Raw genomic sequence first — 41,599 nt, 5'->3', positions numbered from 1 at the left:
CGAGCTCGTCTGGCGCACACGCTTCCAGACCAGACACGATGCCGAACAGGCCATTGCCCGCTACATCGACGGCTTCTACAATCCTGTGAGGCGACACTCCGCCCTCGACTACCAAAGTCCTGTGCAGTTCGAAAACCGGGCACTTAAATGAGCTAATGCCTCTCCATTAAAGCGGGGCAAGTCCACGTAAGAAACGCTCATGCCAGGCTGCATGGCGTCTTCAACCAGCCGCATCTTCTCGGCGACGGACCCGCGCCGGCCGCGCTGCACGGAGGTGATGACTTCGACCCGCCGAAGCGGCTCATCGGGGTTCTTGGACATAGTCGTACTCATAGGCGCATGCCTATGCCTTATCGGCTATGCCGACTGTCCGGTCAAAATGGGGTGCGCTCTAGTTTCTGCCATTTGGTATCGAAACGCGAGATCCTGAAAGCTGCCATTGGTCAGCCACCGCAGGTGTTGTCGTGTTGTCTGTCATCACTTCTTTCCTACTGAGGTTCGAGTGTCAGCGCGACTTCGGGGTGCGATCCCAGCAGACGAGGTGCGTATTCAGCCGGGCGCTGAGAGACGAAGTCGATGAAGAGTCGCACCCGTTCGGTTCGCCGGATTTCGTCTTGCGAAAGAATCGACAATGCGCCGGGAGATCCGTTGAGCGTTCCGGGCGCACGCGCAGACCCGGCTCTGCGTTCCACGAAGCGGGACAGTGAAACCCACCCCCAGTCCCTGGCGAAGGGCAGCAAGGGACTTCGCCGCAGCGCCCATTCAGAAACAGGTCCAGTGCTTTGCTCACCCATCGCGCGTGAAACAAACGTTTCGTTGTGTTTGAGAAAAGATGAAAGTGGGTTTTCTTCGGTTCGCCCAGGCCTAAGCTGATGGAGATTGCAGCTTAAGGAAAAAATGTCATGAGCTTGGAACTCGCGCCGTCCTTCAAAGAATATGAGGCGGAAAGAGTTAGTGCTCTGAAATTGCCGGAACGGGCGGCGATTGCCTCTCCAAACGTCCGGCAGGCCGACATCGACCTGCTGAGCAAGGCGCCCCTGGACTTCATCGACACCACCCATTTCGATACCGTGCGGTTTCCACCGCCAGATTGGGCCGTAGAGCGCTTCAGCCGAGCTGCCGAGGACGGGTCGCTGGCCTATACGGGTTACCGCGGCAATCCCGAAGTGCTCGACGAGGTGGCCCGCAATGTCAGCAAGCTCCTGGGCATTCCGGTCGACCCCCGCAAGAACCTGATCCTGACGCCCGGTACGCAAGCTGCCTTGTTTGGGGCGCTTTCCGCCCGCATCAACAAGGGCGACCGGGTCGTGGTGATGGACCCCGATTACCTGTTCACAGCGCGTATCCTGCGCTTTCTTGGCGCCGACATCGGCTACGTGCCGCTGCAGCTCGATGCAGAGGGGCATTATGCGCCCGACCTGCAAGCGCTGGAGGCCGAATTTGCCGACCACAAGGCGCGCCATTTCATCTTCTCTCACCCCAACAATCCGACTGGCGCGGTCTATTCGCGCCAGACCATTCAGTCGATCGCGGCCCTGGTGCGCCAGTACGGCGTCTCAGTGGTGGTGGACGAGCTCTATGCGCGCCTGACCTATGACGGCACCGAATTCGTGCATCTGGCGGCCGAAGCGGGAATGATGGAGCAGACGGCTACGCTGCTCGGGCCCAGCAAGACCGAGTCGTTGAGCGGCTATCGCCTCGGCGTGCTGGTCGGAAACGAGGCGTTGATCCGGGGCGTCGAAAACATCATGTCCATCACGGCCCTGCGTGCGCCGGCCTATGCCCAGCATGTGCTGAGCGGCTGGCTGGCAGACGACGCCGAGTGGCTGGTCAGCCGGATCGATAAGTTCAAGGCGCTCCGGGAGATGACCGCCACGGCGCTCAGTTCGCTGAACTGGCTGAAGCTGCATCCGCAGCAGGGCACGGCTTACCTGTGGGCCGATGTGTCCGCGCTAGGCTTGACGGATGCCGAGGTCGCCGCGGCCTTGCTGCAGCAGGCGGGGGTGTTGATCAGCCCGGGCTACCAGTTCGGGCCGAGTGCGGCAGGGCATTTCCGCGTGTGCTATGCGCGCGATGAAAAGAGCTGGGCCGAAGCGCTCAAGCGCATGGTCAGCGTACTCGGCGATCTGGCCGCGCGAAAAGGCGGGCTGGACCAGGCATGATCCAGGCGGTCCCTCCAGCGGGCGCGGAAGCGATAGAAACTTCAGGTTCCGGCTTCGCGTCATTGGAGGCCAAGTTCCATACCGTCGATAGCGTCGTCAATGCGCTCAAGGGCATTTCCTGTTCGGTTCGAAAGCGGGAATGCTTCGCGTTCGTGGGAGAAAGCGGCAGCAAGACCAAGGCCGTGCTCTCAATCCTGCGGCTGACCCAGTCGCCGCCGGGCATATCGCCGACGGCGGCACTTCGTTCATGGGAACGGACCTGCTCAAGCTCCCCACCTTTTTATTCGCACGTTCCAGACGCCGGTGGCCGCTGGCGCCTTGCGAATTTGCTCGCCTGAACTTCCCAAGTCGATGCCGGAGTCCGTTCATGGACAAGATACAACTGATGATCTGCGCGCCGTTCGAAGCTGAGCTTGTGGAACGCATTCGCGCCGTGGCGCCGGACCGCGTCGAAGTGTCCTATGAGGGCGATCTCTATCCGCCGCTGCGCTATTCCTGCGACCACAAGGGTGTGCTGACCTTCAAGCGAACCGAGGAGCAGACTGCGCGCTGGCGGGCGAACCTGGAAAAGGCGGAAGTCCTGCTGGATTGCCCCATCCCCAAGGAGATGCCGGGCGATTTGGTCCATCTCAAAAACGCCAAGTGGATCCAGTTCACCTCCAGCGGCATCGGCGAATTCGTCAAGCGCTCGGGCATGGACAAGTCCGACCTGCTGCTGACTACCGCGCGTGGCGTACATTCAGGTCCGTTGGCCGAATGGAGTTTCATGGCGCTGCTGATGTATTTCAAGAAGTTCCGCTTCCTCGAGGCCGAGCAGAAGGCGCATCGGTGGGAGCGCTATTGCGACGAGGAAGTGGCCGGCCGCACGCTGGTGACCATTGGCGCCGGCGATCTGGCGCGCGGCGTTGCCGTTGTGGGTCGTGCTCTGGGTATGCGGATCGTCGCCGTGACGCGCAGCCCGGACAAGCCGCGCGAACATGCCGATATGTTCGACGAAATCCATGGCGTGTCCGAACTCCACCGGCTGTTGCCGCAGGCCGACGCGATCGTGTGCACGGTTCCGCATACCGACGAGACTGAGAATATGCTGGATCGCACCGCGATTTCGCTGATGCGTCCGGGCGTCGCATTCATCAACACCGGTCGCGGCAGCACGATCGACGAAGTGGCGATGATCGAGGCGTTGCGTAACGGCAAAATCGGCTTTGCGGCAATCGACGTCGCCCAGATCGAGCCGCTGCCGGCGTCGAGCCCGCTGTGGGACATGCCTAATGTCATGATCAATCCGCACTCGGCGAGCACCGTGACAACGGAGAACGCCAAGATCACCGACATTTTCTGTAAGAACCTTGCACTCTATCTGCGCGGCGAGCAGGCAAAAATGTCCAACATTTTCGACAAGCAGCTTTTGTACTGACGAGCGATGTCCGGCCTGATCAAGGGAGATTAGAATGTGCGATTCAAACAATACCGAGAAACTGACTATCGTGATCGCGTCGCCGCTCGAGGACGAGTTCGTCGACCGCATCAGGGCTTTCGACCCAGACCGTTTCGACGTCGTCCATGATGCCGATCTGCTGGCCAAGCCCCGTTATGTCGCCGATCACAACGGCGCTCCGCGGACACTGACGCCAGAGCAGCAGACCCGTTGGGCGGCCTTGCTGCGGAGCGCCGACATCCTGTTCGATTTCGATCGCCTCGATCCAACAAATCTACCGGCCAATGCGCCCAAGCTGCGCTGGGTCCAGGCGACCAGTGCGGGGATTGGCGAATATCTGAAGCGGACCGGCCTCGAGAACAGCGATATCGCGTTCACGACCGCATCGGGCGTGCATGCTCGACCACTGGCTGAGTTCACCATGCTCGGCCTGCTGTATTTCTTCCGCGACGTGCAATATCTCAACACCATGAAGCAGGCCCATCACTGGGAGCGCTATACGACGCCCGGTCTCGACGGCGCCCGCGTGCTAATCGTGGGCCTGGGCTCATTGGGTCGCGAGGTTGCACGCGATTGTGCCCGCTTCGGCGTGGAAGTGTGGGGGGCGCGGCGGAGCGTCGGGGGCGAGTTGCCCGAGGGTGTCAGCCGGCTGGTCGACCAGCGCCAACTGCTCGACGTGTTGCCGGAAGTCGATGCGCTAGTGCTGGCCTGTCCGCTGACCGACGAAACCCGGCTCCTGATCGATCGGCCGCAGGTGGAGGCGCTCAAGCCGGGCGCAGTGATCGTGAATATCTCGCGCGGCGGAGTTATCAATGAGGCGGCCATGATCGAGGGTCTGACGTCGGGCCGCATCAAGGGCGCCGCGCTCGATGTCTTTGAGGTCGAACCTTTGCCCAAGGAGAGTCCGATATGGGGCCTTCCCAACGTGCTGATTTCCCCGCATTCCGCCAGTACGGTGGCCGCCGAGAATGGCCGCATCGTCGATATTTTCATCAACAATCTGGGCCGCTTCACGCGGGGCGAAATGCTGCGCAATCAGTTCGACAAGGCGCGCGGCTACTGAGCCAGCGCCTTCGCCGCATCCGCAACCGTACGGCCTATCCCTGAGGATTCCATGCCCGTCGAACTCGTCGATGAAAAGACCGCGACATCCCGGCCCGTCTATCTGGTCGGTCACAACAAGCAGGGTTCGGCGGGGTTGGATCCGTTCGCGGTGAACTGGATGAACGCAAACGACTTCAACGGCGCGGCGGGTTCCAGCCTGATGGTGCCGGGCGAAGGCGGGAGCGTCGTTGCCGCGTTGCTCGGGATGGGAGATAGCAAGGCTGCCCTTTCGGCCGGCGCGCTTGCAAGGCTCCTTCCGGAGGGCGACTGGCATCTGGCGACGCCATCGGAATGCGGCGATCTCGTAGCGCTCGGACTGGTCCTCGGGGGCTATGCGTTTACGCGCTATGGCAAGAGGGCAGGGCGTGTCCTGCGGATCAACGTTGCCGGCGCCAATGGGGCCAATGCTCGGCGGATTGCCGCGGGCGTTTTCCTGACGCGCGAGCTGATCAATACGCCGACCAACGACATGGGCCCCAGCGAGCTTGAAAAGGCCGTCCATGATCTCGCTTCAGTGCATGGCGCCGCCGTCTCCGTCATCACCGGCGATGACCTGCTCGCCAAGAATTTCCCCATGATCCATGCGGTCGGCCGGGCCGCGGCGGACGCGCCGCGCCTGGTCGACATGACCTGGGGGCCGGAAAGCGCGCCGAAGGTTACGTTAGTCGGCAAAGGGGTGTGTTTCGATACCGGGGGCCTCGACATCAAGCCACCGAGCGGCATGCTGCTGATGAAGAAGGACATGGGCGGCGCCGCCAATGTGCTGGGCCTGGCCTCGATGATCATGGCCGCGCGGCTCAACGTGCGGTTGCGCGTGCTCATTCCTGCCGTCGAGAACTCGATCTCCGCCAACGCATTCCGGCCGGGCGATATCCTGACCAGTCGCAATGGCATCACGGTCGAGATCGGCAATACCGATGCCGAAGGCCGGCTGGTGCTGGCCGATGCATTGGCGTTGGCCGATGAAGAGCGGCCAGAATTGCTGATCGACATGGCGACGCTGACCGGCGCCGCGCGCGTCGCTCTCGGTCCGGACCTGCCGCCATTCTACACCGATGATGAGGCGCTGGCCGCCCAGATTGCCGCCGCATCGGTCGCGGTGGAAGATCCGCTGTGGCGCATGCCGCTCTGGAGCCCCTATGACGCCAAGCTAAACTCCAAGATCGCCGACATCAACAATGTCACGAGCGACGGCTTTGCCGGTTCGATCACTGCCGCCTTGTTCCTGCGCCGCTTCGTTGAAAAGACCACGGCCTGGGCGCATTTCGATATCATGGCCTGGAATCCCGAGGTACGCTCGCATGGCCCGTTTGGCGGCGAGGCCCAGGGCATTCGCGCGCTGGAACGGATCATTTCGTCCCGCTACGCCTGAAGGAAGACACCGTGGGATACATAGTCGACGCCTGTGCCCGCCAGGGTTTTGCCCTGCAGGTCATCGCGCCACGGGGGCTTTACCGCCCAGCGATCCGTCACGGCGATATGCTGTACTTGAGCGGACAGGTGTCGCGCCTGGGTGAGGAGACCATTGCTGGCCCGGCCCTAGCCAGCGACCCGGAGCGGGGGCGATTGGCGGCGCGTACGGCGGTCTTGCGGGCGCTGAGTGTGTTGGACTCCATCCTGGGTCCCGATGAGCACGTGCGTGTTCTCAAGCTGACTGGCTACGTCATGAGCGAACCGGATTTTACCGGTCATAGCGCCGTCATCGATGGCGCGTCTCAGGTCCTCGTCGCAGTATTGGGCGACGATAGGGGCGCCCATGCGCGCACGGCGATCGGCGTCGCCTCCCTGCCGAGCTCAGGCATGGTCGAGCTCGATCTAGTCTGCGCCATCGAGCGGGACTAGGGCTTTCAGTCGGACGAGCCGGCCGAGGCCACTTCATCCAGAAAGGCCCCGATCGTGCGCAGGCTATTGCTGGCACGCAGCCACACAAGGCCGATGTGCCGGGCAAATTCCGGATTGGGGATGATGGTCTTGGTCAGCCGAATGCCTTCGGGCCATGGCGGTGCCCAATCGGGCACGAGCGAGACGCCAAGCCCGCTGTCCACCATCACCGCGATCGCCTCGAGGGCATCGAGTTCGAAGCGGTCCTCGGGCACGATGTCCAGGTATCGCAGGTAGTTTTCGGCCAGCCGCCCGCCCCAGTGATTACGGTCATAGCGGATGAAGGGTTGGGTGGAGAGCAGTTCGCGCGGGTCCTCCATGGCCAGCGACTCGGGTCGGATCAGCAACAAGGGCTCGGTGCGGATGGGGCGCCAGTCGCAGGTTTTCGGCATGCGAAACGGCGGTGCCACGATGATCGCGGCGTCGAGATCGCCATCGACGACGCGCTCGTACAGGTCCATCGATGTGCCTGGCGCAACAAAGATATTGAAGTTTGGATGTGTGGCGTGCAACCCGCGCATTGCCCTTGGCAGGATGCCAGTCATGGCAGTTGAGACGGCGCCGAGCCGCAATTCTCCGGATTCCGTGTCAGCCAGCGCGACCTGGCGCAGTTCGCGAATGCCTTGCAGCAGCACGCGAGCCTTGGCAAAGACAGCGACGCCAGCCTCGGTCGGATGAACCCGACGTCCCACCCGCGTCACCAGGGCGATGCCGAAATCTTCTTCAAGCACCCGCAGCCGTTGTGCCACCCCCGCCGCGGTCAGGTTGAGCCGACGCCCGGCCTCTGCCATCGAGCCGAATTCGACTACGGCGACGAAGCTTTCAAGAAATCGGGTGTCCATGGACTGTCCGGGCTGGGTCGATCACGCTGCCAATTTATCTTCTCGGTCGGCAAGAAGATAGTTTCTCTTGAAATTGCGCATTCAGGCGAGCTGGCCCAGCAGCCACCTCCGGAACAGCTTGACCCGCGGCAATTCGCTTTTTGCGGCGGAGGTGATGAGATAGTAGGCGCCCGGGCCAGCAATGCGGTCGGTAAACGGGGTCACCAGAGTGCCGCTGCGGAGGTCGTCCTCGATCAGGAAGGTCGGTAGCAAAGCCACCCCTAGACCGGCTACTGCGGCCTGGATCACCATGAAGAAGTGTTCGAGGGTAGGCCCCCATTGCTGGTCTTCCCGATGGGCGCCAACGGACCGGAACCAATGATCCCAGCTGTTGGGCCGTGTCGAGTGGCGGATCAGGCGATGATAGCGGAGCGAGTCGTAGCTTATGATCGGGTGTTCGCCCTGCATGAGCTTGGGGCTGCAGACGACCTGGATTTCCTCACCCATGAGCGGATCGACGATTGCGTCTTTCCATTCGCCATGACCAAAGCGGATAGCGACATCGATGCGCTCCTTGGTGAAGTCGAGTTCGCCGTCGCTAGAGATAATGTTCAGCGAGATCTCTGGATGTGCCTCCTGGAAGGACGGCAACCGTGGCACCAGCCAGCGCGTGCCGAATGTGGGCAGCATGCCGATGGTTAGCGTACCTTTGCCCTCCTTGGATGAGATTAGCTCAACCGTACCGGCCTCGATTAGGTCGAGCGAGTCGCGAACCAGTTCATTGTAGAACCGCCCCTGGTCAGTCAGCTCGATGCGGCGGCTCTGCCGGGTGAAGAGGGGAACCTGCAGGTATTCCTCCAAGCTTCGCACCAGGCGGCTGGCCGCGCTCTGGGTCACATTCAGCTCCTCGGCCGCGCGGGTAAAGCTGTTGTAGCGGGCAACGGCCTCAAAGGTGCGGATGGCGTTGAGCGATGGGAGGAGGCGGCCGCGCATGGCGATCATTCCTTCAAGTCATGGAAGAGCAATCTTTATGCGCCTTGTGAGCTTACGCCAAGAGGATAGCTTTTTGAAACGGGCCTTTCTTGTGAAGGCGGTCTTCCGCTCCTGAACCTTGTTCGGGCTGTGCAGTAAATTTGGATCGAGAGCACGATGAATTCGTTTGAGATCGGGCGGGAACTGACCGCAGTCACCATGGGGATTGACGCGTTCGTGCGTGGCCAGCCGGCGGAAGGCAGCCTGCTGGGCGGCGAGGGCCTGGTGCCGATTTATCTGGGCAATGGCCTTGTGGACGGCAAGACCTATGCCGACCACGACGCCATCCGTGCCGACATCGCGACACTCGACACCGAGACTGCGGCGCTTCGGGCAGGGCCACGGCAGGTATTCCTTCAAGGCATGCTCAAATCGCTGCGCGTGACGATCAAGATGTTGTCGGGCGCCAGCCCGTCGTTCGAGGAGAAGGTGACCGACCTTGTCGGCGCTCCGGCGGGTCGCGAGGATGCGGCGTTGATCGAGGATGCACGCAGCAAGGTCGATATGCTGCTGCGCAAGTCCGGCTTCGTCAATGGCTCGCTCGGCGAGCGGGTCCAGGCCTGGGAAGAGGCGCGCGCGGTGCCCGCCGAGAATATCGAAACGGTGTTCCGCGAACTGATGGCCGACGCCAAGACGCGCACCGACAAACTGATCTTCGATACCGGCGATTACGACATGGTGCTGAACCCGGTGCGCGGTATGTTTTACACCGCCCGCTGCTCGTTCGATCAGGGCAAGATGGATCTCAATTTTGACCTCAATTTTACCCGCGCAGCGCTGAAGCATCTGGTGTGCCACGAGGTTTATCCTGGGCACTCCACGCAGTTGCTGTCGACCAGGAAAGCATTCGACGAGGGCAGGGCGCCGGCCGATGCGCTCTTGATCACCACCGATGCGATTACCGGTTGCGTCCAGGAGGGTATTGGCGACCAGGGCGCGCACCTGATCGATTTTATCGAAGATGCCGACGACGAAATCCATGTCGAACTGCGCCGCGTGCGCTCTGCCGCGCAGACCAGCGCCGCCTGGATGTTGATGGTCGAGGGCATGCCGCGTGACGATGTGGCCGATTACCTGCGCGACGTGGCGATGGGTCAGGAAGCCTGGGTGCAGGGGCGGCTGCGCATGGCGGCACACCCGTTCCGCGGGCCGTTCATTTCGTCCTATTGGGCCGGCAATGAAAGCGTGCGCCGCGTGCGCGAGCGCGTGAGCAAGGAACAGTGGCCAGTCTTCCTCGACGCGCTCTATTCCAACGCCAATAGCCCGCAAAGCCTTGAAATGTTTCCCCAAACCGTCATCGAGAAGGTCTCGGCATGAAGTTCACCATTATCGGTTCGGGCGCCATTGGCGGCCTGGCCGGCGCCTATATGACCAAGGCCGGCTACGATGTGACGCTGGTCGACCGCTGGGCCGAGCACGTTGCCGCGCTCAATGATAAAGGCATAACCATCGACGGCGTGCGCGGCGACCTGAACATCAAGGTCAAGGCGCTGACGCCCGACCAACTGTCGGGCGATCTGGGGACAGTCCTGATCGCGACCAAGTCGCAGCACACCATCGAAGCGCTCAAGCAGATCACTCCGCTGCTGACGCCTGATAGTCTGGTCGTTTCCTATCAGAACGGCTTCAACGAACCCGACATGGTGGCGGCGCTGAACGAGGCAGGCCTGCCCGGCGACAAGATCATCATGGGGTCGATCCCCAACTATGGCGGCGCGCTGGTCGATCCCGGCTATATCGAATTCGTGCATGAGGGCCCGATCCAGCTTGGCGAACTCAGCGGCGAGATGACGCCGCGGCTCAAGGAACTGGGCGACGCGCTGAGCGCGCTGACCGAAGTGCAGTATTCCGATCGCATCTGGGGCCAGATCTGGGCCAAGGAAGTCTATTCGGCGCAGGTCGTGTTCTCGGCTCTGGCCGACGCCAAGATCCGCGACACGCTGGGCGTCGAGAAATATGCCCGTACGGCTGGGGCAGTGGTCAAGGAAGCGCTGGAAATCGCCGATGCGAACGGCATCGATATCCAGGCCTTCGACTTCTTCGATCCGGCCAATTACCGGGTCAAGACTGCCGAGGACACCAAGAAGCTGCTGGCCAATATCGACCACGCGATCTGGCTCCTCAAGAAGGACCAGGACAACAAGCCGACCCACAATTTCAAGAAGAAAGGCTCGGGCATCTGGTGGGATATCGTCTACCGCAAGCGCCCGTCCGAAACCCGCGCCTTTGCCGGCAAGCTGATCGAGTATGGCAAGAAAGCCGGGGCTGACACACGGCTGAACGAGAAGCTGACCTCGATGATCTACGAGATCGAGGAGGGTAAGCGTGAGCTTGGCTTCCACAATTTCGATGAACTCGAAGCCTATGCGGCCTCCATTGGAAAGACCCTGCCATGAGCCAATCCAAGCTCGGCGTCGGATTGATCGGCGCGCATACCTGGGCCGACAAGGCGCATCTGCCCGGCTACAAGGCGCATGAGCGGGTCGAGCTGATCGCGGTGTGTGACATCGATCCCGATCGCGCCAAGGCGATGGGCGAGAAGTACGGCGCCCGCAAGGTTTTTACCGACCCGGAAAAGCTGATCGCCGATCCTGATGTGCAGATGGTGGACGTCTGCACGCCGACCCATACGCACCTGCCGCTGAGCCTGTTGGCCATCGATGCCGGCAAGCATGTGCTGTCGGAAAAGCCGCTGCATACGCTGGCCGCGCCGGCCTTCGAAGCCGCCGCCAAGGCTGATGCCAAGGGCGTGCGCACCAAGCTGGGCTTCACCTTCCGCTACTCGCCCGCCATCCGGCAGATCAAGAAGTGGATCGATGACGGCACACTGGGCGAAATCTACCACATCCATGGTTTTGAGCAGAATTCCCAATGGCTTGATCCGCAGGAGCCGCTGCGCCAGGTGACGCCAGGCGTTGATCGCACCAAGCTGATCCCGGCCTCGATCGTCGGCTATGGCTCGCACCTGATCGACCTGATGCGCTGGCTCGGCGGCGAGTTCGGCTCGGTCGCCTCGACCATGAAGAACTTCATCCCCGAGCGTATCGTGCGTGGGGAAGTAGGCCTGCAGAAGATCAAGATCGAGGACGGCGCGGTGGCGCTGGTCGAATACGCCAACGGCGCCCAGGGCTTGCTGCAGACGTCGTATGTGGCCGTGGGCAATTATCCCGGCGTCGAGCTGCGCGTTTATGGCTCCAAGGGTGCGGCCGTGGCGCGATTGATCTCGGAATTCGGCACCGCCGAGACCCTCAAGATTGCCAAGGCGGAGGCCGTAGAGTTCATTCCATATGATGTTGGCGCTGACGCACTGCCGCCCGGCACGACGCTTAATACGCCATGGCCGGAACTGTATTATCGCAATCTTGTCAGGCACTTCGTGGATGAAATCCTCGAAAACCGGCCGCAGGAATGCACCTTCTATGATGGCGCCAAGAGCCAGGAGATCGTCGATGCGATCATCACGGCCAATTTCGAGCGTCGCTGGGTCGACCTGCCGGGCAAGAGCACATGAGCGAGCGCTATGATCCCGCTATCGTCGACGAATTCCTGAGCCATTATTGGGCGTTTCATCCGGTGGATGCGACGTTCATGGGGTCCAAGGACTATGACGGGGTGATGCCGCTGGCCGGTCCGCAAATCCTGACGCGTGAGCTGGAAGGCATTGCGACCCTGCAGTCGAAACTGGAAAAAACCGAGGTCCCGCAGGGCCTTGGCGACCGGCTGGACCGTCGGATGATGCTGGCGGAATTGGCCGTCCAGCGGGCGTCCGCAACGGCGCGGCCGCGCCTACACAATCCGGCCTGGTATTCGGGCGAGGCGGCCTTTGCGATTATTTCGCTGCTGCTGCCGCAATCGGCCCCGATCCGCCACGCGAGCCTGATCGCGCGGCTGAACGGCATTTTGGCGTTTCTGAACGACGCCGCCGAGCGTCTGAATGGCGTTGCGGTTCCCAAGGGCTGGTGCCAGCGGGCGCAGCGCGAGTCGGTGGCGATGGCAGGGTTCCTCCGCACCGATATCAAGCTGCATGAAGAGTTCGCCGACGAGTGGGCCGAGCCGGCATGCCGCGCGTCGGATGCCTTCGAGAAATTTGCCAGCGTGCTGGATTTCTTGATGGACGCAAATCCGGCCTGCGGCGAGGCCCACCTATCGCTTATCATGAGTCAAACTCATGGATTGACGATGAGCCCCCGTGAGGCAATCGAGCTGGCGCAGGCCGCCTATGACCGGATGGGCGACGAACTGGTCGAGATGGCCGAGGCGATCCATCCGGCGAAAAGCTGGCAGGACATCGTGGCCGGACTGGCCGACGAGCATCCCGCCGATGCCGAAGCGGTGCACGACAGCTACTTACTGTGGGACGTGACGGCGATCGCCGCGGGCCATGATCTGGTCACCCCGGCCCAGGAATACGATCTCGACTATCGCTGGATGGCGCCCTGCTTCCGCAAGATCAGCCAACCGCTTTATTTCCTGTTCTATCGTTCGCCGCCCGGCCTCGATCCGGGGCAGGGGAGCGTTTATTGGGTCACCCCGCCCGGCGAGGATGAAGACGGGTTCCTGCGCGGCAACAATACCGCGACCGTCAAGACCATCCACTCCGTGCATCATGGCAGCGTTGGCCACCATACGCAGAACGCGCGGGCACGGGCGGCGGAGTCGCGGCTGGCACGGATCGCTGGCACCGATTGTGCGCTGGGGCTGGCATTTTTAGGCGCCGGCACGCTGATCGAGGGCTGGGCCTGTTACGTCGAAGACCTGCTGATGGAAGCCCCCGGCTTTTATACCCCGGCCGAAATCCTTCTGCTCAAACAGTATGAGCGCCGCAATGCGGCAAGCGTACTGATCGATATCAAGCTGCATATCGGGGACTGGAGCCTCGACGAAGCGATGGCCTTCTACCGTCAGGCCGGCTTTGCGCCGAGCCGCGTCGAGGGCGAAGTGGTGCGCAATTCCATGCTGCCCGGATCCCGCCTGATGTACTGGATCGGCGTCGAAGGCATCAAGACGTTGCGCCAGCGCTGGAAAGGCGACACGCTGAGTTTCCACGATGCCCTGCTGAGCTATGGACACGTGCCGCTGGCGTGGATCGGCCAGGAAATGGAACGCGCGGGGCAATTGACCTGATGGCAGCATTGGCGCCGCCCTTGCTTGAAATCCGCGACCTCGTCACCGAGTTCCGCACCGAAAGCGGCATTGTCCGTGCGGTCAAGGGCGTCGACCTGACGGTCGAGGCCGGACAGACCGTCGCGGTAGTGGGCGAAAGCGGTTCAGGCAAATCGGTCACCAGCCTGTCTGTGATGCGGCTGATACCGCCTGCGATTGGCGGCATTGCCAGCGGGCAGGTGCTGTTTCGCGGCCGGGACCGCCAGGTGCGGGATTTGGCGCTGGAGCCGGAACACGCCATGCGCAAGGTTCGTGGCAACGAGATCGCCATGATCTTCCAGGAGCCGATGACCAGCCTCAACCCGACCCAAAAAGTGGGGCACCAGATCGCCGAAGTGGCGCTGTTGCATCAAGGGCTGACAAGGGCACAGGCATGGAAGCGGGCGGTGGAAATGCTGGCTCTGGTGGAAATCCCCGAGCCGGCGCGGCGCGCCGATATTTATCCCCACCAGATGAGCGGCGGCATGCGGCAGCGCGTCATGATCGCTATGGCGCTGGCCTGCAATCCGGCGCTGCTGATCGCCGACGAGCCGACCACGGCGCTCGACGTGACGGTGCAGTTGCAAATTCTCGAACTGATGCGGCGCCTGCAGCGCGAAATCGGTATGGGCATCCTGTTCATCACCCACAATCTGGGCGTGGTTGCCGAAATCGCCGACACGGTCGCGGTGATGTATGGCGGGCGCATCGTCGAGCGGGCGACGGTCGAGGACCTGTTCGACCGCCCGAGCCACCCCTATACGCGGGGCCTCCTGGCCAGCATGCCGACGGTTGACCGGGCGGCCCGAGCGGCGGGCACCGTGGCGCGACTCAAGGCCATCCCCGGCAGCGTCGTCGATCCGCGCAATCCTCCCTCGGGCTGCGACTTCAACCCGCGCTGCGCCTGGGCGATCGATGCCTGCCGCGCGGCGGTGCCCCCAATGTTCGATGTCGGCAATGGTCATGGCGCCCGCTGCATTCGCTGGAGCGAACTCGATGGCTGAGCCGCTGCTGCAGGTGAACGACCTCAAGGTGCACTTTCCCGTCGGCAAGACGCTGTTCAAGCCGGGCGTGACCGTCAAGGCGGTCGACGGCGTGAGCTTTTCGGTGGCGCGCGGTGAAGTGTTGGGACTGGTCGGTGAATCGGGATCGGGTAAGACCACGCTGGGCCGCTCTGTGCTGCGGCTGATCGAGCCCACCGATGGCTCGGTGCGCTTCAACGGCGAGGAAGTGGTCGGCATGCCGCCGGCGCAGCTCAAGGCGCTGCGCGGCCAGATGCAGATCATTTTCCAGGACCCCTATGCCAGCCTCAATCCGCGCATGAGTGTGGGTCAAACCATCGGGGAAGCGTTGCTGCTGCACCATATTGGCACCCGCAAGGATCGCGCCGAGCGGGTCGGCGACATTCTCGAAAAGGTCGGCCTGCCGCGCGCGGCGTCGGCGCGGTTCCCGCACGAGTTTTCCGGCGGGCAGCGCCAGCGCATCGGCATCGCGCGAGCGCTGGCGGTCAATCCGCAATTCATCGTGGCCGACGAGCCGGTATCGGCACTGGACGTGTCGATCCAGGCGCAGATCATCAACCTGCTGCAGGATTTGCGGCAGGAGCTGGGGCTGTCGATCCTGTTCATCGGGCACGACCTGTCGGTGATCGAGTTTCTCTGCGACCGCGTCGTGGTGATGTATCTCGGCAAGATCATGGAAACGGCGACGGCCGCCGATCTCTATGCCAATCCGCGCCATCCCTATACGCGAGCGTTGCTGGATGCGGCGCCGGTGCCCGACCCGCGCGCGCGGCGGCAGCGCATTACGCTCAAGGGCGATCTGCCCAGCCCGATCAACCCGCCTTCGGGTTGCGTGTTCCGCACCCGGTGCCCGTTCGCCATCGAGGCCTGTGCCGCCGTGGTGCCGTCGCTCGATCCCGTCGGCGAGCAGCATGCCGTCGCCTGCATCCGCGCGGGCGAGCTTAACCTGACGGAATAGATAGAGCTTTTCCGCGCCGTCCAATTCGCGTCCATATCCACCCTGTCAGCCCTGCATTTGCTCGACATAGGAGCAGTGTGGGTATTTTTTTGGGCAGTGTGGTGCCATGGCGCATGCATGAGTTAGAATGCAGGCAAAGCGGATTTTTTAGGGGATTGCTGGGTGCGGGAGGTGGCACCATGCTGGCTGTCATCAAACCGATATTTATCGCCCTGCACGAGGTCGGCGGTGAGTATCGAATCCTTCGAGCAAGGCGACGAATTGCCCGTTTGGGCGATCACTCGGCTGCTGGCGAGGGTCGAACCACAGACCGGCAGCAGCCGGCGAGGCAACTCCCGCAAGGGCAACAGGCAGAAGGACGAGATCATGACATTTAAACTGACCCGCCGAGCAGCGCTTCAGGGCATGCTTGCTGGCACCGCAGCTTTGACGACGATGCGGGCGCTCCCCGCCTGGGCCCAGGCCAAGGGCGGCACGCTGACGGTCGGCCTGACCTATGAAATCGACACCATGAACCCCTATTCGACGGGTTTCCTCGGCGATGCGCAGGCTGCCGTTATCGAGGGCTTGATCGCCCCCGATGGCGAAGCCAAGTATGTGCCCGTGCTGGCCACTGAAGTGCCGGCAATCGAAAATGGCGGCATCGTCGTGTCCGACGACGGCAAGACCATGCAGATCACCTACAAGCTGCGCGAAGGCGTCAAGTGGCATGATGGCACGCCCTTCACCTCCGCCGACGTCAAGTATACTTGGGAAGCGGTCAAGGACCCGGCCTTCATCGCCGAATCCAAGGACGGTTCGTCCGAAGTCGAGGGCATCGATACTCCCGATGAGCTGACCGTCATCGTCAACTACAACACCATCCTGCCGACCTTTGCGGCGACGCTGTTCACCTTCGGCATCATGCCCAAGCACCTGCTCGAAGGCACCGATCTCAACACCTCGACCTATAACGAGACCCCCGTCGGCACCGGTCCATTCAAGGTCAACGAGTTCGTGCGTGGCCAGTATGTCGAAACCGTCCGCAACGACGACTACTGGAAGACTGCTGAGAACGGCGACAAGCTGCCCTACCTCGACAGCATCATCTTCAAGATGATCCCCGACACCAACACCCTGATCACCCAGCTCAAGTCAGGCGAAGTGAACATGGTGGTATCGACCCCCTACAGCCAGGCCAGCCAGGTCCAGGGCATCGAAGGCATCGAAATCATCCAGGGGCCGCAGCTGAGCTGGCAGCATCTCGATTTCAACTTCAAGCGTCCCTCGCTCGCCGATCTCAACGTGCGCAAGGCCATCGCCATGGGCATCGATCGCAACGTCATCATCAAGGCGCAGGGCGGTTTCCCCAAGGCAATCAAATCCCCGGTCGTGCCGGTGTTCGACTTCTACGACGATTCCACTCCAGTTCTGGCTTTTGACGTCGCAGCGGCAAATGCGATGCTCGACGAGGCTGGCTATGTCGCCGGCGGTGACGGCATCCGCGAAAAGGATGGCGAACGCCTGTCCTACGCCTTCATGGTACAGGCCGGACGCGCCGACGACGAACTGGCCCAGCAGGTCATCATCGCCCAGCTCAAGGCCATCGGCATCGAAGCGACGGCCAACAACCAGACCGGCGTTGCCTATCGCGAAGCCCGCTACAATGGCGGCTACGACCTGATCTATGGTCGCTGGATCACCTCGGCCAACCCAGTCTACCATGACTTCTGGGGCACCGGCGGCGCCAACAACGGCCAGTCCTATTCCAACCCCGACCTCGACGCGGCAATGGCCGAATTCGAGAGCACGCTGGACCCGGCCGAGCGCAAGGTGGCAGCATCCAAATTTCAGGCCATCCTGGCCGAGGACCTGCCCACCATCTCGCTGGTCAACAATGTTGCCCTGATCGCCAAGCCGGTTGCGCTCAAGAACTTCATTCCGAACCCGACCAACATGACCAACTTCGTCGATACCGCTGCCTGGTACGTGGAGTAGTCTTCACTCCACCGATGCCCCCGGCCCTGCGCCGGCCGGGGGCATTTTTAGAAAAAGTGGACACCACTTTTTCGGTTCGAAAACGCGACAACACAAATAACTGGAGCGGCTTGTCCGCTCTGCAAAGCGGCTAAGCCGCGCTACCTGGAGGCGGCATGAGTCTCGGTTACGTTCTGCGCCGCCTTTTCAGTGCCGTTCCACTGTTGCTCGGCATCTCGGTGATCCTGTTTTCCATCATCCACCTGGCGCCCGGTGGGCCACTGGATATGTATACGGAAAACCCGGCGGTCAGTAAGGAAGCGCTCGCGCAGATCGCGGCGGCCTATGGGCTCGACCAGCCGGTGCCGGTGCAATATGTGCTCTGGCTGAAATCCATGCTCGTCGGCGATTGGGGCTATTCCATCCGCACCGGGCGGCCCGTGCTGACTGAAATCGTGTTGCGGCTGGGGCCGACCCTGGAACTGGGCGGACTGGCGCTGCTGATCTCGCTGGCCATCGCCGTCCCGCTGGGCATCATCAGCGCCGCGCGGCGCGGTTCCAAACTCGATAGTTCGCTGACCCTGGCTTCGTTTGCCGGCATTTCCATCCCGGTGTTCTGGTTGGCACTGTTGCTTCAACTGCTGTTTTCCGTGCAGCTCGGCTGGCTGCCCTCGGCGGGCTACAAATCCATCGGCGGCGGCGATTTCATGGATCGGCTGAGCCATATCGTCATGCCGGCCGCGGTGCTGTCGCTGGCGACGGTAGCAAGCTGGAGCCGGTTCATCCGCTCGGGCATGATCGACGTGCTCAACCAGGACTATATCCGCACCGCCTATGCCAAGGGCCGCTCCGAGCGCGGCGTGGTGATCCTGCATGCGCTGCGCAATGCGATGATCCCGGCCGTGACGGTAATCGCGGTGGATTTCGCCACGGTGATTTCGGGCGCAGTGATCACCGAGACGGTATTCGCCTGGCCGGGCATTGGCCGACTGTTCATGGAGAGCATGGACGGGCGCGACTATCCTATGCTGATGGGGCTGATGATGATGGGCTCGCTCGGTATCATCATGGCCAATATCATCGCCGACCTCGCCTATGCGGCGCTCGATCCGAGGATTCGTTATGGCTGAAACCGTCATCCCCCTCGCCACGATTCAGCCGCCCCAGAGCTATGGCCGGCGGGTGGTCAAGCGCTTCCTCAAGCATCGGCCGGCGGTGGCGGGGCTGGCTTTCCTGCTGTTGCTGGCGATCATCATCATGGTCGGGCCATTCCTGTCGCCCTATACCTTCGACGGGCAGGATTTTGCCCTGATCGGCTCGCCCGGACCGATGAATGCCCAGCATTGGCTGGGCACCGACGAATTGGGCCGCGATGTGACGACGCGGCTGATCTATGGCGGGCGGGTGTCGCTTGCTGTGGGGCTGGCCGGCGCCATCATCGCCACCATTGCGGGCACGCTGGTGGGAGCGCTGTCGGGCTTTTACCGTGGTTGGATCGATGCGCTCCTGATGCGCTTTACCGATGTGATGCTGTCGATCCCGACGCTGCCGCTGGTGCTGCTGCTGTCGGGCCTGTTCCGGCCGAGCCCGCCGCTGTTGGTGGCGATTGTCGGCATGCTGATCTGGATGGGCACGGCGCGCCTTGTGCGCAGCCAGTTCCTGGTGCTGCGCGAGCGCGAATTCGTCGAGGCGGCGCGGGCGCTGGGGGCAGGGGGCGCACGGCTGATGTTCCGCCACATCCTGCCCAATGCGATTGGGCCGATCACCGTGGCGGCGACGCTGGCGGTGGGTAGTGCCATCATGCTGGAATCGGCGCTGAGCTTTCTGGGTTTTGGCATCCAGCCGCCGGTGCCGACCTGGGGCAATCTGCTGAACAGCGCCTCCTCGTGGTTGAGCGTGGCGCCGTGGCTGGCCATCCCGCCGGGGCTGTTGATCCTCTGCACAGTGCTCGCCGTAAACTTCCTTGGCGATGGGCTGCGCGACGCCATGGAGCCCAAGGAATAGCTTCTGCCCTCCGGACCGGTGACGTCTCATGGATGCTGCACGCCTGATTGATCTGCAAAGCCGCTACATCGTCAACCAAGGGCCCAAGCCGCTGGCGCATGGCAGGGCGGTCGCCTCGACCGGCAATCCTATCGTCACCGAGACGGTGATCGAGACACTGGCGGCCGGCGGCAATGCGGCCGACGCGGCAATTGCCGGGGCGTTGGTGCAGGCGGCGGTAGAGCCGCATCTGACCAGCCATGCCGGCATGGTGTCGTTTCTCTACTGGGACGCGAAGTCGCAGAAGTCCTACCAGCTCAATTCTCTGGGCACGCTGCCGCATGACCTGGCGCCGTTCCGGCCGATCAACGGCGTCGGCGGCTGGGCCCGCGAGGGTGCGCCGGGGCCGCAGGCGGCCATTCCGGGCTTCATGCCAGGGCTGGGCGCGATGCACGAGCGGTTCGGCACGATGGAGTGGTCGGCACTGTGCGAGCCGGCGATCCTCTGGGCCGAGGAGGGGCATCCGGTTTCCTCATTCGAATATGGCGTCAATGTCTTCGCCGCACCGTTCTCGACCTATTTCGAGGAAGGTCGCGCGGTGTTCATGCCGAACGGTTATTTGCCGCCGGTGGGGAGCGTGGTGCGCAATCCTAAATTGGCCAAGACGCTGACGGCGCTGGCGGCCGAAGGTCCTGGATATTTCACCACCGGCCAGTGGGCGCGCGACTTCGTCAAGGCCGGCAACGATCTGGGCTGGGCGGTGCGGATGGACCACATGACAGCCAATTCGCCGCGCTGGCAGGAGCCGATGGCGTTTAGCCATCGCGGGCACGAGATCGTCAGCCTGGCGCCGCCTGAGCGGCAGGCGGTGTTCTGCTCACTGGTGCTGGGTGTGCTGGAACATGCGGGCATTGCCGATATGGAACCGTTCGGGGCGGACTACCTGTTCTTCATGAGCCACGCGCTGCGACTGGCCGAACAGGCCTGCGGCTTCCTGCATGATCCCGAATACTTTGGGGCGGCCGCCGGGCCGATCATGGACCCGAGCTATCATCGCTCGTTGGCCGCCATGATTGCGGCGAGCCGGCCCAAGGTGGACTTGACCAACCACGTACGCCTGACCACCGGCGCGGCGGGATTTGCTGCCTCGGGCTGGAACAGCGCCAAGTCCAAAGCGCCGGTCGGCAGTTGCGAGATTTCCATTGTCGATAGGGATGGCAACTGGTTGCAGATGATGAACACGGTGCAGTCGGGCGGTATTCCGGGAATGGCTGTGGGCGGCGTTGCCATGATGGGCTCGCATGAGCAGACCAGTATGAATGCGCACTTCTCCAACTGGCGTACGCCAGGCGCGCGGATGCGAAATATCCTGGGCAACACCTTCGTCATGCGCAACGGCCGGCCCTGGCTGGCGCTCGGCACGCCGGGCAATGTGTATGCCACGGTGGCGCAGATGCTGGTCAATATCCTCGATTTCGGCATGACGCCGGACGCCGCCTCCGACGCGCCGCGCATGCTGCCGCTGGAGGACAATTACGCGCTGACCGTGGAAAGCCGGATTTCGCCACAGGCCGTGCTTGGCGTCACGGCGCTCGGCTTGCACCTGACGCCAATGCCCGCCTGGGACTGGAACCAGGGCTCGTTCCAGATGTGCTGGCGCGACGGCGACACCCTGACCGCTGGTGCCGATTTCCGCCGCACTGGCAAAGCTGCGGGTCTGCCATAAACCTTGACACCGCCTTTTTGGCGACCACAACGCCGGCCCTTCGGGACGGGACCTCGACTGCCGAACGGCGTCGGTCCACTCCAAGACCAGCCATGGGTTGAACGTCAGCTTTCTGAATGGTCTCTCGCTGGAAGCAGACCAACCGCTACCCATCTGTGGACGCCCCGTAAGACGCAAGTGGTTTTTGAAGGATTGCACGTGGTCGGATGCTGCCATCTGTCCGGCCTCTGATGCAGCACCAGAGGCTGCGGGCCCGTGTATGGGAGTTCGCGGACCGGATCCATATCACCCACAGCGGGCTCAAGGCACATTGGGAAGCCCTGGTTTTCCGATCCCGTCTCACCGACTGTTGTGCCATGCCTTCCTTCGACCGACTACGTCTCCGACGACCTCTGGTCCGCCTTGGCTTACGCCCCAGCTGCGACCGGAGCTTTGTAATCCTCTTGCTTCAACAGCAGCGCCCAGACGATGCGCGCCGTCCTGTTGGCCAGTGCGACGGTGACCAGCATACGTGGCTTGCGGGCCATCATCTGCTCAAGCCATGAGCCTGCAGACGCACCACGTTTGCTCGCCTGCAGGACGACCGCACTGCAACCGCTGATGAGGAGGCGCCGCAACGTTCGCTCGCCCATCTTCGTGATCGATCCCAGCTTTTGCTTGCCCCCAGTCGAGAGCTGACGAGGCGCCAGACCCAGCCATGCGGCAAAGTCTCGTCCCTTGGCGAAGGTCTCGGCCGGCGGGGGCAAGGGCCGCAATCGCGGTGGCCGTGATCGGGCCCACGCCCGGTATCGTCTTGAGCCGTCTGGCGATCGTGTCCTCGCGGGCCCGACGCGCGATCTCCTTGTCCAGTTCGCCGATCTAGTGTTCAACTGATCCAGCAGATCGAGCATCGTTCGGAACATCGGCTTGGCCGCCTCTGGGAGTGACGATCCCATCGCGCCCTCGATCATGTCGCCCAGCACCGCTACATGCGACGGTCCTTTGGGAGCGACCCAGCCATACTCGGTCAGGTGACCTCGGATGGCATTGATCAACTGGGTGCGCTGCCGAACCAGCAGATCGCGCGTTCTCAACACCAGGGCAGATGCCTGCTGGGCCTCGCTCTTGATTGCTACGAACCGCATGCTCGGACGCTGCGCAGCTTCGCAGATTGCCTCGGCATCAACCCCATCATTCTTGTTCCGCTTCACGAATGGCTTCACATAGGCCGGAGGGATCAGCTTGACTTCGTGACCCAACAGCGTGAGTTCGCGAGCCCAGTGGTGCGCACCCCCGCAGGCCTCCAACGCCACCAGGCACCGTGGCTGCCGTGCGAAAAACTCCAGTAACGTCGTGCGGCTGATCTTGCGGCGGAACAGCGCTCGACCGCTCGCATCTGAGCCGTGTGCGTGGAAAACGTTCTTAGCGATATCAAGGCCGATTGTTATAACTTCCGACTTGGACGGCTCCTCAAGTGGTGTGTTCAACACCTCCACTTTGGCACATCGATGCCGCCGGGGGCGTCCACCCCATCACCCCCCTTCAGCCGGTCCGCAACTAATGCGGTTTCAGTCTATCCGTCTGTTCAGTGCTTTCAGGATCTGATGGAAGCGGCGGTAAACTTGCGGCAGAAGCTCGACCGGGCCAAGAGCGAAGTAGGTGCCTTCGCCCCCGTCGACATGAGCTTCGTCAATCGGGTGATCCTGGTGAACGATGTCGACCGGCTATCCCGCCCGTTCGTGGATCGCTGCCAGGTCGTTCGGCTCCCGCCGCCGAGCGTGGCTGAGATCACCCAGATTGCGACCCGGGAGATCGAGCGCCGCGGGCTTGAGCCTGAACTCGTCGCCGTAATAGCCACGGCGGTGCGCAAGGGTCGCACCACCAGCCTGTGCAGGCTGCACAAATTGGTCGACGCGGCCTCTGCCGCCTCAGCCCGTCCCTCATCAACTAAGCATTTTTGCAAAAAACCAAGAAATGGACTTCTTCTATAGTCTATCCCCTCAAAAACCGCGCTATCTCCACGTTCATCGACACTACTTTCCCGGCCGGCCAGCAGGAACGTCAGGCCCAGGCCATTCTTGACCCGCTAACCCAGCACGATCTCGCCGCACTGCGTGTAGAGGGTCGCAGTGGGTATAATTCGAGCGGCGCCAGGTTTCTTTGTCTGGCTTGTCATGGACCAATGTTCGTGGCGCAGAACCCCGCTGCTCCCGGCGTGCCGAGCGACGGCCGCGGCGCACATTTCAAGCACTATGCGGTCAAAGATGCCCCGCCATGTGATCTGCGGACTGAGACAAATCTTCGCGCTATCGGGGGGGTGAAGTTCGTAGGATTAACGGAAGGGGCCGACCATGCTGCGCTCAAGCTGCAGCTCGCGCTCGCACTCTCCGAGGATCCGGATATCACCGACATCCTTGTCGAGCAGCAAATCCGTGCCAGCGACGGATCGTGGTGCCAGCCCGACGTTCAGGCAATGATTAACGGCAAGCTCGTCGCATTCGATGTCCAGCTTGCTGCCGCGTCGCTGCAGACGATCCAGAACCGCATCGAGTTCTATAAGGCTAACGATATCTGCCACGTTTGGTTGACAGACGCCGCGAACTTGGCCTGGCTGAGCCAGCTGGCGTTCCGCGACCTTTACCTGACAAGCGGTGGACGCATCTTTTCCATCGACTCCGACGTCCTAGCTGTCTGCGTCGATAGCGCGACCTTCCAGATCAAGGAGCTTAGTCTTTCTCCGCGGCTTGCTCCGCCCTTGCCGCTTCACAACGTCTGGGATTCGACCATATGGGTGTCGCTCTTGGCTGAGCGACGCTTTGGAAGCGAAGTCACCCTCCTCGCACTTGAAATGAAGTTGGTCAGATGGGTTTTGGGAGGGCAGGAACGCTGTTTGCGATTGGGACACTGCTATTTGTTCGGCATCCACCCTGCAGTTCATAGCTAAAAGCAGTCTGCCCAGAATCGGCCCAGATACCGGTTAGCGGACGCGCAATCTGGCGTCCGCTTTATATAGCCCTTCGCTGGAAGCGGCCTTTTCGCTGTCGGCCCCATGGCTGCCGGGCCGCGGATAACTCGCGGATGCCGGTGCTGAGCCTTGGTGGTCACCAGGATTATCTATTCAATTCAATGGAGTAGGTGTTCTCAGTTTCATTCTGACCGGCGCGCCAACAATTTCAATGACCTTTTCAGGTCAAATTGCTCTGCCATGCGAGTGATACCATCCGGCCACTCTGCGCGCTGCAACTTCATCCAATCCAGTGGTACTCATCTGCGGCGGATTGGTTTATCTAGACCATTCATTGCGTAACGAACTGAGGCCGACCCATGAAGCATGAGAGAGAAAACACCTTTGCCGAGCGCCGCGATGCGTCCCTGGGTGCAAAAAAGCAGCTGTTGGAGCGCATCAAGTCGGCTCCGAAGCCCGATCAGGCTGAGCTGGACCGCAAGCGGGCCGAAAAAGAAGCTACTGCCGCAGCGCGTGAAGTCCGCCAGGCCGAGCAGCTGCGCGCCAAGGAAGTTGAAGCCGAACGGAAGCTGGCCGAAGCGGCCGCATTGATCCAGTCCGAAGCTCAGGCGCGAATTGACGCTGAGCTGGAGACCGTCAAGGCTGCGGCAAACGAAGCGGCCCAAGAGGTCGAGCGCAAAGAAGACCGCGATCGTCGCTACGCTGCCCGGAAAGCTCGCAAGCGCTAGGGAGCGAGCAGGGGCTTAGCGCGCAAATGCGCCCGGGGATTCACCTAGACGTCAAAGAACACCGTCTCGCGCTCGCCCTGAAGCTGGATCTCCAGCATATAGCCTGGCACCGGACCATCTTCCTTGCGCGCGATCAGCGTAGCCCGCCGCCTCGGATCGGGGATTTTGTTCAGCACGAAATCGGCAGCGTTGGCCTCCGCTTCGTCTTCGAAATACAGCCGGGTCTGCAGCCCGGTATTGATGCCGCGCGCCACGATCCACAGCGCTAAATGCGGGGCCATGGGCCTGCCGTCAGGGCCGGGCACCGGCCCTGGCTTGATGGTCTCAAAGCTGAATACCCCATCCGCATTGACCGGTTGCCGGCCCCAGCCGGTAAAGGCGGGCGCCGAATTGGAATTCGGCCCCATCGGCGCGGCATACGAGCCATCGGCATCGGCCTGCCAGCATTCGACCACCGCATCGCCGACTGGCGCACCGGCGCCGTCGACAATGCGGCCACTAACCACGATGCGCTCGCCCACGGTGTCGGCAGTCAGCATGCTGATTCCGGGATCGGTGGGGTAGACGCCCTTGATCTCGGCAAAGTTGGGCGTCAGCCCGATATGCACATAGGGACCGGCGGTCTGCGACGGCGTCTCTTTGAGGGTAGGGACCGGGTGCAGCATCAGTTGCCCTCCAACCTGTTCTCGAACATGGTCGAGCGGCGCCCGCGCAGCACGATATCGAACCGATAGGCCAGCGCGTCCATCGGCGTCGTATTGTGCCGGTCGAGCCGGGCGATCAACTGGTCGATGGCCGCCTTGTCGGGAATGCTGCCGACGATGGGGCATTGCCAGATCATCGGGTCGCCCTCGAAATACATCTGGGTAATCAAACGCTGCGCAAAGGCATGGCCGAACACTGAAAAATGGATATGGGCCGGCCGCCAGTCATTGCCGCCATTGGGCCAGGGATAGGCGCCCGGCTTGACGGTACGGAAGCTGTAAAAGCCGTTCGCGTCGGTCAGCGCCCGGCCGCAGCCGCCAAAATTGGGATCGAGCGGCGCCAGATAGGCCTCGCGCTTGTGGCGATAGCGCCCGCCCGCATTGGCCTGCCAAAACTCGACCAGCGTATTGGGCACCGCCCGGGCGTTCTCGTCCAGCACCTGGCCATAGACGATCAGCCGCTGCCCGATCGCCTCGGCCCCATCCTGGCTGAAATTGCGGATCAGGTCATTGTCGAGCGCATTAATGCTGGAATGCCCAAAGCTCGGGCCAGTCTGTTCCGATGCCGTGCCTGGCAGCGACAGCAGCGCATGTTTCGGTGCTCGGAAAGTGGTGCTCTTGTAGCCCGGCGTATTGGCCGGCGGATGCCAGGAGCGATCACGCGGGTACAGCGCCCCATCGGCGCCCGGCAGGATCATGCCGCTCATTGTACGGCCTCCCGTTTGGCCAGTTCTTCCTTGGCGATCCTGAAGGCGCGGTTGGCCGCTGGCACGCCAGCATAGACTGCGACATGCAGCAGCGCTTCCTTGATGTCGTCGGGCGTGCAGCCGGTATTGACCGTAGCGCGCACATGCATGGCGACCTCCTCGTCATGGCCCAGCGCTGCCAGCAGGGCGATGGTCAGCATGGACCGCTCCCGTCTGGTGAGCCCAGGCCGCGACCAGACCGTACCCCATGCACCCTCGGTGATGAAGCTCTGGAAATCGTCATCGAAACCAGTGGTGCGGGAAGTGGCGCCGTCGACGTGAGTGTCGCCAAGGACTGCCCGGCGCGTGGCCATGCCACGTTCGAAAAGATCATCGTCAGCCATGGCCTGCCTCTTCAAGAAACGCTGTGATCAGGCTCACCAGGGCGTGAGGCTGTTCGATAGATGGAATATGTCCGCAGTCGCCGATGATCTCGAACCGGGAATCAGCGATCCTATTGGCCATGTCCCGCACCAGTTCGACTGGTGTAGACAGATCCTGGTCGCCCACCACGACCAGAGTGGGTGTGGTGATTGCGGCGATAGACCCCCGCAAATCCGCATCTCTTAGTGCCGCGCAGGTTCCCGCGTAGCCATCGAGGGGCATCCGCAGCACCATGTTTTGCCAACCCGCCAGTTCTTCGCGGCGGTCCCGGCGAAAGCTTTCGGTAAACCACCGCGCCATGATGGTCTCGGCAAGACTGCCGATGCCGTTTTCCCGGACTGCCGCAATCCGGCTATTCCACATCGTCTCGTCGCCAACCTTGGCTGCAGTGTCGCAGAGGACAAGCGCAGAGAGGCGATCGGGATGACGCAGCGCGAAGGCTTGCGCGATGAGCCCGCCAACGGAAACCCCGACCACGGCGACATGGTTGATGTCGAGGTGCTGCAACAGCCCCGCGAGATCATCGACATGATGCTCCAGTGCATAGTCGCCGGGCGGAGCGTCGCTCAAGCCGTGTCCGCGCTTGTCATAGGACAAGATGCGGTAGTACCCGGACATCAGCGCCACGACCTGATCCCAGATCCGCGCATCGGTGCCGAGCGAGTTGACCAGGACGATTGCCGGTGCTGCCGGGGGACCAGCCAGCCGGTAGTGCAACAATATGCCATTGATCCGAACGAAGGCCATCTACCTCTCCCGCTCTCGATATAAGACACTGGCTGCTGGGAAGTAAAATGACTACTGGTTGGCCATCGATAACCGCTAGCTTATGCAAAGCGCCCCAAATGCGATGCAGGCGGGCACATGAGTTGTCGGCCATAACCGGAGATAGATTTGGCACAGCGCATCATCGATCCACGCATCAAACTCCGCCACCTCACCTGTTTCCTGGAAGTCGCTCGGCTGAAAAGCGTCGTGAATGCCGCCGAAGTCCTCAACATCAGCCAACCCGCTGCCTCCAGGACCATCCAGGAACTCGAGCAGGTGCTGGGCGGCAGCCTGTTCGATCGCAGCAAGCGCAACCTGTTCCTGACGCCGTTCGGCGAGGTGTTTTATCGTTATGCCGCGACCAGCATGGCGGCGCTGCGACAAGGCATCGATCTGGCGCGCGGCACCCACGAGGCGGCCATTGTCCGGGTCGGGGCGCTGCCCACGGTCTCGGCGCGGATCTTGCCCAGCGCCGTGCAGGCGTTCACCGCCACCGGATCGGGCGTGCATACGCGGGTGGTTACCGGGCCAAACGATTACCTGCTGACGCTGTTGCGCACCGGCGACGTGGATTTCGTCATCGGGCGAATGGCCGAGCCGGACGTGATGCTCGGGCTGTCCTTTGAGCACCTCTATTCCGAGCGGGTCGTCTTCGTGGTGCGTCCCGGTCACGCGCTGCTCAGCGAGCGAAGCTTTGATCTGTCGATGGTGGAAAATTACCAGACGCTGGTGCCGCCACCGGGCTCGGTGATCCGCCGTCTTGTCGAGCGCATGCTGGTCGCCAACGGCGTTACCGAGCTGCGCGATGAGGTCGAGACGGTGTCAAACGCCTTTGGACGGGCCTATGTCCGCCAAACCGACGCGATCTGGATCATCTCGGAAGGGGTGGTGGCCGAAGACATAGCCGATAAACATCTGATGCTATTGCCCGTCGATAGCAGCGAGACCACTGGCCCGGTCGGCCTCACCACGCGCACCGATATGGTATCGACGCTGGCCGCAGAAAGTCTCAAGCAGGCAGTGCGGGACGCGGCAGCAAGTCTACGCTAGATCGCCTCAACCGCGTCGCCCATTGCGGAATTCCGAAGGCGACACCCCCAGAACCCGCCGGATGAAGCGCGTGAAATAGGCCGGGTCGTCGTAGCCGAGCCCCGAGCCGATCTGCTTTATCGTCAACGTCGAAAACATCAGTTGCCGCCGTGCTTCCAGCGCTATGCGCCGCTCGACCACCGCCAATGGCGAGGCACCAAGCGCTTGTCGGCTTACCCGATTGAGATGGGTCTGGCTGATGCCGATCGCTACGGCATAGTCGGCGATGCTGCGCATCTCGCGGAACCTCTGTTCCACTAGATCCCGGAACAGATCGGCATGTCTTTTGGACCGAGCGGCAGCAATGCCTAGCGACCCTGGCAGGTTTCGCGAGCGCTGCAAGGCGACCAGAAGCAATGTCAGGCGCGCCAGCATCGCCTCGTCATGCCACGCGCCAAATCTGTCGGCTTCAACGACCAGATCATCCAGAGCCGCCATCGGTGCTGCAACCGCATGCTCGAGCACACCTGCACTCACTCGGCCGATCCTGTCGGCGGCGTCTCGCTGCATCAGCGTCACGACCACGCCTTCCACATCGTCGCTGAAGCGATAGCCGTGCACAGTCATTGCCGGCACCAGCACTATGACCGGCGGCTGCAGCACAAATTCCGCGCCATCGAGGAATACCCGCCCGCTGCCGCCGGTCAGGCTCAATATCTGGAACAGGTGCTCATGCCGGTGCGGCGCTATGGTGTAGCCGTGCAACCGGCTGCGGGACTGGATGGTCTCCCAATGCAGCCATTCGTGCTGCCGGACACCGATCTGTTCGCCATAAAGCGCGTAGGTTGGTACGTCATTCATGTTCAGATAGTGCAAGAGATTGCGCGCCCTGTCCATTTTCGTCCAGCCTTCTCGCCCCCATGCTTGATAAAAAGAGGGGATGGGATGCGCACCCAGGTTGTTATCATAGGAGCAGGGCCAGCCGGTCTGATGCTCGCTCGCCTGCTCGAAGTGGCTGGTATCGACGCCATCATCCTCGAGCGCAAAAGTGCCGAATACGTCCTGGGCCGCATCCGTGCCGGCGTGTTGGAACAGGGCACTATCGATCTGATGGACCGGGCGCAGACCGGACCAAGGATGCACGCCGAGGGGCTGATCCATCACGGCATCGAGCTGGCCTTCGACGGCGACAGCCACCGCATCGACTTCGAGGCTCTGGTCGGCCGCCATGTGATGGTCTACGGGCAAACCGAGGTCACGCGCGATCTGATGGCGGTGCGTCGCGGCACAACCATTTACGAGGCCGAGCAGGTCGAGCTGCATGATTTCGACGGCAAACCATGGGTCACCTATGCCAGGCATGGCGTCACGCATCGCATCGACTGCGAGTTTATCGCCGGCTGCGACGGCTACCATGGCGTTGCCCGTCAGAGCGTGCCCGCCACGGCATTGACGACCTTCGAACGTGTCTATCCGTTTGGCTGGCTCGGCGTACTGGTTGACCAGCCTCCCGTCGCCGAGGAACTGATCTATGCCCACCACCAGCGGGGCTTTGCGCTCTGTTCGCAACGCTCGCCGGCCCGAAGCCGATACTACGTGCAAGTCCCTGCCGATGAGCAGGTGGGCGCCTGGTCCGATGACCGCTTCTGGGATGAACTGCGTGCCCGGCTCGATCCAGCCACCGCCGAGACGCTTCAGACCGGTCCATCCATCGAAAAGTCGATCGCGCCGCTGCGCAGCTTCGTAGCCGAGCCCCTGCGTTTTGGCAGGCTGTTTCTCGCCGGCGACGCCGCCCATATCGTCCCGCCGACCGGGGCAAAGGGCCTCAATCTGGCCATGAGCGATGTGGCGGTGCTTGCCGACGCTTTCATCGAGTATCTTGCAGAGCAGTCGTGCGCCGGCATAGATGCTTATTCGAGCGCTGTGCTGTCGAAAATCTGGAAGGCTGAGCGGTTCAGCTGGTGGATGACCAGCCTGCTCCACACTTTCCCGGACGCCGGAGCGTTCGGGCGCCGCATTCAACGCGCCGAATTCGATTATCTGACGGGGTCACGCTTCGCCCAGCAAAGTCTGGCCGAAAACTATGTAGGGCTTTCATGAGAACCAAGAAGGCATGAATAACGCCTTTTCCGTTGGTTCAACAAAGCCTGTATGGCCATTTCGATAACTCAGGGGTTATGACCCGGCCTGGCAAATTCATTTTCGCCTCGGAGTGCCGGTGGTAAAGTCCAATAGCCGTAGCGCAGTTTACGGATCTGGGAGGAACAGATGAAATCAGTTTTTTTGGCGGGCCTCGCGCTCGTCTTGTCCAATAGCGTAGCCTTCGCCGACACCATCAAGATCGGCGTGGTCGGCCCGTTCTCCGGCCCGGCTGCCCTGCAGGGTAAAAATTTCCAGGCCGGCATCAATGCCTGGCTAGCCGTGAACGGCAATACGATAGGCGATGACACCATCGAGGTGATCTACCGTGACCTGCCGGCCCCCGATCCGGCACAGTCGGCTGCGCTGACGCAGGAGCTGATCGTCAGCGAGGGTGTCCAGTATCTGGCCGGATACTATTACACGCCGGACGCCATGGCCGCGGCGCCGATCCTTGAGGAAGGCAATGTGCCAATGGTGGTGTTCAACGCCGCCACCTCCGCCATCGTTAATGCGAGCCCCTACGTGGTGCGCACCTCGTTCACCACTTGGCAGACTTCGACACCCATGGCCGCCGTGGCGCATGATCGCGGCATCAAGAAGATCATCACTGTGGTCTCGGACTATGGCCCCGGCATCGATTCAGAGACGGCCTTTGTCACCGGCTTCACCGCAGCGGGCGGCGAAATCGTGGAATCGGTGCGGATGCCGATGAACACCAATGATTTCAGCCCGATGATGCAGCGCATCAAGGACTCCGGCGCAGAAGCAGTATTCGCCTTCCTGCCGGCCGGTCCGGCAACGCTTGGCTTCGTGCAGGCCTATGTCGAGAACGGTCTTAAGGACGCTGGCGTGACGCTGTTGGCGCCGGGCGACCTGACCCAGGAACCCGATCTTGCGGCGCTGGGTGACAATGCCCTCGGCCTGCTGACCACATTCCACTACGCGGTCAGCCATGACTCACCAGAAAATGCCGCTTTCGTCGCGTCCGCGACCAAGGCAATTGGCAGTGCGTCGGAATTGAGCTTCCCGGCCGTCGGCGCCTATGACGGCATGTATGTGATTTCCAAGATGATCGAAGCCACCGGCGGCAACCAGGATGCGGCTGCGGCGGTCGAGGCTGTCAAGGGGCTCAGCTGGATCAGCCCGCGCGGGCCGGTGAGTATCAACCCCGAAAACCGCCACATCACGCAGAACATCTATCTGCGCGAAGTGGCTTTTGAGGATGGCCAGTATATCAACAAGGAAATCCAGACCTTTGAAAACCAGGTCGACCCCGGCTGGAAGGCACCTTAAGGCGCGCTTAGGCTCCAAGTAGGCAGTCGACACCCTCCCTCTTGGGGGGAGGGATCAAGGGTGGGGGTCGTTTGACTGGCTACTGAGTCTCTCCCACCCTCCTGACCTCCCTCGCCACGCGGGAGGCCAGGCCAACGGTTGGGTCACATAGCCCCACGGTGCGAAGCGAGATCCAATGCAAACCGTTCTCTCCATTGCCGCCGATTCCCTGGCCTACGGCATGGTACTGTTCATCATCTCGATCGGCCTCAGCGTCACCATGGGGCTGATGAAAGTGGTCAACCTCGCCCATGGCGCCTTCGCCATGATCGGCGGCTACATCGCCTGCTATGCCACCCAGCAGTTGGGCCTGCCTTTCGGCGTCGGCATCGTGGCGGCGGTGGTCGGCACGGTGTTGATCGGCATCCCGCTCGAACGGTTTCTCTATCGCCGCATCTATGGCGCGCCCGAACTGACACAGGTGCTGATGACTATCGGCATTACCTTCATCATTATCGGCATCGCCAATTTCGCGCTCGGACCGACGCTCAAGACAATTCCCCTACCGAGCCAGTTGCAGGGACCGGTCGACCTGGGCTTTCGCTCCATCGCAGCCCATAAGCTGTTCGCCGTGGCGGTAGGCCTCGTGGTGGCGGCCGCGCTGTGGTTCATCGTCGAACGGACCCCATTCGGCGTGCGGCTGCGCGCCTCGGTGGATGACGCCGCTATGGCGGGCGCCCTCGGCGTGCGAACCAAGATGGTTTATGCCGTCAGCTTTGCGCTGGCCATCGGCCTCGCGGCCCTGGGTGGCGTGGTCGGTGCGCAATTGCTGCCGATCGAGCCCTATTATGCGCTGCACTATATGGTGACGTTCCTCGTCGTTGTGTCGGTCGGCGGGGCCGGATCGATCACCGGCGCGCTGATTGCAGCATTGCTGCTGGGCGCCGTGCAGACGACTGGCCGCTACATAATGCCGGAATATGGCGAGTTCTTCTTTTACCTGGCGGTCATCGAGGTGGTCGCGGTGTTTCCGCATGGGCTGATGGGGCGCAGCAAATGAGCCGGCCCATTCGTGACCTGATCGCTGTCCTCGTGCTGGCTGCCGTCGCCGTGGTGCTGTTCTTCCTGTTTCCGACCAATCTGGCGCTGCTGACACGGATCGTGGCCGTGATGCTGCTGGTGCTGTCGCTGGACCTCGTGACTGGCTTTGCCGGCGTGGCGACACTCGGTCATGCCGCGCTGTTCGGCGCCGGTGCCTATGCGGCGGGTATCGCGGCGGCCAAGTTCGGCATCACCGATCCGCTGCTGATGCTGGCCATTGGGGCGGTGGCCGGCTCTGTGGCCGGTGCGCTTTCCAGCCTCGTCATCCTGCGCGGCCATGGGCTTAGCCAACTGGTGCTGTCCATCGCCGTGGTGCAACTGGCGCATGAGGCGGCCAACAAGCTGTCGGCCTGGACCGGGGGCAGCGACGGCTTGAGCGGCATCGCGCCATCGGCTCTATTGGGGATGTTTCGCTTCGACCTGTTCGGGCGCACAGCCTTTATCATGGCGGTAGTCATGCTACTGCTGGTGTTCGTCATCTTGCGCGTCGTCGTGCGGTCGCCGTTCGGCATGCTGTGCCGCGGCATCAAGCAAGACCCGACCCGCGTGCGCGCCATGGGCGCGCCGGTCTATTCGACGCTGGTCAAGATGTACGCCATTGCGGGAGCTGTTGCCGGGCTTGGCGGGGCGCTGTCGGCCATCGCCACCAAGGTTGTCGGGCTGGACAGCCTGTCGTTCAACCTCTCGGCCGAGGCACTGGTGATGCTGGTGCTGGGCGGCACCGGCAAGCTGTTCGGCGCCATGCTCGGCGCGCTGGTTTTCGTGTGGTTCGAAGACCGGATTTCGGCGATCAATCCATTCCACTGGCTGACCGTAGTCGGCGTGCTGCTGGTCGCCGTGGTGCTGTTCGCACCAAACGGGCTGACCGGGGCCGCCGAGGCAATCTGGAAGCGCCTGCGGAGGGCGCGGTCATGAGCTTTTTTGAAGTGCGCAATCTCAAGAAGCATTTCGGTGGGCTCGCCGTGACCGACGACGTGTCGCTGGCGCTGGAGAAGGGCGACCGCATCGCGCTGATCGGACCCAATGGTGCCGGCAAGACGACCTTCGTCAACCTGGTCACCGGCCTGCTCAAGCCCGACGCCGGCGCAGTGTTTGTCAACGGTCACGACGTGTCGAAATATTCGCCCTCACAGCGCGTCAAGGCGGGGCTGGTGCGCAGCTTCCAGATAACGCGGCTATTTTCGGAAATGACGCCGGAAGAGCATGTGGCGCTGGGCATATTGCAGCGGCAGGGCCGCACCGGGCAGGCCTTTACCGATTATCGCGGCATGAAGGACGTCGTGGCCGAAACCTCCGAAATCCTCGGTCTGCTCAACCTCTGCCACATCGCCCAGGTCAAGGTCAGCGACATCGCCTATGGCCAGCAACGCCTGCTGGAAATTGCGCTGGCTATGGCGCTGCGACCCAAAGTCCTGCTGCTCGATGAGCCGGCGGCGGGGGTGCCGAGTTCGGATACTGTTCTGATCGAGAAGGCCCTGGCACAATTGCCCGCCGACCTCGCCGTGCTGATGATCGAGCATGACATGGATTTCGTGTTCCGCTTCGCCCAGCGCGTCATCGTGCTGGCAGCGGGCGCCATCATTTTCGACGGCACGCCGGCCGAGGTGTCCAACGATGCCCGGGTGCGCGAAGCCTATCTGGGGAGCTATGCCAATGACCGCAGCGCGGCTTGAGGTCAGCGGGCTAAGCGCCGGCTATGGCCCCACCCGCATCATTGAAGAGGTGAGTTTTGTCGTGCCGGCGGGCGGCCGAATGGCCTTATTAGGCCGCAATGGCATGGGCAAGACCACCTTGTTGGCAACATTGGCCGGGCAGACCAAACGCCATGGCGGAACCGTCGCGCTCGGCGACACGGAGCTTACCGCGCTGGATGGCTCGGGGAGGGCCCTGGCCGGGCTGGGCTACGTGCCACAGAGCCGAGCGATCTTTAAATCGCTGACCGTGGAAGAAAACCTGTTTGTCGGGCTCAAGGACCGGCCCAAGACCGCGATCGAAGAAGCCTATGCCATGTTTCCGCGCCTCAAGGAGCGGCGGCGTAATCTCGGCTCGCAGCTATCGGGCGGCGAGCAGCAGATGCTGAGCACCGCGCGGACCATCCTCGGCCAACCCGCGGTGCTGCTGCTGGACGAACCGCTCGAAGGCCTCGCCCCGGTTATCTGCGAGGAGCTGATGGAGACTTTCGCTCACCTTGCCGCCAGCAAAGCGATGACCATCCTGCTGGTCGAGCAGCGCATCAAGGCCGCTCTGGATTTCGCCGAGAGCGTGGTTATCCTCGAACGCGGCCGTGTGGCCTGGCAGGGAACTCCGGCGGCCCTCGCCGCACAGCCCGAAACAGTGGACCGCCTATTGGGCGTCGGGCACTAAGAAGCCCCTAACCCGCTAACCGATCAGGTGTTGGCCCATCCACCATCCACCAGGAATTGCTGCGCCGAGATCATGGCGCTGTCTTCGGCCGCGAGGAATAGCGCCATTCGGGAACAGTCGTCGGGATAGACCCGACCCGCCAGCGCCTGCGTCGCCTCTATCTGTGCCTCGGCGGTTTCGTCGATCCAGTGGGTCAGCTGCCGCTCGGTCATCACCCAACCGGGCACCAGTGAGTTGACGCGGATGCCGTGCTTGCCCAGCTCGCGTGCCATGGCGCGGGTCAGGCCGTGCGTCGCGGCCTTGGCCGTCTCGTAAACCGGGATTTTCGGCGACATGATCATCCAGCTGATCGAGCCGGTATTGATGATCGAGCCGCGTTTCGCTGCGATCATGCCCGGCGCCACCGCCTGGATGGCAAAAAACGCGTGCTTGAGATTGACCCCCATGCGCTCGTCCCAATAGGCCGGCGTCACCTCGGCCCATTCGTGGCGCTGGTCATGCGCCGCATTGTTGACCAGCACCAGCGCGTCGCCATGCGAGGCTGCAAAGCCGGCAATCGCTGCCTGATAGGCTTCGGTATTGGTAACGTCGCATTGCGTAAACTTCGCCACCTGGCCCGATGCATTGATCTCGTCAGCCAGAGCATTGCCCCTGTCAGCCTGGATATCGACAAAGCCAACCTTGGCGCCCTGCGCCGCAAAGTTGCGCACCAGGGATTCGCCAATACCCGAAGCGCCGCCGGAGATAACTACGGGGAGGCCATCAAGGCTTGGATAACGGGCAAATTCACTCATTGGTCAGGCTCACTAATGGTCTAGATAAACAGACTCGAATGCTTGGTTTCGAGTTCGGGAAGGTCGTCGAGAATACTGCCAAGATGCTCGGCCATCGCGGTCTTGGCCGCTTCGACATCGTGGTCGTCGATCGCCGCCATGATGGCGCGGTGTTCGCGCACCCGGCGCGCCATGTCGGCTTCGCTTTGCAGCGTCATGTTGCAGACGCGGTCCATATGCGTCTTCATGTCGGCAATGGCGATCCAGGCAATGCCGACGCCGGCGCCCTGCGCCACCGCGAAATGAAACGCCTCGTCATGCTCGCGAAAGCCAGCATGGTCGAGCTTGCCGGCAGCTTCCTCCTGCTTGCCCAACAGGCTTGCGATCCGCTTTCGCTGCCAGGCGTCGAAATTTTGCGCCGCCTTGGCCACCACGGCGATTTCCACCGACTGCCTGACAAACAGCGCCTCGGTCATTTCTTTTGCGGAAATGCGCGCCACCACCGTGCCGCGATGCGGGCGAATTTCGATCAGCCGCGAATTTGCCAGCCGAATCAGCGCCTCGCGCACCGGCTGCCGAGACACCCCGAGGCGGGTCGCGATGTCCTGCTCGCTGAGGCGCGAACCGGGCAATAGCTCCAGCTCGATGATGGCGCGGCGCAGATCCTTTTCGATTGACGCAGCGGCGCTTTCACCGCTCTCAGCCACCTGCATATCAAGAGTCATATTTCATCTCGCCCATGCCATTGACAGGGAATGCCAATGCGCCATACGGTACCATACAATTCCATACAGGACGTAACGAAAACGTCCGGATGCTCGGGGAGGGTGGGCTTAGCCCGCCGTTGCGACACTCATGCAGTCACGCTTTCAAGACAATTTCGTTGCGCCGAACCTTAATGATCCGCGGCTGGCGAGTAAACGCACCTATCGCATGTTGATCGACGGCAAGTCGGTCGATGCACAGTCTGGCGAAACCGTCACCCGCGAAAGCCCCGGCCATCGCGGCAAGGTCATCGGAGAATGGCCGGCGGGCACCACCGCCGATGCGGGCCTGGCCATCGCCGCCGCGCGCAAGGCCTTTGATCATGGCCCCTGGCCGCGCATGAGCGGCGCTGAACGCTCGACCATCCTTCATGCCGTCGCCGCTAAAATTCTCGAGAACGTCGATGAACTCGGCCTCGTCGAATGCCTCGAAACCGGCAAGCCTCTGGATCAGGCCAAGGGCGAAATCGGCTATTGCGCCGACCTGTGGAACTACGCCGCCGGGCAGTCGCGTGGCCTCGAAGGGTCTACCCACAATGCCATCGGCGAAAACCGCCTTGGCCTTGTGCTGCGCGAACCGGCCGGTGTCGTCGGTATCATTACGCCGTGGAACTTCCCCTTCATCATCGTCTCCGAGCGTGTTCCGTGGGCTCTCGGCGCTGGCTGCACCGTCGTCGCCAAGCCAAGCGAGTACACCTCCGGCACCACCATTCGCCTCGCCGAACTGGCGCTTGAAGCGGGCCTGCCGCCCGGCGTGTTCAACGTCATCACCGGCTATGGCCCCGCCGTGGGACAGGTGCTGGCCGAAGACCCCCGCGTCGATGTGATCGCCTTTACCGGCTCGGTCCGCGTCGGCACGCATCTGGCGGGTCTCGCAGCTAGCGGCGTCAAGCGCGTCGGCCTTGAGCTGGGCGGCAAGGGCCCTCAGGTGGTCTTCGCCGATGCCGATCTAGAAGCCGCCGCCGATGGCATTGCCTATGGCGTCTATCACAATGCCGGCCAGTGCTGCATTTCGGGCAGCCGGCTGATCGTAGAAAACTCGATCCGCCCGGCTTTGCTGGAGCGTGTACTCGCGTTGTCGCGCAAGCTGCCCTTTGGCGATCCGCTCGGCGCCGGCACGCGCTACGGCGCCATGGTCAGCCAGAACCATCTCGAAAAGGTGGCGAGCCTCGTTGCAGCCGGTGTCGATGAAGGCGCCGAACTGCTGCTCGGCGGCGACATGATCGACGCCAAATCGGGAAACTTCTTTGCCCCGACGATATTCGACAAAGTGCGTCCCGACATGCGCATCGCCCAGGAGGAAATCTTCGGGCCGGTGCTGGCAACAATCGGTTTCGATACGCCCGAGGAGGCTGTCGCACTGGCCAACGGCATTCCATTCGGTCTGTCGGCCAGTGTCTGGTCGCGCGATCTTGAAAACGCCATCCAGACCACACGCAAAATCCGCGCCGGTCGCTGCTGGATCAATTCGGTGATCGACGGCACCCCGGAATTACCGATCGGTGGCTACAAGAAAAGCGGCACCGGCCGCGAACTTGGCCGCCTCGGCTTCGATGAATATTCCCAGTTCAAAGGTCTGCACATGACCCTCGGACGCGGGCAGCCCTGGTTCCAGCACTAAGAAGCTGAAGCGGGGACATAAGAATTCGGCGGCGTGAGGACGCCGCCGGAAGCGGGACCTGAGGAGGCCCGCATCCGATTAACAGGGAGGACTAAACAATGAAACTGACCAAACTGACGGCAGGCCTTTTGGCTGGTTGCACCATGCTGGCATCCGCCGGCGGCGCAATCGCGCAGGATGAGGCGGTGAAAGCCACCATGATCATCTATCTCGACCCCAGCGTGCAGTTCTTCAATCCGGTGGTGAAGGGCGCCCAGGACGCCGCGGCCGCCTTCAACGTCGATCTCGACGTGCAATATGCCAACAATGACCCGATCCGTCAGAACGATCTGATCGAAAGCGCGGTGGCAACCGGCGTTGCAGGCATCGCCGTCGCCATTTCGAGCTCCGACGCCTTCGACGACAGCATCTGCGCCGCAGTCGACGCCGGCATCATCGTCATCGGCTTCAACAATGACGACCTCGAAGGCGCCGCCGGCAATTGCCGCCAAGCCTATGTCGGCATGGACGAGGAAGCCTCGGGCTACGAGCTGGGCATCCGCATGATCGAAAAATTCGGTCTCAAGGAAGGCGACACCGTCTTCAACCCGCGTGAAATCCCCGAAGCAAGCTTTGCGGTGGCGCGTGGCGGCGGCATCGAGCGTGCCATGACCGAACACGGCATCAAGGTTGAAACCGTGCGTGCCGGTCTCGATCCGGCCGAAGCCCAGAACATCATGGCCCAGGCCCTGATCGCCAATCCCGACATCAAGGCCGTGTTCGGCACCGGCTCGGTTACTTCCACCGTTGGTGCTGGTGCGATCAAGGATGCGGGCGTCGATGTGCCCTTCGGCGGCTTCGATCTCGCGGTCGAAATCGTCAATGCCGTCGAATCCGGCGCCATGTTCGCCACCATGGACCAGCAGCCCTACCTGCAGGGTTACTACCCCATCGCCCAGATCGCGCTGGCGGCTCGCTATGGCCTGACCCCGACCGACGTCGATACCGGCCAGGGTGCCTTCCTCGACAAGGAACGCATCGGCGTCGTGAAACCCTTCATCGGCACCTATCGCTGATCTGACGGCCCCGGTCTCACCGGCCGGGGCCACCACCCTCTCTTAACCGGATATGACCGTGACCGACATGATCGATCATCGCGCCGCCATGCCCAGGCCAACCGCTGCCCAGCGGCTGCATGCGCTTCTCACCATGCCCGCAGGCGCCATCCTGCTGGTCTTTGTCGCGGTCCAGCTCGGCTGCATCATCGCCGGCCTGCTCTACCCCGACGACTTCCGCTATCTCTCGTCCGCCAACATGGGCATCATGATGCGCTCGGTCCCGGTGCTGGGTTGCCTGGCGCTGGGCGCCGGCATGCTGATGATCGCCGGCGAATTCGATCTCTCCATCGGCTCGGTTTACACCTTCACCGCCATCGTCATGGCCATGCTGGTCGGCAATGGCGTCGACGCTTTCCTCGCCGCCCCGGCCGGCCTGTTGATCGGCGCCGCCATTGGCCTGCTAAACGGCGCGCTGACGCTCCGGTTTAACCTCCCCAGTTTCATCGTCACCCTCGGTGGCCTGTTGTTCTGGCGCGGCGCCGTGCTGCTGCTCAATGGCGCGGTGCAGGTCCGCTTTGATCCCAATCCGGTGTTCAACGAGCTGTTCTCCGGCACCCTGTTCGGCATCAACGCTGCCTTCATCTGGTTCATCGGCCTGTGCCTGGTGTTCTACGCCCTGCTGCATCGCCACAAGTTCGGCAACCACGTCTTCGCCACCGGCGGCAATCGCTCGGCGGCGACGGCCATCGGCGTCAATACCAACCGTGTCAAGCTCACCGCCTTCGCCATCGCCGGCTTCATGGCGGCCTTTGCCGGCATTCTCGCCACCACCCGCGTTGGTTCGGTGCAGCCGGGGCAGGGCGCCGGCCTTGAACTCCAGGCCATCGCCGCCTGCGTCATCGGCGGGCTCTCCTTGCGCGGCGGCCGCGGTTCCATCCTCGGCGTGTTCCTTGGCGTCATGCTGATCTTCACCATCACCGATGTGCTGCTACTGATGCGCGCGCCCGGATTCTATCTCGACATGTTCATCGCCACGCTGATCGTCGTGGCCTCGATCTTCAACCACGGCCTCGATCGCCGGGGAGCCTCCACATGAGCCTGTTGGCCCTGCACAATATCACCAAGACCTTCGGGCCGCTCAAGGCCCTCACCGATCTCAGCTTCGAAGTCGGCCACAGCGAAGTCGTCGGCCTGCTCGGCGACAATGGCGCCGGCAAATCCACCACGGTCAACATGCTCTCGGGCATTCACCGCCCCAGCTCGGGCTATATTTCCGTCGACGGCCAGCGGCAGGATTTTGCCAACCGCCGCGACAGCGCCGAGGCGGGTATTGAAACCATCTACCAGAACACGGCTTTGGTGGATTGCCTCTCCATCTCGCGCAACATCTTCCTCGGCCGCGAACTCACCGACCGTTTCGGCTTCCTCGACCTCAAGCAGATGCGCGACATCGCCATGCAGGTGCTCGAAAGCGCCGTCCACATTTCTGGCATCGATAGCCCCGACAAGCTGGTCGGCGATCTGTCCGGTGGTCAGAAACAGGCCGTCGCCATCGCCCGCGCTGTCTTCTTCAAACGCCGCATTCTACTGCTCGACGAACCGACCTCGGCCCTGTCGGTGCGCGAAACCGAAGCCCTGCTCGGCCAGGTGCTCAAGCTCAAGGCCGAGGGGGTTTCGAGCGTGCTGGTGACCCACAATCTCTACCACGCCCACCAGGTCTGCGACCGCTTCGTCATCATGAGCCACGGGACAAAGGTCTTCGACGTCGCCAAGGCCGATACGACAATCGAAGAACTAACCCGGCATGTGGTGCTGACCTGATCGCGCGGGCGCCAGTGTTCATCGTCTCCTCCCCTCATCAGGTCAGTGCTTACAAGGGGCATTGTGGCTCCCATCACCCCACCCTCAATCCCTCCCCATTCAGGGGAGGGAGGCGCCATACCAAAGGTCCCAGCTCCTTCTTATCCCTCCCCTTGTGGGGAGGGATAAGAAAGAGC

General features: G+C 62.3%; 41 protein-coding genes and 1 pseudogene. 31 read left to right on the top strand and 11 right to left on the bottom strand.

The annotated features are described in order from the left end of the window. From WH91_RS23225 to WH91_RS05930, 7 genes are all read left to right on the top strand, one after another. On the top strand, window positions 1-151 hold a 151-nt coding region (locus WH91_RS23225), incomplete at its 5' end, for an IS3 family transposase (RefSeq protein WP_144408342.1). Between the two features lie 751 nt (window positions 152-902). After that, window positions 903-2,162: an aminotransferase class I/II-fold pyridoxal phosphate-dependent enzyme gene (locus tag WH91_RS05955; RefSeq protein WP_046170079.1), complete on the top strand. Its 1,260-nt coding sequence runs from the start codon at window positions 903-905 to the stop codon at window positions 2,160-2,162. Then, window positions 2,159-2,500 carry a hypothetical protein gene (locus WH91_RS24585; protein ID WP_046170078.1) on the top strand — a complete coding sequence of 114 codons (342 nt, stop codon included), beginning with the start codon at window positions 2,159-2,161 and terminating at the stop codon, window positions 2,498-2,500. Before WH91_RS05955 ends, WH91_RS24585 begins: the two co-directional genes overlap by 4 nt. Before the next feature lie 29 nt (window positions 2,501-2,529). Continuing rightward, window positions 2,530-3,579 carry a D-2-hydroxyacid dehydrogenase gene (locus WH91_RS05945; RefSeq protein WP_046170077.1) on the top strand — a complete coding sequence of 350 codons (1,050 nt, stop codon included), beginning with the start codon at window positions 2,530-2,532 and terminating at the stop codon, window positions 3,577-3,579. Window positions 3,580-3,613: 34 nt separating this feature from the next. Further along, entirely contained in the window at window positions 3,614-4,663 is a 1,050-nt protein-coding gene (locus WH91_RS05940) for a D-2-hydroxyacid dehydrogenase (RefSeq protein ID WP_046170076.1), read from the top strand. A gap of 51 nt (window positions 4,664-4,714) precedes the next feature. Further along, window positions 4,715-6,076: a leucyl aminopeptidase family protein gene (locus WH91_RS05935; RefSeq protein WP_046170075.1), complete on the top strand. Its 1,362-nt coding sequence runs from the start codon at window positions 4,715-4,717 to the stop codon at window positions 6,074-6,076. 11 nt (window positions 6,077-6,087) lie between these two features. Next, window positions 6,088-6,546, top strand: coding sequence for a RidA family protein (locus tag WH91_RS05930; protein WP_046170074.1), 459 nt, complete (start codon window positions 6,088-6,090; stop codon window positions 6,544-6,546). 5 nt (window positions 6,547-6,551) lie between these two features. On the opposite strand, the gene WH91_RS05925 is transcribed toward WH91_RS05930, so the two are convergent. Both WH91_RS05925 and gcvA read right to left on the bottom strand, forming a co-directional pair. Continuing rightward, window positions 6,552-7,427 (bottom strand): LysR family transcriptional regulator, encoded by an 876-nt coding sequence (locus WH91_RS05925; RefSeq protein ID WP_046170073.1) that lies wholly within the window; start codon window positions 7,425-7,427, stop codon window positions 6,552-6,554. Window positions 7,428-7,508: 81 nt separating this feature from the next. Next, a complete protein-coding gene (gcvA, locus tag WH91_RS05920; protein WP_046170086.1) occupies window positions 7,509-8,399 on the bottom strand; it encodes a transcriptional regulator GcvA in 891 nt (296 codons plus the stop codon). Window positions 8,400-8,555: 156 nt separating this feature from the next. Between gcvA and WH91_RS05915 the strand changes: the two genes are divergently transcribed. The 6 genes from WH91_RS05915 to WH91_RS05890 are packed head-to-tail and all read left to right on the top strand — an operon-like array spanning window position 8,556 to window position 15,560. Then, the gene (locus WH91_RS05915; protein ID WP_046170072.1) at window positions 8,556-9,755 is read left to right on the top strand and encodes a hypothetical protein; all 1,200 of its coding nucleotides are present in this window, start codon (window positions 8,556-8,558) and stop codon (window positions 9,753-9,755) included. Beyond that, window positions 9,752-10,834: a ketopantoate reductase family protein gene (locus WH91_RS05910; RefSeq protein ID WP_046170071.1), complete on the top strand. Its 1,083-nt coding sequence runs from the start codon at window positions 9,752-9,754 to the stop codon at window positions 10,832-10,834. The genes WH91_RS05915 and WH91_RS05910 overlap by 4 nt, the downstream gene beginning before the upstream one ends. Further along, window positions 10,831-11,949, top strand: a complete 1,119-nt coding sequence (locus WH91_RS05905) for a Gfo/Idh/MocA family protein (protein ID WP_046170070.1) — start codon at window positions 10,831-10,833, stop codon at window positions 11,947-11,949. The genes WH91_RS05910 and WH91_RS05905 overlap by 4 nt, the downstream gene beginning before the upstream one ends. Next, the gene (locus tag WH91_RS05900) at window positions 11,946-13,562 is read left to right on the top strand and encodes a DUF885 family protein (protein ID WP_046170069.1); all 1,617 of its coding nucleotides are present in this window, start codon (window positions 11,946-11,948) and stop codon (window positions 13,560-13,562) included. The genes WH91_RS05905 and WH91_RS05900 overlap by 4 nt, the downstream gene beginning before the upstream one ends. Continuing rightward, window positions 13,562-14,584: an ABC transporter ATP-binding protein gene (locus WH91_RS05895; protein WP_046170068.1), complete on the top strand. Its 1,023-nt coding sequence runs from the start codon at window positions 13,562-13,564 to the stop codon at window positions 14,582-14,584. Before WH91_RS05900 ends, WH91_RS05895 begins: the two co-directional genes overlap by 1 nt. Next, window positions 14,577-15,560, top strand: coding sequence for an ABC transporter ATP-binding protein (locus WH91_RS05890; RefSeq protein ID WP_046170067.1), 984 nt, complete (start codon window positions 14,577-14,579; stop codon window positions 15,558-15,560). The genes WH91_RS05895 and WH91_RS05890 overlap by 8 nt, the downstream gene beginning before the upstream one ends. A 122-nt stretch (window positions 15,561-15,682) precedes the next feature. On the opposite strand, the gene WH91_RS24155 is transcribed toward WH91_RS05890, so the two are convergent. Beyond that, window positions 15,683-15,928 (bottom strand): hypothetical protein, encoded by a 246-nt coding sequence (locus tag WH91_RS24155; protein WP_143078148.1) that lies wholly within the window; start codon window positions 15,926-15,928, stop codon window positions 15,683-15,685. Between WH91_RS24155 and WH91_RS05885 the strand changes: the two genes are divergently transcribed. From WH91_RS05885 to WH91_RS05870, 4 genes are all read left to right on the top strand, one after another. Next, a complete protein-coding gene (locus tag WH91_RS05885; protein WP_082102017.1) occupies window positions 15,927-17,537 on the top strand; it encodes a peptide ABC transporter substrate-binding protein in 1,611 nt (536 codons plus the stop codon). The two genes, WH91_RS24155 and WH91_RS05885, sit on opposite strands and share 2 nt — an antisense overlap. 155 nt (window positions 17,538-17,692) lie before the next feature. Then, on the top strand, window positions 17,693-18,646 hold the full coding sequence (locus tag WH91_RS05880) for an ABC transporter permease (RefSeq protein WP_046170066.1): 954 nt from the start codon (window positions 17,693-17,695) through the stop codon (window positions 18,644-18,646). Then, window positions 18,639-19,520: an ABC transporter permease gene (locus tag WH91_RS05875; RefSeq protein ID WP_082102012.1), complete on the top strand. Its 882-nt coding sequence runs from the start codon at window positions 18,639-18,641 to the stop codon at window positions 19,518-19,520. The genes WH91_RS05880 and WH91_RS05875 overlap by 8 nt, the downstream gene beginning before the upstream one ends. 28 nt (window positions 19,521-19,548) lie before the next feature. Continuing rightward, window positions 19,549-21,225 carry a gamma-glutamyltransferase gene (locus WH91_RS05870; RefSeq protein WP_052952623.1) on the top strand — a complete coding sequence of 559 codons (1,677 nt, stop codon included), beginning with the start codon at window positions 19,549-19,551 and terminating at the stop codon, window positions 21,223-21,225. A 407-nt stretch (window positions 21,226-21,632) separates the two neighbouring features. On the opposite strand, the pseudogene WH91_RS05865 reads toward WH91_RS05870, so the two are convergent. Next, window positions 21,633-22,691 (bottom strand): annotated as a pseudogene (locus WH91_RS05865) (IS110 family RNA-guided transposase). Window positions 22,692-22,808: 117 nt separating this feature from the next. Between WH91_RS05865 and WH91_RS05860 the strand changes: the two are divergent. From WH91_RS05860 to WH91_RS05850, 3 genes are all read left to right on the top strand, one after another. Next, a complete protein-coding gene (locus WH91_RS05860; protein WP_046170065.1) occupies window positions 22,809-23,195 on the top strand; it encodes a hypothetical protein in 387 nt (128 codons plus the stop codon). Continuing rightward, the gene (locus WH91_RS05855) at window positions 23,162-24,148 is read left to right on the top strand and encodes a DUF6035 family protein (RefSeq protein WP_143078147.1); all 987 of its coding nucleotides are present in this window, start codon (window positions 23,162-23,164) and stop codon (window positions 24,146-24,148) included. The genes WH91_RS05860 and WH91_RS05855 overlap by 34 nt, the downstream gene beginning before the upstream one ends. A gap of 380 nt (window positions 24,149-24,528) precedes the next feature. Beyond that, window positions 24,529-24,897: a DUF6481 family protein gene (locus tag WH91_RS05850; RefSeq protein ID WP_046170063.1), complete on the top strand. Its 369-nt coding sequence runs from the start codon at window positions 24,529-24,531 to the stop codon at window positions 24,895-24,897. A gap of 44 nt (window positions 24,898-24,941) precedes the next feature. Here the strand turns inward: WH91_RS05850 and pcaG are convergent, their stop codons facing one another. Genes pcaG through pcaD form a run of 4 tightly spaced genes read right to left on the bottom strand, consistent with a single transcriptional unit; the run spans window position 24,942 to window position 27,478 of the window. Further along, the gene (gene pcaG, locus WH91_RS05845) at window positions 24,942-25,562 is read right to left on the bottom strand and encodes a protocatechuate 3,4-dioxygenase subunit alpha (protein ID WP_046170062.1); all 621 of its coding nucleotides are present in this window, start codon (window positions 25,560-25,562) and stop codon (window positions 24,942-24,944) included. Further along, complete coding sequence (gene pcaH, locus WH91_RS05840; RefSeq protein WP_046170061.1) at window positions 25,562-26,308, bottom strand: protocatechuate 3,4-dioxygenase subunit beta; 747 nt, start codon at window positions 26,306-26,308, stop codon at window positions 25,562-25,564. The genes pcaG and pcaH overlap by 1 nt, the downstream gene beginning before the upstream one ends. Beyond that, on the bottom strand, window positions 26,305-26,691 hold the full coding sequence (gene pcaC, locus WH91_RS05835) for a 4-carboxymuconolactone decarboxylase (RefSeq protein WP_046170060.1): 387 nt from the start codon (window positions 26,689-26,691) through the stop codon (window positions 26,305-26,307). The genes pcaH and pcaC overlap by 4 nt, the downstream gene beginning before the upstream one ends. Beyond that, window positions 26,684-27,478, bottom strand: a complete 795-nt coding sequence (gene pcaD, locus WH91_RS05830; RefSeq protein WP_046170059.1) for a 3-oxoadipate enol-lactonase — start codon at window positions 27,476-27,478, stop codon at window positions 26,684-26,686. The genes pcaC and pcaD overlap by 8 nt, the downstream gene beginning before the upstream one ends. Before the next feature lie 159 nt (window positions 27,479-27,637). Between pcaD and pcaQ the strand changes: the two genes are divergently transcribed. Next, on the top strand, window positions 27,638-28,549 hold the full coding sequence (gene pcaQ, locus WH91_RS05825) for a pca operon transcription factor PcaQ (RefSeq protein ID WP_046170082.1): 912 nt from the start codon (window positions 27,638-27,640) through the stop codon (window positions 28,547-28,549). 6 nt (window positions 28,550-28,555) lie between these two features. On the opposite strand, the gene WH91_RS05820 is transcribed toward pcaQ, so the two are convergent. Then, window positions 28,556-29,425, bottom strand: coding sequence for a helix-turn-helix domain-containing protein (locus WH91_RS05820; protein WP_052952622.1), 870 nt, complete (start codon window positions 29,423-29,425; stop codon window positions 28,556-28,558). A gap of 48 nt (window positions 29,426-29,473) precedes the next feature. Here WH91_RS05820 and pobA point away from each other — a divergent pair, with 48 nt between their 5' ends. The 6 genes from pobA to WH91_RS05790 all read left to right on the top strand — a co-directional run bounded on the left by pobA (window position 29,474) and on the right by WH91_RS05790 (window position 35,407). Continuing rightward, entirely contained in the window at window positions 29,474-30,628 is a 1,155-nt protein-coding gene (pobA, locus tag WH91_RS05815) for a 4-hydroxybenzoate 3-monooxygenase (protein WP_046170058.1), read from the top strand. 168 nt (window positions 30,629-30,796) lie between these two features. After that, a complete protein-coding gene (locus WH91_RS05810) occupies window positions 30,797-31,963 on the top strand; it encodes an ABC transporter substrate-binding protein (protein ID WP_046170057.1) in 1,167 nt (388 codons plus the stop codon). A gap of 175 nt (window positions 31,964-32,138) precedes the next feature. Next, a complete protein-coding gene (locus WH91_RS05805; RefSeq protein WP_046170056.1) occupies window positions 32,139-33,002 on the top strand; it encodes a branched-chain amino acid ABC transporter permease in 864 nt (287 codons plus the stop codon). Beyond that, complete coding sequence (locus WH91_RS05800; protein ID WP_046170055.1) at window positions 32,999-33,958, top strand: branched-chain amino acid ABC transporter permease; 960 nt, start codon at window positions 32,999-33,001, stop codon at window positions 33,956-33,958. The genes WH91_RS05805 and WH91_RS05800 overlap by 4 nt, the downstream gene beginning before the upstream one ends. Beyond that, window positions 33,955-34,716, top strand: coding sequence for an ABC transporter ATP-binding protein (locus WH91_RS05795; protein WP_046170054.1), 762 nt, complete (start codon window positions 33,955-33,957; stop codon window positions 34,714-34,716). Before WH91_RS05800 ends, WH91_RS05795 begins: the two co-directional genes overlap by 4 nt. Continuing rightward, entirely contained in the window at window positions 34,697-35,407 is a 711-nt protein-coding gene (locus WH91_RS05790; protein ID WP_046170053.1) for an ABC transporter ATP-binding protein, read from the top strand. The genes WH91_RS05795 and WH91_RS05790 overlap by 20 nt, the downstream gene beginning before the upstream one ends. Before the next feature lie 23 nt (window positions 35,408-35,430). On the opposite strand, the gene WH91_RS05785 is transcribed toward WH91_RS05790, so the two are convergent. Beyond that, on the bottom strand, window positions 35,431-36,201 hold the full coding sequence (locus WH91_RS05785) for an SDR family NAD(P)-dependent oxidoreductase (RefSeq protein ID WP_046170052.1): 771 nt from the start codon (window positions 36,199-36,201) through the stop codon (window positions 35,431-35,433). A 20-nt stretch (window positions 36,202-36,221) separates the two neighbouring features. Continuing rightward, the gene (locus tag WH91_RS05780; RefSeq protein WP_046170051.1) at window positions 36,222-36,905 is read right to left on the bottom strand and encodes a GntR family transcriptional regulator; all 684 of its coding nucleotides are present in this window, start codon (window positions 36,903-36,905) and stop codon (window positions 36,222-36,224) included. A 130-nt stretch (window positions 36,906-37,035) separates the two neighbouring features. Here WH91_RS05780 and WH91_RS05775 point away from each other — a divergent pair, with 130 nt between their 5' ends. The 4 genes from WH91_RS05775 to WH91_RS05760 all read left to right on the top strand — a co-directional run bounded on the left by WH91_RS05775 (window position 37,036) and on the right by WH91_RS05760 (window position 41,423). Continuing rightward, window positions 37,036-38,565 carry an aldehyde dehydrogenase family protein gene (locus WH91_RS05775; RefSeq protein WP_046170050.1) on the top strand — a complete coding sequence of 510 codons (1,530 nt, stop codon included), beginning with the start codon at window positions 37,036-37,038 and terminating at the stop codon, window positions 38,563-38,565. Between the two features lie 98 nt (window positions 38,566-38,663). Beyond that, window positions 38,664-39,620 carry a sugar ABC transporter substrate-binding protein gene (locus WH91_RS05770; protein ID WP_046170049.1) on the top strand — a complete coding sequence of 319 codons (957 nt, stop codon included), beginning with the start codon at window positions 38,664-38,666 and terminating at the stop codon, window positions 39,618-39,620. Between the two features lie 67 nt (window positions 39,621-39,687). Next, on the top strand, window positions 39,688-40,698 hold the full coding sequence (locus WH91_RS05765) for an ABC transporter permease (RefSeq protein WP_171910571.1): 1,011 nt from the start codon (window positions 39,688-39,690) through the stop codon (window positions 40,696-40,698). Further along, a complete protein-coding gene (locus WH91_RS05760; RefSeq protein ID WP_046170048.1) occupies window positions 40,695-41,423 on the top strand; it encodes an ATP-binding cassette domain-containing protein in 729 nt (242 codons plus the stop codon). Before WH91_RS05765 ends, WH91_RS05760 begins: the two co-directional genes overlap by 4 nt. Window positions 41,424-41,599 lie beyond the last annotated feature (176 nt).

Origin of the sequence: Devosia psychrophila (assembly GCF_000971275.1) — a bacterium.
Lineage (GTDB): Bacteria > Pseudomonadota > Alphaproteobacteria > Rhizobiales > Devosiaceae > Devosia > Devosia psychrophila.
The sequence above is the reverse complement of the archived record's forward strand: the minus strand, read 5'-3'. Positions and strand labels throughout refer to the sequence as shown.

Bases quoted from the DNA above. Each gene is read 5' to 3' on its own strand.
- WH91_RS05795 (WP_046170054.1), top strand. From the start codon at position 33,955: ATGAGCTTTTTTGAAGTGCGCAATCTCAAGAAGCATTTCGGTGGGCTC.
- WH91_RS05765 (WP_171910571.1), top strand. From the start codon at position 39,688: ATGATCGATCATCGCGCCGCCATGCCCAGGCCAACCGCTGCCCAGCGG.
- WH91_RS05760 (WP_046170048.1), top strand. From the start codon at position 40,695: ATGAGCCTGTTGGCCCTGCACAATATCACCAAGACCTTCGGGCCGCTC.
- WH91_RS24155 (WP_143078148.1), bottom strand. From the start codon at position 15,928: ATGATCTCGTCCTTCTGCCTGTTGCCCTTGCGGGAGTTGCCTCGCCGG.
- WH91_RS05880 (WP_046170066.1), top strand. From the start codon at position 17,693: ATGAGTCTCGGTTACGTTCTGCGCCGCCTTTTCAGTGCCGTTCCACTG.
- WH91_RS05850 (WP_046170063.1), top strand. From the start codon at position 24,529: ATGAAGCATGAGAGAGAAAACACCTTTGCCGAGCGCCGCGATGCGTCC.
- pcaD (WP_046170059.1), bottom strand. From the start codon at position 27,478: ATGGCCTTCGTTCGGATCAATGGCATATTGTTGCACTACCGGCTGGCT.
- WH91_RS05885 (WP_082102017.1), top strand. From the start codon at position 15,927: ATGACATTTAAACTGACCCGCCGAGCAGCGCTTCAGGGCATGCTTGCT.
- WH91_RS05805 (WP_046170056.1), top strand. From the start codon at position 32,139: ATGCAAACCGTTCTCTCCATTGCCGCCGATTCCCTGGCCTACGGCATG.
- WH91_RS05940 (WP_046170076.1), top strand. From the start codon at position 3,614: ATGTGCGATTCAAACAATACCGAGAAACTGACTATCGTGATCGCGTCG.
- WH91_RS05775 (WP_046170050.1), top strand. From the start codon at position 37,036: ATGCAGTCACGCTTTCAAGACAATTTCGTTGCGCCGAACCTTAATGAT.
- pcaG (WP_046170062.1), bottom strand. From the start codon at position 25,562: ATGCTGCACCCGGTCCCTACCCTCAAAGAGACGCCGTCGCAGACCGCC.
- WH91_RS05895 (WP_046170068.1), top strand. From the start codon at position 13,562: ATGGCAGCATTGGCGCCGCCCTTGCTTGAAATCCGCGACCTCGTCACC.
- WH91_RS05875 (WP_082102012.1), top strand. From the start codon at position 18,639: ATGGCTGAAACCGTCATCCCCCTCGCCACGATTCAGCCGCCCCAGAGC.
- WH91_RS05915 (WP_046170072.1), top strand. From the start codon at position 8,556: ATGAATTCGTTTGAGATCGGGCGGGAACTGACCGCAGTCACCATGGGG.
- WH91_RS05910 (WP_046170071.1), top strand. From the start codon at position 9,752: ATGAAGTTCACCATTATCGGTTCGGGCGCCATTGGCGGCCTGGCCGGC.
- WH91_RS05870 (WP_052952623.1), top strand. From the start codon at position 19,549: ATGGATGCTGCACGCCTGATTGATCTGCAAAGCCGCTACATCGTCAAC.
- WH91_RS05945 (WP_046170077.1), top strand. From the start codon at position 2,530: ATGGACAAGATACAACTGATGATCTGCGCGCCGTTCGAAGCTGAGCTT.
- WH91_RS05785 (WP_046170052.1), bottom strand. From the start codon at position 36,201: ATGAGTGAATTTGCCCGTTATCCAAGCCTTGATGGCCTCCCCGTAGTT.
- WH91_RS05820 (WP_052952622.1), bottom strand. From the start codon at position 29,425: ATGGACAGGGCGCGCAATCTCTTGCACTATCTGAACATGAATGACGTA.
- WH91_RS05800 (WP_046170055.1), top strand. From the start codon at position 32,999: ATGAGCCGGCCCATTCGTGACCTGATCGCTGTCCTCGTGCTGGCTGCC.
- WH91_RS24585 (WP_046170078.1), top strand. From the start codon at position 2,159: ATGATCCAGGCGGTCCCTCCAGCGGGCGCGGAAGCGATAGAAACTTCA.
- pcaH (WP_046170061.1), bottom strand. From the start codon at position 26,308: ATGAGCGGCATGATCCTGCCGGGCGCCGATGGGGCGCTGTACCCGCGT.
- WH91_RS05900 (WP_046170069.1), top strand. From the start codon at position 11,946: ATGAGCGAGCGCTATGATCCCGCTATCGTCGACGAATTCCTGAGCCAT.
- WH91_RS05935 (WP_046170075.1), top strand. From the start codon at position 4,715: ATGCCCGTCGAACTCGTCGATGAAAAGACCGCGACATCCCGGCCCGTC.
- WH91_RS05860 (WP_046170065.1), top strand. From the start codon at position 22,809: ATGGAAGCGGCGGTAAACTTGCGGCAGAAGCTCGACCGGGCCAAGAGC.
- WH91_RS05905 (WP_046170070.1), top strand. From the start codon at position 10,831: ATGAGCCAATCCAAGCTCGGCGTCGGATTGATCGGCGCGCATACCTGG.
- WH91_RS05770 (WP_046170049.1), top strand. From the start codon at position 38,664: ATGAAACTGACCAAACTGACGGCAGGCCTTTTGGCTGGTTGCACCATG.
- WH91_RS05890 (WP_046170067.1), top strand. From the start codon at position 14,577: ATGGCTGAGCCGCTGCTGCAGGTGAACGACCTCAAGGTGCACTTTCCC.
- WH91_RS05810 (WP_046170057.1), top strand. From the start codon at position 30,797: ATGAAATCAGTTTTTTTGGCGGGCCTCGCGCTCGTCTTGTCCAATAGC.
- pcaC (WP_046170060.1), bottom strand. From the start codon at position 26,691: ATGGCTGACGATGATCTTTTCGAACGTGGCATGGCCACGCGCCGGGCA.
- gcvA (WP_046170086.1), bottom strand. From the start codon at position 8,399: ATGCGCGGCCGCCTCCTCCCATCGCTCAACGCCATCCGCACCTTTGAG.
- WH91_RS05790 (WP_046170053.1), top strand. From the start codon at position 34,697: ATGACCGCAGCGCGGCTTGAGGTCAGCGGGCTAAGCGCCGGCTATGGC.
- WH91_RS05925 (WP_046170073.1), bottom strand. From the start codon at position 7,427: ATGGACACCCGATTTCTTGAAAGCTTCGTCGCCGTAGTCGAATTCGGC.
- WH91_RS05955 (WP_046170079.1), top strand. From the start codon at position 903: ATGAGCTTGGAACTCGCGCCGTCCTTCAAAGAATATGAGGCGGAAAGA.
- WH91_RS05780 (WP_046170051.1), bottom strand. From the start codon at position 36,905: ATGACTCTTGATATGCAGGTGGCTGAGAGCGGTGAAAGCGCCGCTGCG.
- pobA (WP_046170058.1), top strand. From the start codon at position 29,474: ATGCGCACCCAGGTTGTTATCATAGGAGCAGGGCCAGCCGGTCTGATG.